The organism is Halomonas sp. CSM-2, assembly GCF_002119345.1.
Lineage (GTDB): Bacteria > Pseudomonadota > Gammaproteobacteria > Pseudomonadales > Halomonadaceae > Vreelandella > Vreelandella janggokensis.
This window is the reverse complement of record NZ_NBYR01000017.1, coordinates 1-57,671: the sequence shown is the minus strand read 5'-3', so window position 1 is coordinate 57,671 and position 57,671 is coordinate 1. Positions and strand designations below refer to the sequence as shown.

General features: G+C 60.0%; 46 protein-coding genes (1 of these 46 running past the window's edge). 16 read left to right on the top strand and 30 right to left on the bottom strand.

Annotation, left to right across the window (positions count from 1 at the left end; translation table 11 throughout):
- Both B7L15_RS15025 and B7L15_RS15020 read right to left on the bottom strand, forming a co-directional pair.
- Positions 1 to 67, bottom strand: the beginning of a protein-coding gene (locus B7L15_RS15025; RefSeq protein ID WP_085919750.1) for an Hsp20/alpha crystallin family protein. 329 nt of this gene lie to the left of the window's left edge; 67 of the gene's 396 nt are visible here — the first part of the coding sequence; the start codon lies at positions 65 to 67; the stop codon falls past the left edge of the window.
- Positions 68 to 101: 34 nt separating this feature from the next.
- Positions 102 to 563: an Hsp20/alpha crystallin family protein gene (locus B7L15_RS15020; protein WP_085919749.1), complete on the bottom strand. Its 462-nt coding sequence runs from the start codon at positions 561 to 563 to the stop codon at positions 102 to 104.
- 289 nt (positions 564 to 852) lie between these two features.
- Here B7L15_RS15020 and hpxO point away from each other — a divergent pair, with 289 nt between their 5' ends.
- Positions 853 to 2,073, top strand: coding sequence for an FAD-dependent urate hydroxylase HpxO (gene hpxO, locus B7L15_RS15015; protein WP_085919748.1), 1,221 nt, complete (start codon positions 853 to 855; stop codon positions 2,071 to 2,073).
- Positions 2,074 to 2,105: 32 nt separating this feature from the next.
- On the opposite strand, the gene B7L15_RS15010 is transcribed toward hpxO, so the two are convergent.
- From B7L15_RS15010 to B7L15_RS14955, 12 genes are all read right to left on the bottom strand, one after another.
- Positions 2,106 to 2,726 carry a TetR/AcrR family transcriptional regulator gene (locus tag B7L15_RS15010; protein ID WP_085919747.1) on the bottom strand — a complete coding sequence of 207 codons (621 nt, stop codon included), beginning with the start codon at positions 2,724 to 2,726 and terminating at the stop codon, positions 2,106 to 2,108.
- A 95-nt stretch (positions 2,727 to 2,821) separates the two neighbouring features.
- Complete coding sequence (locus tag B7L15_RS15005) at positions 2,822 to 4,318, bottom strand: CoA-acylating methylmalonate-semialdehyde dehydrogenase (protein WP_085919746.1); 1,497 nt, start codon at positions 4,316 to 4,318, stop codon at positions 2,822 to 2,824.
- A 20-nt stretch (positions 4,319 to 4,338) separates the two neighbouring features.
- A complete protein-coding gene (locus B7L15_RS15000; RefSeq protein ID WP_217808043.1) occupies positions 4,339 to 5,712 on the bottom strand; it encodes an aspartate aminotransferase family protein in 1,374 nt (457 codons plus the stop codon).
- 157 nt (positions 5,713 to 5,869) lie between these two features.
- Complete coding sequence (locus B7L15_RS14995) at positions 5,870 to 7,249, bottom strand: L-serine ammonia-lyase (RefSeq protein ID WP_085919745.1); 1,380 nt, start codon at positions 7,247 to 7,249, stop codon at positions 5,870 to 5,872.
- 36 nt (positions 7,250 to 7,285) lie between these two features.
- Entirely contained in the window at positions 7,286 to 8,152 is an 867-nt protein-coding gene (purU, locus tag B7L15_RS14990; RefSeq protein ID WP_085919744.1) for a formyltetrahydrofolate deformylase, read from the bottom strand.
- Positions 8,153 to 8,210: 58 nt separating this feature from the next.
- Complete coding sequence (locus tag B7L15_RS14985) at positions 8,211 to 8,873, bottom strand: sarcosine oxidase subunit gamma family protein (protein WP_085919743.1); 663 nt, start codon at positions 8,871 to 8,873, stop codon at positions 8,211 to 8,213.
- The gene (locus tag B7L15_RS14980) at positions 8,866 to 11,916 is read right to left on the bottom strand and encodes a sarcosine oxidase subunit alpha (protein ID WP_085919742.1); all 3,051 of its coding nucleotides are present in this window, start codon (positions 11,914 to 11,916) and stop codon (positions 8,866 to 8,868) included. Before B7L15_RS14980 ends, B7L15_RS14985 begins: the two co-directional genes overlap by 8 nt.
- Entirely contained in the window at positions 11,913 to 12,272 is a 360-nt protein-coding gene (locus B7L15_RS14975; protein WP_066314862.1) for a sarcosine oxidase subunit delta, read from the bottom strand. Before B7L15_RS14975 ends, B7L15_RS14980 begins: the two co-directional genes overlap by 4 nt.
- 14 nt (positions 12,273 to 12,286) lie before the next feature.
- Positions 12,287 to 13,537, bottom strand: coding sequence for a sarcosine oxidase subunit beta family protein (locus B7L15_RS14970; RefSeq protein WP_066314860.1), 1,251 nt, complete (start codon positions 13,535 to 13,537; stop codon positions 12,287 to 12,289).
- Between the two features lie 25 nt (positions 13,538 to 13,562).
- Entirely contained in the window at positions 13,563 to 14,864 is a 1,302-nt protein-coding gene (glyA, locus tag B7L15_RS14965) for a serine hydroxymethyltransferase (RefSeq protein WP_085919741.1), read from the bottom strand.
- Between the two features lie 256 nt (positions 14,865 to 15,120).
- Entirely contained in the window at positions 15,121 to 16,155 is a 1,035-nt protein-coding gene (locus B7L15_RS14960) for a GlxA family transcriptional regulator (RefSeq protein ID WP_085919740.1), read from the bottom strand.
- Positions 16,156 to 16,180: 25 nt separating this feature from the next.
- The gene (locus B7L15_RS14955; RefSeq protein WP_066314852.1) at positions 16,181 to 17,287 is read right to left on the bottom strand and encodes a hybrid-cluster NAD(P)-dependent oxidoreductase; all 1,107 of its coding nucleotides are present in this window, start codon (positions 17,285 to 17,287) and stop codon (positions 16,181 to 16,183) included.
- Between the two features lie 363 nt (positions 17,288 to 17,650).
- On the opposite strand from B7L15_RS14955, the gene B7L15_RS14950 reads away from it, so the two are divergent.
- Positions 17,651 to 18,937, top strand: coding sequence for an aromatic ring-hydroxylating oxygenase subunit alpha (locus tag B7L15_RS14950; protein WP_066314849.1), 1,287 nt, complete (start codon positions 17,651 to 17,653; stop codon positions 18,935 to 18,937).
- Positions 18,938 to 19,102: 165 nt separating this feature from the next.
- Here the strand turns inward: B7L15_RS14950 and fdhF are convergent, their stop codons facing one another.
- The 3 genes from fdhF to fdhA form a co-directional block, all read right to left on the bottom strand.
- On the bottom strand, positions 19,103 to 21,958 hold the full coding sequence (gene fdhF / locus B7L15_RS14945) for a formate dehydrogenase subunit alpha (RefSeq protein WP_085919739.1): 2,856 nt from the start codon (positions 21,956 to 21,958) through the stop codon (positions 19,103 to 19,105).
- An 11-nt stretch (positions 21,959 to 21,969) separates the two neighbouring features.
- Positions 21,970 to 23,688, bottom strand: coding sequence for an NADH-ubiquinone oxidoreductase-F iron-sulfur binding region domain-containing protein (locus B7L15_RS14940; protein ID WP_085919738.1), 1,719 nt, complete (start codon positions 23,686 to 23,688; stop codon positions 21,970 to 21,972).
- 131 nt (positions 23,689 to 23,819) lie between these two features.
- Positions 23,820 to 25,010, bottom strand: coding sequence for a formaldehyde dehydrogenase, glutathione-independent (gene fdhA / locus B7L15_RS14935; protein ID WP_085919737.1), 1,191 nt, complete (start codon positions 25,008 to 25,010; stop codon positions 23,820 to 23,822).
- A 245-nt stretch (positions 25,011 to 25,255) separates the two neighbouring features.
- Here fdhA and B7L15_RS14930 point away from each other — a divergent pair, with 245 nt between their 5' ends.
- The 3 genes from B7L15_RS14930 (at position 25,256) to B7L15_RS14920 (ending at position 29,736) form a co-directional block, all read left to right on the top strand.
- Positions 25,256 to 26,836, top strand: a complete 1,581-nt coding sequence (locus B7L15_RS14930; RefSeq protein WP_085919736.1) for a BCCT family transporter — start codon at positions 25,256 to 25,258, stop codon at positions 26,834 to 26,836.
- A 149-nt stretch (positions 26,837 to 26,985) separates the two neighbouring features.
- Complete coding sequence (locus B7L15_RS14925; RefSeq protein WP_085919780.1) at positions 26,986 to 28,740, top strand: sodium:solute symporter family protein; 1,755 nt, start codon at positions 26,986 to 26,988, stop codon at positions 28,738 to 28,740.
- Positions 28,741 to 28,848: 108 nt separating this feature from the next.
- Positions 28,849 to 29,736, top strand: coding sequence for a DMT family transporter (locus B7L15_RS14920; protein ID WP_085919735.1), 888 nt, complete (start codon positions 28,849 to 28,851; stop codon positions 29,734 to 29,736).
- Positions 29,737 to 29,811: 75 nt separating this feature from the next.
- Here the strand turns inward: B7L15_RS14920 and etfB are convergent, their stop codons facing one another.
- From etfB to B7L15_RS14880, 8 genes are all read right to left on the bottom strand, one after another.
- Complete coding sequence (etfB, locus tag B7L15_RS14915) at positions 29,812 to 30,621, bottom strand: electron transfer flavoprotein subunit beta (RefSeq protein WP_085919734.1); 810 nt, start codon at positions 30,619 to 30,621, stop codon at positions 29,812 to 29,814.
- Positions 30,611 to 31,900 carry an electron transfer flavoprotein subunit alpha gene (etfA, locus tag B7L15_RS14910; protein ID WP_085919733.1) on the bottom strand — a complete coding sequence of 430 codons (1,290 nt, stop codon included), beginning with the start codon at positions 31,898 to 31,900 and terminating at the stop codon, positions 30,611 to 30,613. The genes etfB and etfA overlap by 11 nt, the downstream gene beginning before the upstream one ends.
- Entirely contained in the window at positions 31,897 to 33,912 is a 2,016-nt protein-coding gene (locus B7L15_RS14905; protein ID WP_085919732.1) for a (Fe-S)-binding protein, read from the bottom strand. Before B7L15_RS14905 ends, etfA begins: the two co-directional genes overlap by 4 nt.
- Before the next feature lie 145 nt (positions 33,913 to 34,057).
- Entirely contained in the window at positions 34,058 to 36,142 is a 2,085-nt protein-coding gene (gene dgcA, locus B7L15_RS14900; protein WP_085919731.1) for a dimethylglycine demethylation protein DgcA, read from the bottom strand.
- Between the two features lie 24 nt (positions 36,143 to 36,166).
- Positions 36,167 to 36,712 (bottom strand): DUF5943 domain-containing protein, encoded by a 546-nt coding sequence (locus B7L15_RS14895; RefSeq protein WP_085919730.1) that lies wholly within the window; start codon positions 36,710 to 36,712, stop codon positions 36,167 to 36,169.
- A gap of 187 nt (positions 36,713 to 36,899) precedes the next feature.
- Positions 36,900 to 37,877: a dipeptidase gene (locus B7L15_RS14890; RefSeq protein ID WP_085919729.1), complete on the bottom strand. Its 978-nt coding sequence runs from the start codon at positions 37,875 to 37,877 to the stop codon at positions 36,900 to 36,902.
- 234 nt (positions 37,878 to 38,111) lie between these two features.
- Positions 38,112 to 39,254, bottom strand: a complete 1,143-nt coding sequence (locus B7L15_RS14885) for a GlxA family transcriptional regulator (RefSeq protein ID WP_085919728.1) — start codon at positions 39,252 to 39,254, stop codon at positions 38,112 to 38,114.
- Between the two features lie 292 nt (positions 39,255 to 39,546).
- Positions 39,547 to 39,849, bottom strand: a complete 303-nt coding sequence (locus tag B7L15_RS14880; RefSeq protein WP_066314808.1) for an antibiotic biosynthesis monooxygenase family protein — start codon at positions 39,847 to 39,849, stop codon at positions 39,547 to 39,549.
- 123 nt (positions 39,850 to 39,972) lie between these two features.
- Here B7L15_RS14880 and B7L15_RS14875 point away from each other — a divergent pair, with 123 nt between their 5' ends.
- Entirely contained in the window at positions 39,973 to 41,553 is a 1,581-nt protein-coding gene (locus B7L15_RS14875) for a cryptochrome/deoxyribodipyrimidine photo-lyase family protein (protein WP_085919727.1), read from the top strand.
- Between the two features lie 34 nt (positions 41,554 to 41,587).
- On the opposite strand, the gene B7L15_RS14870 is transcribed toward B7L15_RS14875, so the two are convergent.
- A complete protein-coding gene (locus B7L15_RS14870) occupies positions 41,588 to 43,039 on the bottom strand; it encodes an NAD-dependent succinate-semialdehyde dehydrogenase (protein WP_085919726.1) in 1,452 nt (483 codons plus the stop codon).
- 57 nt (positions 43,040 to 43,096) lie between these two features.
- Positions 43,097 to 44,512, bottom strand: a complete 1,416-nt coding sequence (locus tag B7L15_RS14865; RefSeq protein ID WP_085919725.1) for an APC family permease — start codon at positions 44,510 to 44,512, stop codon at positions 43,097 to 43,099.
- Between the two features lie 238 nt (positions 44,513 to 44,750).
- On the opposite strand from B7L15_RS14865, the gene B7L15_RS14860 reads away from it, so the two are divergent.
- The 7 genes from B7L15_RS14860 (at position 44,751) to B7L15_RS14830 (ending at position 52,255) form a co-directional block, all read left to right on the top strand.
- Positions 44,751 to 46,169 (top strand): aminotransferase-like domain-containing protein, encoded by a 1,419-nt coding sequence (locus B7L15_RS14860; RefSeq protein WP_085919724.1) that lies wholly within the window; start codon positions 44,751 to 44,753, stop codon positions 46,167 to 46,169.
- A gap of 93 nt (positions 46,170 to 46,262) precedes the next feature.
- A complete protein-coding gene (locus tag B7L15_RS14855; protein ID WP_085919723.1) occupies positions 46,263 to 46,943 on the top strand; it encodes a transglycosylase SLT domain-containing protein in 681 nt (226 codons plus the stop codon).
- A gap of 57 nt (positions 46,944 to 47,000) precedes the next feature.
- Entirely contained in the window at positions 47,001 to 48,194 is a 1,194-nt protein-coding gene (locus tag B7L15_RS14850; RefSeq protein WP_085919722.1) for a M24 family metallopeptidase, read from the top strand.
- Positions 48,195 to 48,311: 117 nt separating this feature from the next.
- Entirely contained in the window at positions 48,312 to 48,683 is a 372-nt protein-coding gene (locus B7L15_RS14845) for a hypothetical protein (protein WP_085919721.1), read from the top strand.
- A gap of 174 nt (positions 48,684 to 48,857) precedes the next feature.
- The gene (locus B7L15_RS14840; RefSeq protein ID WP_085919720.1) at positions 48,858 to 50,252 is read left to right on the top strand and encodes a YfcC family protein; all 1,395 of its coding nucleotides are present in this window, start codon (positions 48,858 to 48,860) and stop codon (positions 50,250 to 50,252) included.
- Positions 50,253 to 50,263: 11 nt separating this feature from the next.
- On the top strand, positions 50,264 to 50,965 hold the full coding sequence (locus B7L15_RS14835) for a DUF1028 domain-containing protein (RefSeq protein WP_085919719.1): 702 nt from the start codon (positions 50,264 to 50,266) through the stop codon (positions 50,963 to 50,965).
- 21 nt (positions 50,966 to 50,986) lie between these two features.
- The gene (locus B7L15_RS14830) at positions 50,987 to 52,255 is read left to right on the top strand and encodes a M20 family metallo-hydrolase (protein ID WP_085919718.1); all 1,269 of its coding nucleotides are present in this window, start codon (positions 50,987 to 50,989) and stop codon (positions 52,253 to 52,255) included.
- Here the strand turns inward: B7L15_RS14830 and B7L15_RS14825 are convergent.
- Positions 52,252 to 53,007 carry a FadR/GntR family transcriptional regulator gene (locus B7L15_RS14825; RefSeq protein WP_085919717.1) on the bottom strand — a complete coding sequence of 252 codons (756 nt, stop codon included), beginning with the start codon at positions 53,005 to 53,007 and terminating at the stop codon, positions 52,252 to 52,254. The two genes, B7L15_RS14830 and B7L15_RS14825, sit on opposite strands and share 4 nt — an antisense overlap.
- 185 nt (positions 53,008 to 53,192) lie before the next feature.
- On the opposite strand from B7L15_RS14825, the gene B7L15_RS14820 reads away from it, so the two are divergent.
- From B7L15_RS14820 to B7L15_RS14810, 3 genes are all read left to right on the top strand, one after another.
- On the top strand, positions 53,193 to 54,311 hold the full coding sequence (locus B7L15_RS14820; RefSeq protein WP_085919716.1) for an alkene reductase: 1,119 nt from the start codon (positions 53,193 to 53,195) through the stop codon (positions 54,309 to 54,311).
- A 123-nt stretch (positions 54,312 to 54,434) separates the two neighbouring features.
- Complete coding sequence (locus tag B7L15_RS14815) at positions 54,435 to 54,896, top strand: TspO/MBR family protein (RefSeq protein ID WP_085919715.1); 462 nt, start codon at positions 54,435 to 54,437, stop codon at positions 54,894 to 54,896.
- 33 nt (positions 54,897 to 54,929) lie between these two features.
- Complete coding sequence (locus tag B7L15_RS14810; protein WP_085919714.1) at positions 54,930 to 55,523, top strand: cell division protein ZipA C-terminal FtsZ-binding domain-containing protein; 594 nt, start codon at positions 54,930 to 54,932, stop codon at positions 55,521 to 55,523.
- 11 nt (positions 55,524 to 55,534) lie between these two features.
- Here B7L15_RS14810 and B7L15_RS14805 read toward each other — a convergent pair whose 3' ends face one another.
- Both B7L15_RS14805 and B7L15_RS14800 read right to left on the bottom strand, forming a co-directional pair.
- Positions 55,535 to 57,124 carry an ABC-F family ATPase gene (locus B7L15_RS14805; RefSeq protein WP_085919713.1) on the bottom strand — a complete coding sequence of 530 codons (1,590 nt, stop codon included), beginning with the start codon at positions 57,122 to 57,124 and terminating at the stop codon, positions 55,535 to 55,537.
- Between the two features lie 80 nt (positions 57,125 to 57,204).
- Positions 57,205 to 57,671: sirohydrochlorin chelatase (locus B7L15_RS14800; protein ID WP_176243703.1), on the bottom strand; the 467-nt coding region annotated here is incomplete at its 5' end.

Sequence of the window (57,671 nt, the reverse complement as noted above, 5' to 3'; positions counted from 1 at the left end):
CCTGCTCGCGTTGCTCGGTACGCTGTTGGAGCGGTGAACGATCTGATGAACGAACAACGTTATTCATGGTTTATCCCTCCTTATCAAGCAATAAACATGACTTAAGCCGCTTGAACATCGATACGACGTGGTTTGAGCTCCTCACGCTTGGGCAGCACCACCTCGAACACACCATGGGCATGGCGGGCTTCGGCTCGGTCTGCATCCACGCCATCCGGTAACGCAATGGCGCGTACGAACTCACCGCTGACGCGTTCGCGGCGGAAGACCGGGCGAGAACCCTCGCGCTCTTCATTGCCAACGACGGACTCACGCTTGCCACGCAGGGTCAGCACATTGTCTTGGACATCAATGGCTAGATCCGAGGGTGCCAGACCCGCCGCAAACACATACACATGCACGGCTTCGTCGCTGCGGGCCACATTGATCATAGGGAAGCTGCCATGGGGCACAGCGCGAATATCCATCGCATTGCCGTCGGGCAAGAAGTCGTCCAGCAATTGGCGGAACCAGTCCAGCCGCTGAGGCGAGCCAACGTCAAAACGCTTGAGATCATCGAACATATCGAACACCTCCTACGTTAAGCAGATTGTGGGAAGAGAGGCCGCCACATCCCATCGCAGCGCCTCTTAAATCGCAAAATAGGAGCATTCAGACAGTTTTCAAGGGGGATAACAGGCATTTTTTTGCTTTTTAATTCAGTTATCCAGCACACCGTAAATGCCTGCCCGGCCGACCATTACCTGTACATTAAACCTCAATCTTGTATACAGTTAGCCTTCGCAATGTGGCTGTTGACCGGTTTGTCGAATTAATGCTCATTGTGCTCTTTCACTGCTCTAGGAGTTTGTCATGCCCCGCCCTCTTACCACCTCTCTCCATATTCTCGTTATCGGCGCGGGCATTGGCGGGCTAAGCACCGCTCTGGCTTTCCAGCAGCAAGGGCACCGCGTCACGGTTGTCGAACGCGTGGCGACCATTCGCCCTGTCGGCGCGGCGATTTCGCTATGGCCGAATGGCGTCAAGGTCATGCACCAGCTAGGCCTGGGTGAGACCATCGAGGCTTTGAGCGGCGAGATGACCCAGATGCGCTACCTGACCCACACCGGCCAGACCTTGACCGACTTCAGCCTGGCACCGCTGTTTGGCGATGTCGGCCAGCGCGTCTGCCCGATTGCCCGCGCCGCCCTCCAACAGACACTGCTGGACGCAGTAGGTCATGAAAATATTCAGTTTGGCCGTCGCGGTGACGATTACACGGTCACCCAGGACGGCGTGGCGGCGCATTTTGATGACGGCGAAAGCCTGAATGCTGACTTGCTGGTCGTGGCAGAAGGTACGCATTCAAAGCTGCGCAGCAAGTTGGTAGGCCACCCCGTGGAGCGCCAATACGTCGGCTACGTGAACTGGAACGTCCGCGTGCCTGCTGATGAAGCCTTGGCACCGCTGAGTCACTGGGACCAGTACGTGGGGGACGCTAAGCGGGTCTCGTTCATGCCCATGGGCAGAGGTGGTAATGATGACGGCGCCCAGGAGTTTTATTGCTTCTTCGACGTGCCTCTCCCTGTCGGTACGACAAACGACCCCGACCACTACCGCGATGAATTACGCGAACACTTCGCGGGCTGGGCCGAGCCTGTACAGACGCTGATTGAACACTTTGACCCGGCGCGCATGGCCCGGGTGGAAATCTACGATATCCCGCCGCTCGATTCACTAACCGCACCCCGCGTTGCCCTGCTGGGTGATGCCGCTCACGGCATGGCGCCTGACCTAGGCCAGGGCGGCTGCCAAGCCATGGAAGATGCCTGGGTACTTGCCCAAGCAGTGCAGCGGTCACTTGAAGAAAATGCGGATGCGTCAGCGGCCATTGCCAGTGCATTGGCCCAGTACGACCGGGCGCGCGTCGACCGAGTGGGCGAAATCGTCCAGCGCGCCCGCAAGCGCGCCGCGATGATCCATGGGCACGACGCCACTCACACCCAAGCCTGGTACGATGAGCTCAATAACGAAGATGGCCAAGCCATCATTGATGGCTTGAAGACCACGGTGACAGGCGGACCACTAGGTTAATCGAGCTGACTATAAGGGAGTATCTTACTGGCTCATGCCGTCAGCCCGATGCCTCTTAAAATCACTGTGGTCACCGACTGCACAGCTTTTTCGAACTGCAGGTCATCCAGCGGTTGATCGTCGTTGAGTAGATAGATCTGGTAGTCGAAATCGGCGTAGTGCTGGGTCGAGGCCCAGATCATATAGAGCAGGTAGGAAGGTTCGACGGGGTTGATCTGCCCGGACTCCATCCATTCGCGAATTTTAGACTCTTTGAGCTTGGTCCATTCGTAGAGGTTGTCGCGCAGGCATTCTTTCAGAATCGGTGCGCCTTGCATCACCTCGGCCGCCCATACCTTTGAGCCGTGGGCGCGATTGCGGGAGTGGTTCATCTTGGCGCGAATATAGGTGGAAAGCACGACCCGGGGGTCATCGTAGAGCTCAAAACACAGCGCATCCTGTTTCCATACCTCCAGCAACTCCAGCAAGACGTCCTGGTAAAGCGCTTTTTTGGTCGAAAAGTAATAATGCACGTTGGACTTGGGAATATCGGCCAACTGGGCAATTTCGCCCATCGATGCTCCCGCGTAGCCCTTTTCGGCAAACAGCTGTTCCGCCGCCTGAAGAATCTTTTTAACGTTGGTTTGCCGAATTTCGTCCTGAGTTCTTGCCACGCTATCCTCGTCCCTTTTACGCCAGAAGTACGCACCAAAAAAAGCACCATCGCTGGGCGACGGTGCTGAGAAGATGTCTTAGTTACTGTGGCGCGTCAACTTTGATTGGCAGGAAATGAGAACTCAGCCTGTGTCGCTTCACTCACGGATGGCCAGCGCTGCGACACCGCCTTGCGGCGGGTGTAGAAGCGCACCGAGTCAGGTCCGTAAGCGTGCAGGTCGCCGAACAGCGAGCGCTTCCAGCCGCCAAAGCTGTGGTAGGCCACCGGTACAGGGAGCGGGACGTTAACACCGACCATGCCCACTTCAATGCCATCGGTAAAGCGGCGGGCGGCTTCGCCATCGCGGGTGAACAGGCAGGTACCGTTGCCGTATTCGTGGTCGTTGATCAGTTGCATGGCGTCGTCCAGGCTGCCGACCCGCACCACGCAAAGCACCGGGCCGAAGATCTCTTCCTGATAGATACGCATCTCGGCAGTGACATTATCGAACAGGCAACCGCCGACAAAGTAGCCTTCCTCATGCCCGGGGACTGTCAGCTTGCGCCCATCGGCAACCAGCGTTGCCCCGGCATTGACACCGTCTTCGATGAAACTCAGCACTTTATCGCGATGCTCTGCCGTCACCAGTGGGCCCATATCCAGGCCTGTCTCGGTGCCAGGGCCGACTTTCAGATGGGCGATTTTGGGCAGCATGGTTTCCACCAGCCGATTGGCGGTCTCATCGCCCACGCATACGGCGACAGAGATCGCCATGCAGCGCTCGCCGCAACTGCCGTAGGCGGCGCCCATCAGCGTATTGGCGGCGTTCTCCAGATCGGCATCCGGCAGCACCACGGCGTGGTTTTTTGCTCCACCCAGAGCCTGAACGCGCTTGCCGGCGGCGGAACCTCGGCTATAGATCGTCTCGGCAATCGGGGTCGAGCCAACAAACGAAATCGCTTTAACAGCCTTGGCATCCAGCAGCGTTTCCACCGCTTCGCGACCACCGTGCACCACATTCATCACGCCTTTTGGCAACCCCGCCTCTAACAGCAACTCTGCCACGGCATGAGATGCCGAAGGGTCTTTCTCAGAGGGTTTGAGGATGAAGGTATTACCGCAGGCGATGGCCATGGGGTACATCCACAGCGGCACCATGGCCGGGAAGTTGAACGGAGTAATCCCCGCCACCACGCCCAACGGCTGGAAGTTGGACCAGGCATCAATGCCCGGCCCTACGTTATGGGAGTACTCGCCTTTCAAAAGTTCCGGCACCCCGCAGGCGTACTCGACGTTCTCGATGCCGCGCTTGAGCTCGCCCATGGCGTCTTCCGGGGTCTTGCCATGCTCTTCACTGACCAGCTGTACCAGGCGGTCGGCGTTATCTTCGAGCAGCTGCTTGAAGCGGTACATGACCTGGGCGCGCTTGTTGGGCGGCGTATCTCGCCAGGCAGGGAACGCGGCCTGGGCGGCAGCTATTGCTTGCTCGACGTCGGCAGCGCTTGCGTCTGCCACCTGGCGGATCACCTTGCCTGTGGATGGGTTGGTCACGTCCAGCGTGCGCTGACTTTCAACCAGCTCGCCGTTAATCAGGTGGGAAACAACACTCATTTTTTAAGCTCCGAAATAGGTTATGCCAGCGAATCCAGGGTGGTCGCCACCGCGTCGAACAGTCGTTCCAGCTCGGCCTCGGTGGTACCAAACGGAGGGCCAAACTGCAGCGTGTCACCGCCGTAGCGCACATAGAAACCTGCCTCCCAAAGCGCCATGTGCGCATCGCGGGGGCGGATCGTGGGATCGCCATCCCGGGGGGCCAACTGAATCGCCCCGGCCAGGCCGTAGTTGCGAATATCGACAATATGGTGACGGCCTTTCAGCGCGTGCAGCTTCTGCTCAAAGGTAGGTGCAATGGCATTGACCTGAGCGGGGAAGTTGTCGCGCTCCATCATGTCAAGCGCAGCAAGCCCCGCGGCGCAGGCCACCGGGTGGGCGCTGTAGGTATAGCCATGGGGAAACTCGACGGCGTGCTGCGGGCCGCCCGCGTGCATGAAGGTGTCGAAAATCTCGCTGGACGCAATTACCGCGCCCATGGGAATGGCGCCGTTGGTGATCTGCTTGGCGACGTTCATGATATCCGGCGTCACGCCAAAGGCTTCGGCACCGGTGGTCGCGCCGCTGCGCCCGAAGGCAGTGATCACCTCGTCAAAAATCAGCAGAATATCGTGGGCGGTGCAGATCTCGCGCAGCCGATCCAGATAGCCTTTTGGCGGCACGATCACCCCCGCCGAGCCGGACATCGGTTCAACGATAACGGCCGCGATCGTCGAGGCGTCGTGGAGCGCGATCTGGTCGAGCAGCGCATCGGCAAGCTCAGCGCCTGAGTCCGCCTGGCCTTTCGTGAAGGCATGACCCGCCTGGAGCGTATGCGGCAGGTGCGTCACGTCCATCAGCGGGCCGTAATGCTTACGATTGGGGCCGATGCCGCCGAGGCTGGTGCCGCCGATGTTCACCCCGTGATAACCCTTGGCGCGGCCGATCATGCGGGTCTTTTCGGGCTTTCCCTTCAGGCGCCAGTAGGCCTTGGCCATTTTGACCGAGGTATCGGCCGCCTCGGAGCCCGAGTTGGTGAAAAACACATGGTCAAGCCCGGCAGGCGTCAGGCTGGCCACCTTTTCCGCTAGCTTGAAGGCCAGCGGATGGCCAATCTGGAAGCCGGGGGCAAAATCGAGAGTGCCGAGCTGCGCCGCCACGGCTTTCTGGATTTCTTCGCGGTTGTGGCCTGCCCCACAGGTCCAGAGGCCGGAAAGCGAATCGAAAAGCTTACGGCCCTGGTCATCAATGTAGTAACGCCCTTCCGCTCCGGTGATGATACGCGGGTTGGCACGAAAATCTCGATTGGAGCTAAACGGCATCCAATAATGTTGATTCAGCACGCCATCAGGCGCGTGATCTCCAGCAGCATCCGCTGAAGCCTGAGAGGTGGTTGTGCTTGTTAGTCCAAACATGGTGTCCAGTTCCATCGCTGTGAGGCATTGCCACAGCATGGCCGAATGAACACGTTTATAAAATCATGTTTTTCTTTTTCTCACGTTAGGGAATCCATACGTAAGGTAACATTGTTAAGCCACCTCTCACCGCCTGCAAACTTGGGCGGGCCCCTCATCAACACTCGATCGTATTAACCGCCAACCCGCCTTTCGAGGTTTCCTTATATTTATCCTGCATATCAGCGCCGGTATCGCGCATGGTGCGGATCACCTTATCCAGCGAAATAAAGTGCTCACCATCACCTCGAAGTGCCATCTGTGCGGCGTTAATGGCTTTTATTGACGCGATGGCGTTGCGCTCGATACAGGGGACCTGCACCAAGCCACCGACAGGGTCACAGGTCAGCCCCAGGTTATGCTCCAGGCCGATTTCAGCGGCGTTTTCGACCTGCGCCACACTGCCGCCCATCAATTCCGCAAGGCCAGCGGCCGCCATCGCGCACGCAGAGCCAACTTCTCCCTGGCAGCCCACTTCGGCACCCGAGATAGAGGCGTTTTTCTTGCACAGAATGCCCACGGCACCTGCCGCTAGCAGGAAGTCGACAACATCCCGCTCGCTGGCCCCTTCGCGAAAGTGCATGTAGTAGTGCAATACCGCGGGGATAATGCCAGCGGCGCCATTGGTAGGCGCCGTCACCATGCGGCCTCCCGCGGCATTTTCTTCATTGACCGCCAGCGCATAGAGGTTGACCCAGTCCATCGCCGACATCGTCGTGGTGATCACGGACGGATTTTCATCCACCGCCTGCAGCCTTTGATGCAGTAAGCGCGCGCGCCGACGAACATTCAGCCCGCCGGGCAACAGGCCTTCAGCCTCAAGTCCTTTGTTCACACAGGCTTTCATCGCCTCCCAGATATCGCAAAGCCCCTTGCGTATCTCGGCTTCGCTGCGCCAGGCACGCTCGTTCTCGAGCATCAACTCACTGATCCGCAAGCCGCTCTCCTGGCACATATTCAACAAGTCGGCGGCGGAGTGGAAGTCATAGGGAAGCGTCGTGGTATCGCTGTCCAACTGGCCCTGCTCTGCCTGGGCCTGATCCACCACAAAGCCACCGCCGACCGAGTAATAGGTATTGCGGTACAGCTCACCTTTTTGTCCATGGGCGATCAGCCGCATGGCGTTGGGATGATGCGGCAGGCTTTCCTCGAACAGCTGCATGTCTCGCTGCCACTGAAAGGGCACGCTGTACTGGCTGTTCAGGAGCAGCACCTCAGCGGCCTTTAACGCGCTGATCGAGGGGCCAATAACATCCGGGTCGATTTCGTCAGGCCTTTTCCCCATCAGGCCCATGATGACGGCATGATCCGTTCCGTGACCAACGCCTGTGGCAGAGAGAGAGCCGAAGAGGTGCACCTCAACACGGGTGACGTCATTCAGCAGCTGACTTGCTTCAAGCTCACCGATGAAGTCAAACGCGGCCCGCATCGGGCCGACAGTATGCGAGCTCGATGGCCCGATGCCGATCTTGAAGAGATCGAAAACACTAATTGACATGCTTATCTACCTTCCAGCGGTGTTGTCATTATACGACTAGCGGTCAAAAACCACGGTGCGATTGGCATGCAGGAAGACACGTCGCTCCACATGGAGGGTAACGGCTCGAGCGAGTGTCAGACATTCGACATCCCGCCCCTTGGCCACCAGGTCTTCCGGATAGTCGGTGTGGCTGACGGGCTCAACCCCTTGGGTAATGATAGGCCCTTCATCGAGGTCATCGTTAATATAATGAGCCGTCGCCCCCACCAGCTTGACCCCCTTCTCGTAGGCTTGATGATAAGGTCGAGCCCCCTTGAAGCCTGGCAGAAGCGAGTGATGAATATTGATCGCCTTACCCGTCAACTTTTTGCACATGCCGCTAGAGAGCACCTGCATATAGCGGGCAAGAATGACCAGTTCAGCCCCGGCTGCTTCTATTTCTGCCCAGACCTGCGCTTCCTGCTCTGGCTTGGTTTGGGGGGTAATCGGCAAATGGCGATAAGGAATATCATGCCACTCAGCCAGGGGCGCCAAATCCGGGTGATTGGAAACAATCGCGCGGATATCGATGGGCAACTGACCTATGCGGTAACGGTAGAGCAAGTCGTTGAGGCAATGATCCGCCTTGGACACCATGATGACCACCGGTATACGCGTTTCGGGTGCCGTCAGCTCGAAGCTCATCTCGAAGTCAGCTGCCCGTTCGGCGAACGCCGATTGAAAGGCGTCGGCATCGAACGTCTCGTCCTCGGGACGGAACTCCGTGCGGATAAAAAAGCGCTCACTGAGTCGGTCGTCAAACGACTGCTGCTCGGTGATGTAACACCGCTGCTCTTTTAAAAATCGTGTGACAACATCGACCGTGCCAAGCCTACTCGTACACTGAGCCGCCAATATCCAACGGTTATTTTTATCTTGCATAGCAGGTCTCCCCCCAGTGAAGAAAGAGTGGAGGCCGACACTGGTCGGCCTCCACTCATCAGTCATCGACGCCGATGGCATACTCTTCGCCCGCATCCAGCAGCCAGCGATACAGGTAATCGGCAAAGCTGCGGCGCAATACCAGCTCCCAGCGGTCCTCGGCAGGACGCCGCAGGATCAGGTTACTTTTGGCAAAGACCGTGGTGACGCCCTTGCCAACGGGGAATCCCGCCGGATGCACATCGTAAGGCGTCGCCTTCATCAGAAGCTCAGTGGCGGCCTCGCCTTCAAGCTCAAGCAGCGTCTGACCACCGCTGACGTTGACGATGGCATAGTGGGCGTCGCCCAGCATCTCGCGCAGGTTGGCTTCCAGGGAAAACTCTTCGCCACCGGGGACGATGACCAGCCACTCGTCCGGCGAGAGCCACTGGGCAGAGCGCTCGCCGCTTTGATCCTGGCTGAGGGTATTGGGGCGTGCCGGCAGGCCAAAGCCGAGCACCTGCCGGACCGCTTCATCAAGCACAATGGCACCGCCGCGCAGCACCACATGGCCTAACATGGCACGCTCACGGATCACCACGCGGCTGCGCTGTGAAACATTGGGGCGCCCCGTGCGGCGGTACGACCAGGCCAACGGGGATTCCGCCGGCACCTCGGTGGTAGGACGAACATCGTACATATTGATACCGGTCGCCGTGTTTGCAGACGTATGTTCAGACATGCTGGCGCTCTCCCTTGGGGTCGTAAAAGACGGGGCTGACAATTTCGGCGGCATGGGTCTTGCCATCGACCATCGGCAAATAGACGATCTCGCCCATCCGCTGATGCCCGCCTTTGACCACCGCCAGTGCAAAGCCGCTTTCGAGTATCGGGCTGTAATAGCTGGACGTTACATGGCCCACCATCGGCATGGGGATGGCGTGATCAGGGTCAAACACGATCTGTGCGCCCTCTTCCAGCACCACCGAGGGGTCCTTGGGCATAAGCCCGACCATCTGCTTGCGATCCACGCGCCGCGTATCCGAACGGGTCAGGGCTCGCTTGCCGATCCACGGGAAAGGCTTGTCGTAGCCCACCGCCCACTGCATGCCGAGATCTTCCGGCGTGACCGAGCCATCCGTCTCTTGCCCTGCAATGATCAGTCCCTTCTCAGCCCGGAGCACGTGCATGGTCTCGGTACCGTAGGGGGTCAGATCGTATTTTTCGCCATGCGCGAACAGCGTCTTCCAGACATGCAGCGCATAGTTGGCTTGCACATTGATCTCGAAGGACAGCTCGCCCGTGAAGGAGATACGGAAGACCCGGGCGGGAACATCGGCCACCGTGCCTTCGCGCCAGTCCATGAATTTGAAGGTCTCGCGATCCAGGTCGATATCAGTGATCTCGGCAAGCAGCTTGCGTGCCTCAGGGCCGGTGACTGTGATCGTCGCCCAGTGGTCAGTCACCGAATTGAAATACACCTGGAGGTCTGGCCATTCGGTCTGGTGCCACAGCTCCAGCCACTCCATCACACCCGCTGCACCGCCGGTGGTGGTGGTCATCAGGAAGTGGTTCTCGCCCAGGCAACTGGTGGTACCATCATCCATCAGCATGCCGTCGTCTTTGCACATCAGGCCGTAACGGACCCGCCCTGGCGCCAGCTTGGCCCACTTGTTGGTGTAAACCCGCCCCAGGAACTCGCGGGCATCCGGGCCCTGGATATCGATCTTGCCCAGCGTCGAGGCATCCAGAATGCCGACCCCCTGGCGGACCGCCAGGCACTCTCTGGCCACGGCGTCGTGCATCGATTCCGTTTTGCCATTGACGGTTCGCGGGAAGTACCAGGGGCGCTTCCATTGCCCCACCTCTTCAAACTCGGCGCCCTGTTCGACATGCCACTGGTGCATGGCGGTATAGCGCTCGGGGTCAAAGAGGTCACGGCAGTGACGGCCCACAATGGCACCAAAGGTCACCGGCGTATAGTTGGGCCGGAACACGGTAGTACCCACTTCCGGGATGGTTTTACCCAGGCAACGTGCCGCAATCGCCATCCCGTTGATATTGCCAAGCTTGCCCTGGTCGGTGCCAAAGCCCATCGCGGTATAGCGCTTGACGTGCTCGATGGATTCAAACCCTTCGCGTGTCGCCAGCTCGATCGCTGCCGCCGTCACGTCGTTCTGCATATCCACGAACTGCTTGGGACCGCGCAGTGTCGGCTTTTCATGGGGCACCTGGTACAAAGCGCAGGCAGCACCCTGCCGGTAAGTGTTGACCTTTGGCAGCTCGACAGGCGTTGCCGCAAAGCCCAGCGCCGATAGCGCCTCAACCGCTGCGGAACAGCCATTTGCCAGGCCATCCGCGAGCTGATGAAAGCCCCGCACGCTGCCCGCCGCATGCACGCCTTTGACCAGGCTGGGCACAAAACCAAGAATCTCGTCGTTCCAGGTCGGCCGTGCCCCGGTATGCGACGCCAGGTGAATCGCCGGGCTATAGCCGCCGGAGCTGGCGATGGTGTCGCACGACAAGGTGTCTGAGGCGCCGGTCACCTTGAAGGCTTCTGCATCGATGGTGGCGACGCGGGCGCCGGTCACCCGGTCGCTGCCCTTCGCTTCCAGCACCGCGGCGCCTTCGATAATGCGCACACCGCGCACCCGGGCTTGCTCGACCAGGTCACCTTCCGGGGCCTTGCGGGCATCGACAATGGCGACCACTTCACGGCCGGCATCGAGCCAGTCCAGGGCCGCGCGGTAGGCGTAATCGTTGGTGGTCGAAAGCACCAGCTTGTTGCCGGGCACCACGCCATAGCGGCGGATGTAGGTGGACACCGCGCCAGCGGTTATGTTGCCCGGCACATCGTTATTGCCATACACCAGAGGCCGTTCATGGGCACCTGTCGCCAGCAGCACTTGCCCGGCCCGCACGCGATGCATGCGCGAACGGCTCGGGCGCTGCCCATCGGTGAGCGGCGCGGTCTCGCCAAGGTGCTCGGTGCGCCGCTCATGCAGCGTGACAAAGTGATGGTCGTGGTAACCATTCGCCGTGGTACGCGGCAGCAGGGTGACGTTTGCCATCTGGGCAAGCTCGTTCACAACGCCCTCGACCCAGTGATTGGCCGGTTGGCCATCGAGCTGTTCGCGGCTATCGAGCAGCGAACCACCCATTTCCTCCTGTTCATCGCACAGAATCACTCGGGCACCGCTTCGCGCCGCCGTCAGCGCCGCGGACAACCCTGCCGGACCGGCACCCACGACCAGCAGATCGCAATGCTGGTTGAGGTGATCGTAATGATCCGGATCGCGCTCCATCGGGCTGCGACCAAGCCCCGCGCCTTTCCGGATGACCTTCTCGTAAGTCATCCACATGGAGGCGGGGGCCATGAACGTCTTGTAGTAGAACCCCGGCGGCATAAACTGCCCGCCAAGCTTGCCGACCAGGCTCATGACATCCCGCTGGACGTTCGGCCAACCGTTGGTACTGCGCGCCACCAGGCCATCGAAAAGGGCTTGTTGCGTGGCACGCACGTTGGGCACCTGGGCGGCTTCAGTGCTGCCTAACTGCACCAGTGCATTGGGCTCTTCAGCCCCCGCTGCGACGATCCCCCGGGGCCGTGAATACTTGAAGCTGCGGTTGACGATGTTCACCCCGTTGGCGAGCAGCGCCGAGGCCAGGGTATCACCTGCATGGCCCTGGTATTGCTTGCCATTGAAGGTAAAGCTCAACGTTTGGGCGCGATCAATTCGCCCCCCTTCGCGAACACGATTCGGCTGTTTCAGCGACTGGCTCATACGTGAACTCCTTCCTGGCGCGACGGCTCTTGTTGTGCGTCATTGAGCTGATCAGCGGGCTTGCCCTCGGGGTACTCCGCCGTAAAGTGTGGCTGTTCGCCCATGGGGTAAGTCTCAAGAATCTCGTAGGTCACCGTATTACGGGTGACATTGAAGAACTTGCGACAGCCGATGGCGTGCACCCACATTTCATGGTGGATGCCGCGCGGGTTATCACGGAAAAACAGATAGTCGCCCCACTCTTCATCGCTGCAGGCGTCGGGGTCTGCAGGCCGTGTGATGTGGGCTTGGCCCTTGGGATGAAACTCCTCTTCTTCGCGGAGCTCTTCGCAATAGGGGCAGTAAATATGCAACATGGTACTGACTCCGATTAGTGGGCCACGCCGGCGGCGCCGTGCTCGTCCACCAGCGCACCGGTGTGGAAGCGATTGATAGAGAACGGCGCCGCAATGGGATGCGCCTGGTTTTTCGCCAACGTCCAGGCGAATACATGGCCTGATCCCGGCGTGGCCTTGAAGCCGCCGGTGCCCCAGCCACAGTTGAAGTAAAGCCCCTTGACCGGTGTGGCGGACAGAATCGGGCACGCATCCGGGCAGGTATCCACAATGCCGCCCCATTGGCGGTTCATGCGCACCCGCGAAAAGATGGGGAACATCTCGATCACCGCCTGTAACGTGTGCTCGACGGTTGGGTAGCTACCACGCTGACCGTAACCGTTGTAGCCGTCGATGCCCGCACCAATGACCAGGTCGCCCTTGTCGGTCTGGCTGATATAACCATGCACATGGTTGGACATCACCACCGTGTCCAGCACCGGCTTGAGCGGTTCAGACACCAGGGCCTGCAAGGGGTGAGATTCCAGCGGCAGCCTGAAGCCTGCCATCTTGGCGAGTACGCCCGAATTGCCCGCGGCCACGCAGCCCACGGTTTTCGCTTCGATATCACCGCGATTGGTATGCACGCCATAGATACGGCCATCGCGAATCTTGAAGCCGGTTACCTCGGTGTTCTGCAGAATATCCACGCCCAGCGCATCCGCCGCCCGGGCAAAGCCCCAGGCCACCGCGTCATGGCGTGCCACGCCGGCCCTCGGCTGCCATGAGGCGCCCAGGATGGGGTAACGGGCGTTTTTCGAGCAGTCCATCACCGGCACGATGGCCTGGATCTGCTCCGGCGTGAGCACCTCGCTATCGATACCGTTCAGGCGGTTGGCGTTGACCCGGCGCTGTACATCGCGCATGTCCTGGAGCGTGTGGGCCAGGTTCATCACCCCACGCTGGGAGAACATCACGTTGTAGTTGAGATCCTGGGATAGCCCTTCCCACAGTTTCATGGAGTGCTCGTAGAGCGCCGCCGACTCATCCCACAAATAATTGGAACGCACGATGGTGGTGTTACGCGCGGTATTACCGCCACCCAGCCAACCTTTCTCGACCACGGCGACATTGGTAATCCCGTGCTCCTTGGCAAGGTAGTAGGCCGTGGCCAGGCCGTGGCCGCCACCGCCGACAATCACCACGTCGTACTGCTTTTTGGGGGTGGGGTTACGCCACTGGCGCTCCCAGTTTTCATGATGGCTCAGCGCGTGCTTGGCCAGCCCGAATCCTGAATAACGTTGCATGGTTGTCTCCTGATTCGTAATGGCGTTACAGCGCCGTCTCGGCCGCTACTTGGGGTTCGCGGCTCTCGCCATAAACCGGGTGGCGCTCGCACAACGCGGCGACCTTGTCACGCACTTCGCTTTCCACGGCGTCTGTGTTGCCGCGCTCGGCCAGCACATCGAGAATGTCGCAGATCCAGCCGGCCAGTTCCGCACACTCCGCTTCATCGAAACCACGCGATGTCGCGGCGGGTGTGCCGATACGCAGCCCCGAGGTGACGAAGGGGCTTTCCGGGTCGTTGGGCACGGCGTTCTTATTGACGGTGATATGCGCCCGGCCCAGGGCCGCATCCGCGTCTTTGCCGGTGACGCCCTGCTTGATCAGCGACAACAGGAAGAGGTGATCATCGGTACCGCCGGAGATCACATCAAAGCCGCGCTCCATGAACACATTCGCCATGGCACGGGCGTTTCCGATCACACGCTGCTGGTATTGCACAAAGTCCTGGCTCATCGCCTCTTTGAAGGCGACCGCTTTAGCGGCGATCACATGCATTAACGGGCCACCCTGCTGGCCCGGGAAGACGGCACCATTGAGCTTTTTATACAGTGCGGCGTCGCCGTGATCGGAAAGAATCAGCCCGCCCCTTGGGCCGCGCAAGGTCTTATGCGTGGTCGTCGTGACGACATGAGCGTAGGGAACCGGGCTCGGGTAATGACCGGCAGCCACCAGGCCAGCGACATGGGCCATGTCGACCATCAGCCAGGCACCGACTTCGTCGGCAATGGTGCGGAAACGACGCCAGTCGACGACCCGCGAATACGCCGAGAAGCCGGCAATGATCATCTTCGGTTGGTGCTCACGTGCCAGGCGCTCAACTTCGGCATAGTCGATTTCGCCAGTTTCCGGAATCAGACCGTACTGCACGGCATGGTAATGCTTGCCGGAAAAATTGGGGGCGGCACCGTGGGTCAAGTGCCCCCCATGGGCCAGGCTCATGCCCAACACCGTATCGCCGGGCTTGATGAGCGCCATGAAAACCGCGGCATTGGCCTGGGCACCGGAGTGTGGCTGAACATTGGCATACTCAGCACCAAACAGATCGCAGGCACGACTGATCGCCAGCTGTTCGACCACATCCACATGTTCGCAGCCACCGTAGTAGCGCTTACCCGGGTAGCCCTCGGCATATTTATTGGTGAGCACCGTGCCCTGCGCCTCGATCACCGCCCGGCTGGCATAGTTCTCGGAGGCAATCAGTTCGATATGCGCTTCCTGACGCGCTACCTCATCAGCGATGGCCGCCGAAATCTGGGAATCGAAGTTGGCAAGTGTGGAAGGGTTCATAAAAGTCTCCTGTTGTTATCGGCAGCTGCGACATGGACGATCTGGTTGCTGAATTTACGGCCGGTTGAGCCGGGGTCCCCATGGCTCCCCGTCCCGGGTATGCCAGTGCTTTCGCTGTCTACTATTAATACGCAAAGCCCGCTGAAATAAATTGAACAAATGCGACATATTTCATGAACGCCTGGAACGGGAAACACCGACCCATTGTTCGAAAGACGGTTTTGGAGGGCTTCCCAGAAAGCCTGAAAAAGCCATCTCAGACCGCCAGACGGCTATCAATATGAAGAAAGAAAGGATCAACCTGATCATTGCCAGGCGAGCTAGCACGTTTGCGCATTTCCGACGGCGTCATGCTGAAGGCACTACGGAAATGACGTGAGAAATGGGCCGTATCGGCGAAGCCGCAGCGCTCACCTATCTCGGTGATACTTTTGCCGGTGTAATGCAGCAACCAGGCGCCGTACCGAAGGCGCAAATCCCGTGCAAATTTCTGGGGGCCAACGCCCAGAACGTCACTGAAGCGACGCTCCAGGTTGCGACGGGAGGTGCCCACCCGCCCGGCCAGCTCATCCATCGAGATGATTTCTCCGAGGTGCTGTTCAAGCACAGCGATGGCGCGGCGTACCAGTCGGTCGTCAACCTTGCCGAATACGACGGGTTGCGGTTGGGGGTGGGCGCCTTTGCGGGCTTCATCAAGCAGCATGATGTTCAGGCTTTTCATCGCCCACGCCTTACCCAGATGTTTTTCCACCAGGTAGCCCGCCAGATCCGCCGCTGCGGCTCCCCCTGCACAGGTAATCCTGTCGCCATCGTCGATGAACAGACGATCCGCAACAGGTTCCGTATCAGGAAAACGATGATGCATGTCGCGATGGTGATACCAACTGATACAACAGCGACGCCCCGTCATTAAGCCGGCTTGAATCAGGGCGAATACGCCAGTACACACGCCTATCAATGGCACCCCCACGCTGGCCGCCTGGCGAAGGTAGGCGAGAGCAACGCTATCCGTGGCGTCCTGTTCCTCCTGGACGCCACCAATAACCACGATGTAGTCAAACTCACCGGGATCGCGAAACGTCTCACAGGGCGAGATCGTCGCGCCACAACTGGAGAGTGCTGCCTGTCCACCGCTGGTCATGAAGTTCCAGTGGCAACGTAGCTGGCGACTCCGGTCACCTTCGTCGGCGGCCAGGCGCAGGCAGTCGACGAAGGCGGCAAAAGGAAAGAGCGTAAAGCGGTGCAAGAGCACAAACCCAATGGCCAGCGGCTTATTCAACAGCGTCGTCATCAGCGAATACACCTATCATGTGCCACTAAAAATCCACGATTAAATTGCCCTTCGGACGACTGCAGCAAGACAGGATGTAGCCATCTTCAATGTCCTCTTCGGTAATCCCTCCGTTATGCTCCATTTCCACTTCGCCCGACTTGAGTGCGACTCGACAAGTGCCGCAAATCCCCATGCCACAGGCTTTGGGAATATGCAGCCCAAGCTTGGCTGCTGCCGAGTGAACCGTCTCTTCGGGCTGGATGCGGACACTTTTGCCTGAAGACGCGAATTCGATGCTGTGCAAGTCACTGGTGTCGACATTCTCGGCTTCGACCTCTGCCTGCTCGGCCAGCTCGCGCACATCCTCACGGACATCAAGTGGCGTGGCGCCAAACAACTCCTCGTGGTAGTGATTCATGTCAAAGTTGTTGGCACGAAGAATGTTCTTGATGGCATTCATGTAGGGGGGAGGGCCGCAACAAAAGATCTCCCTTTCCATGAAGTCCGGCACCATCAGCTCGAACAGCGGCTGGGTGAGATAGCCACGGTAGCCCGCCCAGGCTTCGCCGATATCCTCTTTGCTCTCGCAAATGATATGCAGCTTGAACTCAGGGATGCGCGAAAACATATGCACCAGCTCGCGATGGTAAATCACATCGCGGGGGGCCCGGGCGCTATGCACAAATTCAACATCGACGCTGGCATTGGTGTCGAACAGCCAGCGCGTCATCGACATCAACGGGGTAATGCCGACGCCGCCCGAAAGAAACAGCACTTTCTCGGCGGGATAATCGATCGAGTTGAAATCGCCGACCGGCCCATGCACGACCAGTTCGTCGCCGACCTTTAAATTGGCATGCAGCCAATTGGATACCTTGCCCCCCGGAATCTGCTTGACGGTGATCGAAAAGCTGTAAGGAATGGACGGCGAGCTGGAGATCGTATAAGAGCGCATGACCGACTCATTGTCGATCTCGAGCTCCAGCGTCACGAACTGCCCCGGCTTGAAGAAGAACAGCACAGGCTGTTCGGCCATAAAGCAGAACGTGCGTACATCCTGGGTTTCCTGGATCACCTTCACGCAACGTACCTGATGCCGACCGTTGGTCCAGGTTTGGGTCGTGACCGGGTTGAAGTAGTTAGTTGTCATTGTCGCCTCTGCCTGACCAGCCTTCATCGCTATGCATCACCGGACCGCATTCTTCATGCAGCCAGTACCGTTGAGCTGCATTTTGGGGACGCGCCTGCTAACCGACTTACCTGACAGCGACGCGCGCTTACCTCGTGACACTCTTTATCGTCTGCAAACCACCTTTTTAGTCGTCACTACATCACCTGATGTCGCGGCTGGATAACTGGCAGGGAGGTGCCTGCCACACAATCTGTCACTCGATGCAGGTCGGGTATTAACAAAGCGCCAGGTTACGCGACAGAACAACAAGATTGAGCAATCTTGACTAACGGCCGACTCGCAGCCCTCGAGGGGGAAGCAGTGGTTTACGAGGATACTGGTATGGAACAACGTGTTTTAACTATGATGGACGACCCACTTGCCGCGGCTCGTGAGTCAACGGCCGAGATGCTGCAGACAAGAGAGCGCACCTTTTCGCTACCGCAGCCTTTTTATAACGATGCCCGCCTGTTCGCGCTTGATATGCAGGAAATTTTCGAGAAAGAGTGGCTGTTCGCCGGCATGACATGCGAGATACCGACCAAGGGTAACTTCATGACGCTGGACATCGGTGATAACCCGATCGTCATCGTGCGCGGCAGTGAGGGAACGATTCATGCGTTCCACAATGTCTGCCGCCACCGCGGTTCGCGGCTCTGCACAAAGGACAAGGGCAAGGTGGCAAAACTGGTTTGCCCCTACCACCAGTGGACCTACGAGCTTGATGGACGCTTGCTCTTCGCCGGCAGCGATATGGGTAGCGACTTCAACCTTGATCAGTTTGGCCTCAAGCCGGTCCATGCCCGCACGGCGGGAGGCTTCATCTTTATCAACTTAAACGAGGAACCGCCCGCCATTGACGAGTTTCTGGAAACGCTTGAGCATTACCTGGAGCCGTACCAGATGGACAACGTCAAGGTCGCCACGGAGTCCAGCATCGTCGAGCAAGCCAACTGGAAGCTGGTGATTGAAAACAACCGCGAGTGCTATCACTGCAACGGGGCTCACCCTGAGCTGCTGAACTCTTTGCAGGAATTTGATGACACCGACGACCCCCGCGCCACGCCGGCCTACAAGGCGCTGGTGGCACGCAAACAGGCCGACTGGGATAAGGAGCAGGTGCCCTACCAACTGACGCGCGTTGGCCAGCAGAACCGCCTGACCCGCACGCCGCTGCTGGATGGCATCGTGTCGATGACCATGGACGGCCAGCCCGGCTGCAAGAAGCTGATGGGCCGCCTGAAAAGCCCCGACATGGGATCCCTGCGCATTCTGCACCTGCCCAACTCATGGAACCACTTCATGGGCGACCACGCCGTCGTGTTCCGCGTGTTGCCGCTTGGCCCGCAGCAGACCATGGTGACCACCAAATGGCTGGTGCACAAGGACGCCGAAGAGGGTGTGGACTACGATCCTGAAGAGCTTCGCCGCGTGTGGGATGCCACCAACGACCAGGATCGTCAACTCGCCGAGGAGAACCAGCGCGGCATCAACTCCAAAGCCTACCAGCCCGGCCCCTACTCCGAGACTTACGAATTTGGCGTTATCGACTTTGTCGACTGGTACGCCAAGCGCATGCTCGAGAATCTGGAGCATGACGCCCCCTCACTGAAGCTGGCGCAAGGCTAAGCAGCACCGCCAAATGCCGGTAACGCAACGGGCCCGCCAATGCGGGCCCGTTGCGTGTGTGTGGCTGTCCACTCTGTCACGTCGACCGCCGTAAACAATGCAACTCCGTTGTCTGTTCGTCGACTCTCCGCACTGCCTTCCTTGGCAATCGCAGGGTTCCTTCCTCTAAACGCCCACCTCTTCCGGGGTCGGCATTTCCGAGCGGCTCAACCGGCAGGCGGCATACTTGAATTCGGGAATTTTCCCAAACGGGTCCAGCGCCGGATTGGTGAGTAGGTTTGCCGCCGCTTCGCCATAACAGAAGGGCACGAAGACCATGCCCTCGGGCATGCCCGGGTCGGTTCTCGCCTTGAGGGTGATGGATCCTCGCCGGGTGGCGATGGTCAAATCATCGCCCGGGGCAATACCCAGTCGGATAAACTCAGCGGGCGCCAGGCTGGCCACGGCTTCCGGCTCCAGGTCGTCGAGCACCTTGGCACGCCGGGTCATGGAACCGGTATGCCAGTGCTCCAACTGACGCCCGGTGGTCAATACTGTCGGGTAGTCGTTGTCCACCGGCTCATCCGGGGGCAGTGGGCGCGTGGGTGCAAATGTCGCCCGACCGCTGGCGGTGGGAAACGCATCGCTGAAGACCACGTCGTGCCCCGGCGCGTCTTCCGCCGGGCAGGGGTAGGTCACCGACTGCTCGCGCTCCAGCCGCGCCCAGGAAATATGGTCGAGTGAGGCCATGCCCTGTTTCATCTCGGCGAAGACGTCCTTTGGATGCTGGTAATTCCAGCCCAGACCGAAGCGCTTGGCGATTTCCTGGATGATCCACCAGTCCGGCTTGGCCTGGCCGGGCAGCGGCAGGGCCGCACGCCCCATCTGGACCTGACGATTGGTGTTGGTGACGGTACCGTCCTTCTCGGGCCAGGCGGAGGCCGGCAGGATGACATCGGCAAACTGGGCGGTCTCGGTGACGAAGAGGTCCTGCACCACCAGGTGCTCCAGCTTGGCCAGGGCGGCCCGCGCGTGGTCGAGGTCCGGGTCGGACATCGCCGGGTTTTCGCCCTGGATATACATGCCGCGAATGGTGCCTGCGGCAATGGCGTCCATGATTTCCACCACGGTGAGGCCCGGCGCCGGGTCGAGCTCGGTATTCCACAGCTCCTCGAAGGCGGCGCGAACCTGGGCATCGCTGACCGGCTGGTAGTCGGGCATCACCATGGGAATCAGGCCCGCATCAGATGCGCCCTGAACATTGTTCTGCCCACGTAATGGGTGCAGGCCGGTGCCGGGGCGCCCGGTCTGACCACAGGCCAGGGCCAGCGAAATCAGACAGCGGGCGTTGTCGGTACCATGGGTATGTTGGGAAATGCCCATGCCCCAGAAGATCATCGCCCGCTCGGCGTTGGCGTAGAGCCTGGCAACCTCGCGGATGGTCTCGGGCTCGACCCCACACAGCCCGCTCATCGCTTCCGGGGTCATGTCCACAGTGTGCGTTTTAAGCGCCTCGAAGCCTTCGGTATGCTCGGCGATATAGGCCGCGTCATACAGCCCCTCGCTGATCACCACATTGAGCATGGCGTTGAACAGGGCCACGTCGGCCCCCGGCGAAAAGCGCACGCTCAGGTGGGCATAGGCATCCAGTGACTGACCGCGAGGGTCAAGGATCACGATCTTGGTGCCGCGCTTGGCGGCCTGCTTGAAGAAAGTGGCCGCCACCGGGTGGTTCACCGCCGGGTTGCAGCCGGTAAGGATTACCACGTTGGCCTGCTCGGCCTGCATGAAGGAGGCGGTGACCGAGCCTGAACCGATGCATTCCATCAATGCCGCCACTGAGCTTGCGTGACACAAACGGGTACAGTGATCCACGTGGTTGGAACCAAAGCCGGTACGCACCAGCTTCTGGAACAGCCACGCCTCTTCGTTGGAGCACTTGGCGCTGCCGAAACCGGCCAGGGCGTCAGGGCCATGGGCCGTTTTAAGATCCACAAGCCCGCCGGCGGCGATTTCCAGGGCTTCGTCCCAGCTCGCCTCGCGGAAATGCGTCAGGGGCTGGGCGGGGTCGAAGTCCGGGTCGATGCCCTTGGCCACGCCCTCGCGACGAATCAGCGGGGTAACAAGCCGCGATGGATGGCGCGGATAGTCGTAGCCGAAGCGCCCTTTGACACATAATCGGTTCTGGTTGGAGGGGCCTTCGCGGCCCTCCACATACAGGATCTCGTCGTCCTTGATATGGTAGGTGAGCTGACAGCCCACTCCGCAATAGGGGCACACCGAATCGACCTTGTGGTCGGCGGCGGTAGAATCACCGCGGCCTGCCTCATCGACCACGGTGGCAGGCATCAGCGCGCCGGTGGGGCAGGCCTGAACGCACTCGCCACAGGCCACGCAGGTGCTATCCCCCATGGGGTCGTCGAAGTCGAAGACGATCTTCGAGGCCGCGCCGCGGTTCGCCAGGCCGATGACGTCGTTGACCTGAACCTCCCGGCAGGCGCGCACGCACAGGTTGCACTCGATGCAGGCGTCAAGATTGACGCGCATGGCGGAGTGGCTGCTGTCCTGCACCAGGCTGTCCGCCCGGGACGCCACATGGTGCACGGTGGGCGCCTCGCGCTCGTCGCGCCTGGGCAACTTGCGGCGCACCGCGGTGGCATCGATGGCCAACTGGTCGGCCATGTCCCAGAAGTGGCTGGCACGGTCGGGGCTCGCTTCCCGCTCGGGCTGGTCGACCACCAGCATTTCCATGACCATCTTGCGGGCGGTATGCGCGCGCTCGGAGTTGGCGCTATTGACCACCATGCCGGGCGCTGCTTCGCGCAGACAGCTGGCGGCCAGCGCCCGCTCGCCCTCGATTTCCACCATGCAGGCGCGGCAGTTACCGTCAGCGCGGTAGCCGCTGGCGTCCTTGAAACACAGGTGGGGAATGGTCTCGCCGGCGCGCTTGGCGACCTGCCAGAGGCTTTCGCCGGAGTATGCGCTGACCTCAACGCCGTCCAGCGTCAGGGTAAAGCGGTTGTTGGCGTTCTGTTCGCTCATGCTGGCCTCCTTTATCCCTTGACGATGACGTTCTGGTCGGCAAGTTCACCGCGGAAATCCTTGAGCAGCCCAAGCACCGGATTGGGCGCCGCCTGGCCAAGCCCGCAGATAGAGGCGTCCACCATCACCTGGGAGAGTTGCGTCATCAGCCCGGCGTCCCACTCGTTGCGTTCGAGCAAGGTGAGCATTTTTTCCGTGCCCACCCGGCAAGGCGTGCACTGACCACAGGACTCGTCGGCAAAGAACGCCAGCAGATTGGTCGCGGCCCCGCGCAGATCGTCCTGGTCGGAAAGCACGATCACCGCGGCGGAGCCGATGAAACAGCCGTGCTCCTGGAGGGTGTCGAAGTCGAGGGGGATATCGGCCTTGGCCGCGGGTAGAATGCCGCCCGAGGCGCCGCCGGGTAGATAGGCCACCAGTCGATGGCCGTCGGCCATGCCGCCGCAATACTCGTCAATCAGCTCGCTTAAGGTGATCCCCGCCGGTGCCAGATACACGCCGGGATGCTTGACCCTGCCCGAGACCGAGAAGCTGCGCACCCCCACCCGGCCATGGCGACCCTGGCTTGCGAAGGCCTCCGCACCGCGTTGCCAGATCATGGGGATCCAGTAAACGGTCTCGACGTTATTGACCAGGGTCGGCTGGTCGAAGAGCCCGCGCTGGGCAACAAACGGCGGGCGGTGGCGGGGCTTGCCCGGCTTGCCTTCCAGAGACTCGATCATCGCCGACTCTTCACCGCAGATGTAAGCCCCAGCGCCGCGGCGCAGCACGATATAGCCAGGCGCCACCAGGCCCGCCGCCTCGAGCTCGCCAATCGCCTCACGCAGCACACCATGCAGGGCCGGGTATTCATCGCGCAGGTAGATATACAGCGCCTCGGCGTCGACCGCCCAGGCGCTGACCAGGGCCCCTTCCAGAAACTGGTGCGGCGAGCGTTCCAGGTAATAACGGTCCTTGAAGGTGCCGGGTTCACCCTCGTCGGCGTTGATGGCGCAGTAACGGGGACCGGCCTCCTGGCGCACGAAGTACCACTTCTTGAAGGTCGGGAACCCCGCGCCGCCCAGGCCGCGCAGATTGGCCTGCTGCATCGCGTCCATCAGCGCCTCCACCGTGACCTCGCCCTCGCGACAGGCTTGCAGCAGGGCGAAACCGTCTTCGCGGCGATAGTCGTCGAGTCGTTGCCAGTCGATGGGGGCCGGATGAAAGTGAGCCTCCTCGATCACCGACGCGACGCGCGCCTGGGTGGCGAACGGCACATGATAGTGCCCCACCTCGGCCACCGGTGCGGTGTCGCAACGGCCCATGCAGGGCGCCCGCAGCACCCGCACCTGATCGACATCCACGTCGGCTTCCAGCTGTGCCTTGAGCGCCTCGGCACCGGCCAACTGACAGGACAGGGAATCGCAGACGCGGATGGTCACCGCGGGCGGCACCTGCTGGTCGTCATGGATGACGTCGAAGTGGGCGTAGAAGGTAGCCGTCTCGTAGACGGCGGCCATGGGCAGGTTCATGTAGGTCGCCAGGGCGCGCAGATCCGCCAGCAGCAGATGGCCCCGAGCATCCTGAATGACGTGAAGATGCTCGATCAGCAGGTCGCGGCGGCGCAGCGTGTCGTCCTGGCGCTCGTCGCCCAGCAGGTCGCGCAACCCCTCAAGGCGGAGGGGCTCGAGCTCACGGCCGCGGGGCTTGCCGCGGAAGGGACGCTTTGGAGTCACGGTCTGGACGGTCATTGGTCACTCATTATTAGCTCTACGGCTTTTTTTAACGGAGGAACGAAGACGGCACCCCGCAGGGCGCCATCCAGGATCTCACTAGCCTGCCCTTCGACGGGGGCAGGCGTTGCTAGGCGGTTGCTCAGCTATCAGGCTACGCTGCCATGGGGATCAATGACGAATTTCTTGGCAGCACCGCCGTCAAAGTCAGCATAGCCCTGGGGCGCCTGATCCAGGTTGATCATCTGGACATTGACCGCATCGGCGATGTTGACCTTGCCAAACAGAATAGCCTGCATCAGCGGGCGATGGTACTTCATTACCGGACACTGACCGGTATGGAAACTGTGGGACTTGGCCCAGCCGAGACCGAAGCGCATGCTCAGGGCACCCTGCTTGGCCGCCTCGTCTTCCGAACCGGGGTCTTCGGTCACGTAGAGGCCGGGAATGCCGATCTGGCCGCCCGCGCGGGTCAGCGACATCGCCGAGTTGAGCACCGTGGCAGGCGCTTCTTTACCATGGTTGCAGCCACAGGCGTGCGCTTCGAAGCCGACGCAGTCGACAAAGGCATCGACCTCACGCTCGCCGAGAATCACCTCGATCTTGTCGGCCATGTCGCCGTCCTGGGTCAGGTCGATGGTCTCGCAGCCGAAGCTGCGGGCCTGGGCCAGGCGCTCTTCGATCATGTCGCCGACGATCACACAGGCCGCGCCCAGCAGTTGGGCGGACACCGCCGCCGCCAACCCGACGGGCCCCGCACCGGCGATATAGACGGTGCTGCCCGGACCGACACCGGCGGTCACGCAGCCGTGGAAGCCGGTGGGGAAGATATCGGAAAGCAGGGTCAGGTCCTTGATCTTCTCCATGGCCTGATCGGCGTCCGGGAATTTCAGCAGGTTAAAGTCGGCATAGGGGACCATGACGTATTCGGTCTGACCGCCGACCCAGCCGCCCATGTCCACGTAGCCGTAGGCGGCGCCAGGACGCGATGGATTGACGTTGAGGCAGATCCCGGTCTGGCCGGACTTGCAGTTGCGGCAGCGGCCACAGGCAATATTGAACGGCACCGAGACCAGGTCGCCCGGCTTGATAAATTCAACGTCGCGACCGGCCTCGACCACCATGCCGGTGATCTCGTGGCCAAGTACCAGGCCAGGCTGGGCAGTGGTACGGCCGCGTACCATATGCTGGTCGCTGCCGCAGATATTGGTGGTGACGACCTTGAGAATCACGCCGTGCTCACACTTGCGATTGCCTAGAGCAAGCTCAGGATAGGCAATGGATTCGACGGCGACCTCGCCCGGCCCTTTGTAGACGACTCCGCGATTGGCTGCATTCATGGCTGGCTCCTGTGGATTATTATTCTGCTCTATAGGGTGAATTGCGCTTTGTCAGCCTATCTCCTCCGCACCCTGGGACTTACCCAACAAAGGCATTCACATATCTATTCAAGACATCCCCGTCAGAATGGATAGATAGAGGTCGCTTTGGCGACACTATTGTTCTTGAACAGGGCCAACAATTCGTTGCGTCGGCGATGCTTGGCTCATACCCGACGCCTAACAAGAGCAACCAAGGAACCCTGATGAACAACAATGACGACCCGGTCCTGTCGCCCGGACAGGACAACACTCAAATAATGGGGCTGGATTTTCACAATCCCGTTTTCCCGCTGTCGGCGCTGGCCATTCTGGCCTTCATTCTGTATGCGTTGATCTACCCGGATGCTGCCAACAGTCACCTGGGGCTTGCCAAGAACTGGTCGATCGAGCACTTCGACTGGCTGTTCATGATCGCGGGCAATATCTTTGTCGTATTCTGCCTCGTGCTGATCTGCCTGCCGCTTGGCCGGATTCGCCTGGGCGGCAAGGACGCCAAGCCGGAATACTCGCTCGCTTCCTGGTTCGCCATGCTGTTTGCGGCGGGCATGGGCATCGGCCTGATGTTCTGGAGCGTGGCCGAACCGGTGGCCTACTACACCGACTGGTACGGCACCCCCCTGAATGCACCGGCGGGGACCCCGGAGGGTGCCAGCGCCGCCATGGGCGCGACCATGTTCCACTGGGGTCTGCACCCCTGGGCAATCTACGGCGTGGTCGCCCTGTCACTGGCCTTCTTCGCTTATAACAAGGGCATGCCGCTGACGCTGCGTTCCGCCTTCTACCCGATACTGGGCGAGCGGACGCGGGGCTGGGCGGGCCATATCATCGACATCTTTGCCGTGCTGGCTACCATCTTCGGCCTGGCCACCTCGCTGGGGTTTGGCGCCACCCAGGCCGCTGGTGGGCTTGCCTACCTGTTCGACACTCCCAACACCATCGGTACCCAGCTGGCAATTATCGTCGCAGTCACGGTAATTGCGCTGATCTCGGTATGGCGGGGTATCGACGGTGGCGTTAAGTTGTTTTCGAATATCAACATGGTCATCGCGGCGGTGCTGCTGCTGTTTGTGGTGGTAGCGGGGCCGACCCTGATGATTCTGACGGGGATTGGCACCACGGCGCTGGACTACGTGGGCCACTTGCTGCCGCTGTCGAACTGGATTGGCCGCGAGGACGATACCTGGTACCACGGCTGGACCGTCTTCTATTGGGCTTGGTGGATTTCCTGGTCTCCTTTCGTCGGCATGTTCATCGCCCGGGTTTCCCGGGGACGCACAGTGCGCGAGTTCCTGATCGCGGTGCTGCTGGTGCCCACAGTGGTCACCCTGGTATGGATGAGCGCCTTTGGCGGCACGGCACTTTTCCAGGCTGCAAACGGCGTGGGCGAGCTGGCTAACGGCATTGGCGACGTCTCGCTTGCCATGTTCCACATGCTGGAGCAGTTGCCCCTGACCAGCATCACCTCGACGCTGGCGATCATTCTGGTGCTGGTGTTCTTCATTACCTCGTCGGACTCCGGCTCACTGGTGATCGACAACATTACCGCGGGCGGCAAGACCGATGCGCCCAAGGGCCAGCGGGTATTCTGGGCCACGCTTGAAGGCGTAATCGCCGGCGTGCTGCTATACGGCGGCGGCAACACCGCGCTGAGCGCGCTGCAGGCTGGCGCCGTCGCCACCGGCCTGCCCTTCACGCTGGTGCTGCTGGCAATGTGTTTCAGCCTTTACATGGGGCTTCACAAGGAGTGGCGCGAGCTCAACGCCGTGCCCACCCCCGCCCGCTGATCAGCACAGCGCTGTTATCGGGGCGCCATTATCATGGCGCCCTTTTTTCGTGTCGTAATTGCTGCATTGGGTGCCGCTGGCAACAATGAGCGCGCCGACAAAGCGCTGCACCATGACGTCACAATGTTAACAACCCCATGGTTATGCTCATGATTTATACCATCGCAATTCTGTTGAGCCTGGTCGGCTATTTTGTCATCGGGCATCTGGCCGGGCGGCGCGTCAAGGGACTGGATGACTACCTGGTCGCCGGCCGCAATGCGCCCACCTTTTTTATCCTGGGTACGCTGGTGGCCAGCTACTTGAGCACCAGCGCCTTTCTCGGCGAAACGGGCTTTGCCTACCAGGGTTATCCGTTCGTCATGCTGATTTTTGCGGCGGTGAGCACCTCAGGCTGCCTGCTGGGCGCCTTGGTGTTCGGCCGTTACCTGCGCCGCAGCGGTGCCAAGACCGTGCCGGAGTTTTTTGGCAAGCGCTTTGCCTCGCGGCGCGTACAAGTCATTGCCGGGCTCACCACGGTCATCGGCCTGGGGGCGTACCTGCTGGGTGTCATGCAGGGCGCGGGCATCATGTTCGCCGAGCTGACCGGCATGCCCTATTGGGTGGGCCTGGTGCTGGTATGGGCGACCTATACCGGCTTTATTCTGTATTCGGGCTCGCCCGGCGTGATGCTCACCGATACCATCATGTTCGTGATCTTCTCGCTGGCTGCAGTGGGCGGGTCGCTCTACGTGATCCAGGACCTGGGCGGCTGGAGCGGCGTGGTTGAAGGCCTGCTGACCCAGACCGACAAGCCCGGCATTGCCCTATGGCATGGGGTGATCGAAGGACCTAACGCCAGCTTCTCCTCCCCCGGCGAAGCGCTTGTCTGGGGATTGACCCTGGGCCTTGTCTGGGCGGCGGTGCTGGCGGCCAGCCCCTGGCAGTCGAGCCGCTACCTGATGGCGCGTAACGAGCACGTGGTGATGCGCTCGGCCATGCTGACGGCGGTGGCGCTCGGTGTCTTCTATGCGCTGATGATGATGACCGGTGCGGCAATCAATCTCTACGACCCAACCCTCGACCCCGAACGTTCCATGGTCTGGGTGGCGCTCAATATCCTGCCCGCCTGGCTGGGAGTGGTCATTCTGACGGGAGTATTCGCGGCCGGGCTGTCATCCTGCTCGACGTTCCTGTCGATCATCGGCTTTAGCCTGTCCAACGATATTCTGCCCGCGTCGCTGGACGAAAAATCGGCCCTGCGCAAGAGCCGTATCGCCGTGCTTGCAGCAGGACTGATCGCGCTGCTGCTGGCACTCTTCCAGCCGCCGGCGGTCATGGCGGTGGTCTGGTTTGCCGCCACGTTGTTTGCCTCCTCCTGGGGGCCGGTGGCTCTGATGAGCATCTGGAGTCAGCGGATTACCGCTGCGGGCGCCAGCTGGGGCCTGGCGGTCGGTTTTGTCGGCAACCTGATCCTGTCGCTGATAGTACAGGCCGAGTGGGTCAGCCTGCCGGTATACCTGCACCCGGTACTGCTGAGCACGCTGATGGCGCTGGCGGCCATCGCACTGGCATCCGCCTTGACCCGCGTCAGCCCGTCCGAGGCCGACTATCGGGCCTTCCTGCACGAGTTCGATGCCCGAGCGCTGAGCGGCTGGGTGTCCGGTACCCGCTGGATCGCGCTATGCACCATGCTCTCCGGGGTCGCTATCGGGGTATTTTTATGGCAACAATACGCGGTCACCCTGGCAGGCTACGCCGAGCGCTTCGGGCTCTCATCCGGCGCGGTGCAGGGCGGCTACCTGCTGGCGGTCGGCTGCGGCGGCATGCTGCTGCTTGCCGGCGCCGTCGGCTATCGCGTGGTGCGTCCCCGCCCCCATCGCGCCGCTGCGGCGCATACGGTGACAGCCGACACCACCTCCTAGACACGGGAAAATCTGGCGAGTCCATGTTCATTGGCCCGCCATGAATCCCCCAACCGCCCACCTGATCGGTGGGCGGTTATCTTTTTATTCACAGCCAGGAGTCGGACAATGCAGACACGTCGTTATCAGCGCGGCCTCGTCATGGTAGTGCTGGGTGTGGTGTGCCTCAGCTTCGACGGATTGCTGATACGCCTGGCGCGCACCGACGGCTGGACCATCGTGTTCTGGCGCGGCTTATTGATGTTCTGCGTGCTGGGAGTATTGTGCTGGTCAGCCAAACGGCTGACGACGCTGAACCGCCACCCGTTTTCCTCTCTGGCCTCGGCGCTGCTGCTGGGGCTGATATCCAGTCTGTTTGTGCTGGCGGTCATGAACGCCAACGTGGCCAACGTGGTGGTGATCCTGAGTACCGCGCCGCTGTTTGCCGCGCTTTTTTCGCGGATCTTCCTGGGCGAAAGCGTCGCGCTGCGAACCCTGGTGGCTATTGCAGTCTGCATGCTGGGCATGGGCCTGGTGTTCATGGGGAAAGGGGCCATGGGAATGCTGGCCGGCAACCTCTACGCCCTGGCGGCAGCGGCGGCCATCGGTGGCAACTTGACGCTGCTGCGCCGCTATCCAGCGATTGACCCCATGACGGTGATTGCCGGTGGCGGGCTGCTCTCGGCGGCGATTGCCCTGCCCATGGCGTCGCCGCTGACCCTGGACGCTGAGCGCTATGGCGTACTGGCAGTAATGGGACTGATACAGATGCCCTTGGCAACGGTGCTGATCAACAGCGCCACCCGCTACCTGCCGTCGACTGAGGTGGCGCTGTTCTATCTGGTCGAAACCGCACTGGGCACGCTCTGGGTCTGGTGGCTATTGGGCGAGACGCCTGGTGTATCGACGCTCATGGGAGGGGCGGTCGTGATCACGGTGCTGGTGCTGCACGCCTGGCGCGGCTTGCACCTGGAAAGGCAGCGCCTTCAGCTGTATCCGGGATTGATTGGCAAATAGCCAGTAACGCCATTAAAAAGCCCGCCGCGGAGGGCGAGCTTAAAAGGCGATTGAATGCTGTGAGATAAAGAAACCTCAACGCAGCACGCCTTCCTCCTTGAGTAGCGTAAAAACCGCCTCGGCGCCTTGTTCAGGTGTCACATCGTTCAACAGTTGCCCGCCGCCGCTGTCGGCCTTGGCCGCCGCTGCCTTGAAACGGTCACGCGCCGAGGCTGACTTGACGATTTTTAGCCGTTTGGGCCGCTTGCGTGCGGGCTGCACACGCCACTGGGTTTGCAGTTCATCGGTCACGCTGGCGCAGGCACAATCCGCCAACTCACCGCGTCGCGCCGGGCCGAAGGCGCTCTGGCGCGCGGCCGGGGCACTGCTATCCACCGTGGCGATGGCCGGTAAGCGTACCTTCAGGCGGCGGCGTTTGCCCCGTGGCAGGGCCTGCAGCACCGTGGCGACACCCTGCTCGATGCTTTCAATTTCCGCCAGGCCACTGACCACCGTCCAGCCGAGTGTCTCGGCCAGCAGATAGGGCACCAGACCCGAGCCCTCTCCCGTCTCGGCGCGCGTTCCCGTCAGCACCAGTTGCGGCGCGGCGAACCGCAGTATGTTGGCCAAGGCCGGAACGACGTCGGCATCCGGGTCCTGCTGAATGCGTTTGACCCTGCTGATGCCCATCCCCAGATAGCCACGCATGGCGTCCTCGCAGGCTTCACCACCATCGCCTGCATGCATGAGTTGAACGCTGGCATCACCCAGGGACAGCGCCATTTCCACCGCACGAGCATCATGGTCAGCACGCCGCGCCCGCGCGGTCAGCGGATGACGCCCCACCGACACCAGAACGGCAACGCTGAGACCAGCGTTATTCAATGTGTTGACGTTAGGCGGCATCGCGATTCTCCTGCTGCTGTTCTCGATAACGCTCGACACGTGCGACCAGCGCGGCGAGAATTTCGCTGGCGTCGCCGATGACGGCAAGATCGGCGCGCTTGACCATATCGCACCGCTCGTCCAGGTTGATAGCGACGACCTTATCGCAGGTCTGAATACCCTGAAGATGCTGTATGGCCCCCGAGATGCCCACCGCCACATAGACGCGCGCGGACACCCAGGTGCCCGATGCGCCTACCTGACGATCGCGGGCCATGAACCCATCGTCCACGGCGACGCGTGATGCTCCCTTGGCCGCACCGAGCATCTGGGCGGCGTGGTGGTAGCCCTCCCAATCCTTGACACCATTCCCGGCCGACAGAATGAACTCCGCCTCTGCCAGTGACACGCTGGCCGGATCGACAGGGACTTCGCCCATGTCCTCGATACGTCCCAGCACGTCGGGCATAGGCTGGTTCAGCTCGACCGGCTGGGCGGCATGACGGGTCTCGCTGACCGGCTCGGCGCATTCTGCAAGCGCCAGTACAACGCGAGGCAGGTGGCGGGTAATATCGCTCGTACCGGCGGCACCGCGTGCCGTACAACGCCATCCGGTTGCGCTATGTTCATCCGCCTCGACCTGCCAGACCTGGGTCGCTGGACGCTCGCCCAGCCGCACGGCCAGGCGCCGCCCCTGCTCGCCGCCACCGAGGGGTGAGTCGGGCACTAGCCAGAAGCGTGGTGTCATCTCCCGCTCTACGGCACTCAAGGCTGCCAGACGCGCCTCGGGGGCAAACCCCGTGTAGACCTCGTCATCCAGGTGCACAACGCGATCAATACCAGCGTCGCCCAGTGCCGTTTCTTTATGTTCGCCAAACAGAATCGCCACCACGGCGCCGGGATGGTCGCCATCGGCATCCGCCATGTGCCGGGCCAGCCCCAGCAGGTCCTTATCGTGACCTGACAGTCGCCCACCGGTCAGATCAGGCACCACGGCCACCAGGAAGGCGGGGGCTTCAATCGTCACTGTGCGGCGGCTTTCTTGAGGAGCCGCTGTTGTCGCGGCGGCCTGCCCGCCTTGCTGAAGGCCGCTACGGTCAATACGCTTGATGCCATTGGGGCCGATAAAGCCGACCGCACGGGGGTTCTTGCGCACCACACCGTTGGGCCCAAACCACTCACTGGCGCCTCCGTTGCCCATCTCGGCAAGCACACTGGCATGCTCGGGATGCAGACGGTTCCGGGCGATCCACTCGCGACGCGGATCGCGGCGCTGATTGTGGCCAATAGTCTCACTCATACGATCACCTCTTCAGCTGTCGGCGTTGCAGCGGGCTGGCGGGACGCGCCGGACGCCTCCCCGGCGGGGCGCTCCACCAGGGCATCCGCCACCAGTTCAGCGATATCGCGAACCTCGGCGCTGGTATCCACCACGCCTTCCAGCATCGCCGTGCACTGGGGGCACCCCACCGCGACCAGCTCGGCACCGCTCTCCTTGACGTCATTCATGCGCATGTCGGGAATCCGCTGCTTGCCTGGGATATCGGTGATCGGCGCGCCGCCACCGCCACCGCAGCAGCGAGAGCGGGAGCCGGAGCGTTCCATCTCCTTGACCTCGATGCCAAGCGCCTTGAGCACGTTGCGGGGCGCCTCAAACTCTCCGTTATAGCGTCCCAGGTAACAGGGGTCGTGATAGGTGACGCTGCCGCCCTTCCAGGGCGAGAAGGCCAGCCGCCCCGCGTTATACAATTCAGCAATGAAGGTGCTGTGATGACGTACCTCATAGACGCCACCCAGCTCGCCATACTCGTTACCCAACACATGAAAGCTGTGAGAGTCACAGGTGACGATCTGCTGGAAGCGGTACTTGGAAAGGGTGGCAATATTGCGCTTCGCCAGGGACTGGAACGTTGCTTCGTCGCCCAGACGCCTTGCCACGTCACCGCTGTCACGCTCTTCGTCTCCCAGGACCGCGAAATCCACCTCGGCGGCGCGCAGCACCTTGACCAGTGCGCGCAGGGTGCGCTGATTGCGCATATCGAAGCTGCCGTCACCCAGCCACAACAGCACATCGACCTGTTGGAGGTCTGCCATGCGAGGGAGGTTGAGATCCGCTGCCCAGTTGAGCCGTGAGCCGGGATCAAAACCGCCGAGATTGTCGGTGGCAATCAGATTGTCGAGCACTTCGGCGCCCTTGTTGGGGGTCTTGCCTCGTTCTAACGTCAGGTGGCGGCGCATATCGACAATCGCATCCACGTGCTCGATCATCATCGGGCACTCTTCGACACAGGCGCGGCATGTCGTACACGACCACAGCGTCTCGGCGTCCACCAGCGACGCCCCCTCCGGCAATGCGGCAGGGGCCACGATCGGCCCATGGGGGGTACCTTGGTGCTCACCCACCGGCTTGCCGGGGTAAGGCGTGCCAGCGTATTTGGCATCACTGCCACCGGCCATGCCGACGACCATGTCCTGAATCAGTTTCTTGGGGTTAAGCGGCTGGCCTGCAGCTAGGGCCGGACACGCCGCCTCGCAGCGGCCACACTGCACACAGGCATCAAATCCCAGCAGCTGATTCCAGGTGAAATCGGCGGGCTTTTCCACGCCTAGTGGCGCTGCCTCGTCCTCCAGGTTCAGCGCCTTGAGGCCCGTTGAACGGCCGCCGCCCCCTTTCTTGGTTGAAAAGCGCTCCGGCCGACGGTGGAAAGCCAGATGCAAGGCGCCTGCAAAGGCGTGCTTCATGGGCCCGCCCCAGGTCATGCCGAAGAACATTTCGCCCAGGCCCCAGGCCACTAAGCCAACCAGCACCACCACAAGGAACCAACTAGCGCTTCCTTCAAGCAAGCCTTCGGGTAGCAGGCCCACCGTGGGCAAGGTGATCAGGAAGACGCTAACCGAAAACGCCATCAGGCTCTTGGGCAGGCGCATCCAGGGGCCTTTGGAGAGGCGCGCCGGAGGATTGATACGCCGCCGCGCCACGAAGAGGCTGCCAACGAACATGGAGGCACTGGCAAGCAGCAGTAACCCACCCAGCAGCGGGTTGGCGATACCCAGGCCATGCACCAGGATCATCAGCACGGCGGCGGCCACGAAGCCACCGGCGGTGGCCACGTGGGTATTGGAGATCATTTTGTCGCGGGCGACGACATGGTGCAGGTCCACCAGGTAACGGCGCGGCAACGCCGCCAGCCCCTTGAACAGATTAACGTGCGACGACCGCCCCTGACGCCACAGGCGTATACGGCGCAAGGCGCCGATCACCGCCAGGGCCAGGGCAGTAAAAATCAGTATCGGCAAGAGCGTTTCGAGCATGGTGCTCACCTCATCTTTGGCAGCTGGGCGCCGGTGGCAGACCTCTGCGAGGGCGCTGTAAACCCATCCCTGGGCGCTACTTTTGACATCCCTGTCAAAAGACCCTCGCTACGGTCTACCCCCGGCGCCCCGGCTCTCACTCTGGTCAAAAGTCCTTGCAGATTCGCAAAGCATCGTAAATGGCCGCGTGCGTGTTCCTCGGCGCCGTGCAGTCGCCCAGACGGAAAAGCAGGAAGCCATCGCTATTTACGTCGCCTTCTTCCATCAGGCAGGGCTGCGCCTGGGCGGCGTAGAGCGCCTCAAGGTCCACCTGGCCTTTGTTGCGGGACTGGTCCTTGAGGGCGTAGTAGAGCGCCTCATCGGGGCGCACGCCGTTCTCCACCACCACCTGATCGACCACGCGCTCCTCCAGGGCACCGGTGTACTCATTCTCGAGCACCGCCACCAGGCCGTCACCTTCACGGTAGACCTTATGCAGCATCAGGTCGGAGGACATGATCACCTCTTTCTCGTAGAGGCTGCGGTAGTACGTGGGGAAGGTCGTGCCGCCCACCGCCGCGCCGGGCTTGATATCGTCGGTGACGATTTCCACCTTAGCGCCCTTTTCGGCGAGAAAATCCGCCGCCGAGACGCCGGAAAATTCGCAAATGGCGTCATAGATCAGCACGTTATTACCGGGTGCCACCTTGCCGGAGAGTACATCCCAGGTGCTGACCACCAGGCTTTCCCCGGTATCCTCAGAGTAGCCCCACTCCGGGTACTGACTGAGGAAGGGCTGGCCACCCGTCGCCAGCACCACGATATCCGGATGCAGGTCGAGTAGCGTCGCCTCGTCGGCACGGGTACCCAGGCGCAGGTCGACGCCAAGACGCGCCAGCTCCAACTGAAACCAGCGGGTGATACCGGCAATCTGATCGCGTTGCGGGGCCTGGGCGGCAATGGTGATCTGTCCGCCCAGCGCTTCAGCCGCCTCGAACAGGGTGACATCGTGGCCGCGCTCGGCGGCAACGCGGGCGGCTTCCATACCGCCGGGGCCACCGCCCACCACCACGACCTTGCGCTTGGCGCCCTCGGTCTTCTCGATGATATGCGGCAGCCCCATGTATTCCCGGGATGTCGCCGCGTTCTGGATACACAGCACATCAAGGCCCTGGTACTGACGGTCAATACAGTAGTTGGCGCCCACGCACTGCTTGATCTGGTCCACCTGGCCCATCTTGATCTTGGCAATCAGGTGCGGGTCGGCAATATGCGCCCGGGTCATGCCCACCAGGTCCACATAGCCACCTTCAAGGATGCGTTGAGCCTGGTTGGGATCCTTGATGTTCTGGGCGTGGATCACCGGCACATTGACCACTTCCTTGATGCCCGCCGCCAGGTGCAGGAAAGGCTCCGGCGGGTAGGACATGTTGGGGATCACGTTGGCCAGGGTGTTGTGGGTGTCGCAGCCGGAGCCGATCACGCCAAAGAAATCCACCTGGCCGGTGGCATCGTAGTAGGCGGCGATCTGCTTCATGTCGTCGTGGGAGAGGCCGTCCGGGTGAAACTCGTCACCGCAGATACGCATGCCGACGCAGAAGTCGTCCCCCACCTCGGCGCGTACGGCCTTCAGCACTTCCAGGCCGAACTTCATGCGCCCCTCGAAGCTGCCGCCCCACTCGTCCTCGCGCTTGTTGACCCGCGGGCTCCAGAACTGGTCAATCAAGTGCTGATGCACCGCGGAAAGCTCAACGCCGTCGAGCCCGCCTTCCTTTGCCCGGCGAGCCGCCTGGGCAAAGTCACCGATGATGCGCCAGATTTCTTCCTCTTCGATGGTCTTGCAGGTGGAGCGGTGCACCGGTTCGCGGATCCCTGAAGGCGATAGCAGGGTCGGCCAGTCGAAGCCGTCCCAGCGTGAACGGCGCCCCATGTGGGTGATCTGGATCATGATCTTGCCGCCATGCTTGTGCACGGCGTCCGCCAGGTTCTGGAAGTGCGGGATGATACGGTCGGTGGAAAGATTAACCGAGCTCCACCAGCCCTGGGGGCTGTCGATGGACACCACCGAGGAGCCACCACAGATGGATAGGCCGCAGCCACCCTTGGCCTTTTCCTCGTAGTACCTGACGTAGCGCTCGGTGGTCATGCCCCCGTCGGTGGCGTGTACCTCGGCGTGGGCGGTACTGACCACGCGATTGCGAATGGTCAGCTTGCCGATCTCGATCGGCTCGAAAATTGCGTCAAATGCCATGATCTTCTCTCCTCATTCCCGCGATTAGCGGGTGGCGTCGTTCAGCGGCCCAACGTTGAAGACACCTACATCACAACCAGGCTCAGCGGCACTCTGTGTCTGCTCAGCGACGGTCCGCAGGTCGCTGCCACGCGCGGCAAGAATCTGGTCCATGGCCCCGGCAAACCAGCCGGTGAACATGTACTCTTCTTTTTTTCCTGTCTTGCCAAGCTGGTAAACAAAGGCGCTGTGCTCCAGCCGCACTCTCGCCGTACCGGCTTCGAGGTCGATCTGTTCGGTAATAAAGAGTCCCCAGCCACGCTGGGAGAGGCGTGTCATGTAGTGTTCGAAGACGGCCACGCCCTCGATCCCATGGCATTCGGCTTCTTTCTCGCACCAGTGCCAGGCGCTCTTGTAGCCAGCGTGGTACAGGATCTCTGCGTACTTCTCGGCACCCAGCGCCTCTTCGACGGCCACATGGTTGTTGATAAAGAAGTGTCGCGGCACATACAGCATCGGCAGGGCGTCGCTTGTCCAGACGCCGGTCTCGCTATCCACTTCGATAGGCAGTGCGGGGGCCAGTTTGGTCACGGTTGTATTCCTCAGATCTTGCTGATTGTTATGAAGTGGCTAATTAGCCGTTCTGCAAGGGGAGCGGCGCCGGGGATAGGCCGTAGAGGGGGTCTTTTGCCATGGATGGCAAAAGTAGCGTCCAGGGTGGGATTCACAGCGCCCCCTCGTAGGCCTATCGCCGGTAAAGCCGCGTGAGTCGGGCTCATCAGCTCCCCCAAACGTCCTTAAGCACGCGCACCCAGTTCTCGCCCATGATCTTGCGCACCTGGGACTCGCTCATGCCGCGCTTCAGGAGTGCCTCGGTCAGATTGGGAAACTCCCCGATGGTGCGAATACCCTCAGGGTTGATGATCGTGCCAAAGTCCGTCAGGCGGCGGGCATAGCCCTTGTCATGGGTCAACCACTCGAAGAATTCATGGTCATGCCCCTGGGTAAAGTCGGTGCCGATACCGATGGCATCCTCCCCCACGATGTTCATGATGTATTCGATGGCCTCGCAATAATCATCAATGGTGGAATCGACGCCCTTCTTGAGAAACGGGGTAAACATGGTGACGCCGACAAAGCCGCCGTGGTCGGCAATGAACTTGAGCTCTTGATCGGATTTATTGCGCGGATGCTCCTTGAGCCCGGAAGGCAAGCAGTGGGAGTAGCAGACCGGCTTCTTGGACTCGAGGATGACTTCCTCGGAGGTCTTGGCGCCCACGTGAGAGAGGTCGCACATGATGCCGACGCGGTTCATCTCGGCCACGATTTCGCGACCGAAGCCGGAAAGACCGCCGTCGCGCTCGTAGCAGCCGGTTCCCACCAGGTTCTGGGTGTTGTAGCACATCTGTACGATGCCCACGCCCAACTGCTTGAAGATCTCGACATAGCCGATCTGATCCTCAAAGGCGTGGGCGTTCTGGAAGCCGTAGATGATGCCGGTCTTGCCTTCTTCCTTGGCCCGGGTGATATCCGCCGTGGTTCGCACCGGGCGCACCAGGTCGCTGCATTCGGCCATCAGCTGGTTGGACCTAACGATATTATCGACGGTCGCCTGGAAACCTTCCCATACCGAAACCGTACAGTTGGCAGCGGTCAGACCGCCGCGCCGCATATCTTCAAGCAGCTCACGGTTCCATTTGGCTATGATCAGACCATCGATGACGATAGCGTCATCGTGCAATTCTGTAGGGGACATGGCTAAGCTCCGACATTGATGAATGTAGCGAGCATAGCGCTGACGTCGGGGTGGGCTGCTCTTGGAAACGACAGCGGAAATTCCAAAAGCGTCATGGTGTCGCGAACACCACCACTCGTCGCGCACCTTCAAAACATTTATCGCAGCGTCACGCTGACATGGAGAGTAGCGGCCATAAAAAAACGTGCTGCCCGACACGGGACAGCACGTTATGGGGGGATCACGCAGTGGCTATCAGTTCACCAGCAGTACACTGGCAAACGTCGGCTCTCCCTGTGCATTGGCAAGTGCCTGCTGAGCGCCCGAGGAAGGCTCCAATGCATTCGATCCGTTCCCCCACTGTCTGATTAACGGTGGTGACTTGCTCCCATCGCTCTTGCGCTCAAGCCCGCTCAGGCGCTCATTTCTCGGCGGCACACCGAAATACTCGCGGTAACACTTGGAAAAATGGGGCGTGGAAACGAAACCACAAACGGAGGCAATCTCGATGATCGACAAGGGGGTTTGCTTAAGTAATTGCCGGGCTCGCACCAGCCGCAACTTGAGGTAATATTTAGACGGTGAGCAGAGCAGGTAGCGTTGGAACAAACGCTCTAGCTGGCGACGTGACACATTGACGTAACGTGCCAACTCATCGAGTTCGATCGGTTCTTCAAGGTTGGATTCCATCAACGCCACAATCTCAAGCAGCTTGGGCTGGGTAGTGCCCAACACGTGTTTAAGAGGGACACGCTGCTGATCCTGTTCGTTACGCACGCGTTCACAGATGAACATTTCGGAGATACCCGCCGACAGCTCGCGCCCATGATCATGACCGATCAGGTGGAGCATCATGTCGAGCGGCGCGGTGCCCCCCGAAGACGTGAATCGATCACGGTCAATTGAGAAGAGATTGGCGTTCAGGATAACGTTGGGGAACGCCTCCTGCATGGACGCCAAACACTCCCAGTGGATGCTGGTTTCATAATGATCAAGCAGCCCCGCCTGGCCAAGCGCCCAACTGCCTGTGCATACCGAACCTAAACGCCTCAATTGGCGCGACTGGGACTGAAGCCAGCGTACGTGCTCGCGGGTGACACTACGATGAGGGCCTACGCCGCCGCAAACGACCACCCACTCGAGCGATAGCGGGGAATGCATGGAGGCATCAGGCGTTACCTGCAAACCATCGCTTGCACGCACGGGCAAGCCGTCCTGGGTCAGGGTATACCAGCGATACAGCTCGCGCCCGGCCAGTTGATTGGCCATCCGCAAAGGTTCTATGGCAGAGGCCAGAGAAATCAACGTGAAGTTGTCTAACAGTAAAAAGCCCAGCGTTTGAGGTTCGCCTGAACGATTCGGTGTTGCTGTCTGGTCATTTGCTTGATGAGAGTCCATCTTTCCTACCTCGGTCACCTTTCAGTTATCAAGTTTTCTTGTTGATATAGGTGTCGCTGGCGTTGTTCGGCTTCCCGTTGCTGAGTCATATTGTCACTCACGCATGGGTACTGCTCTTTAGTCGTATATTGGCACGAATCGTTTAAAACACGACAAATTTTATCTCGAAAATCTGGCGGCGAGTCGCAAATAAAACGCTCGATGTCGTTTTCAAACCGCTACCTGTGATGGCTCGACAGAAGGGTGGATAAGCATGGCCAAACGGCCATGCAATAACTGATTAACGAGCGCCTTAGAGCACCACCTCATAACCTTCAAATTTGGGCGGACCTAGATAAATACCCTCGGGCGACTTGGCATTGGCGTGAGCCTTGCGAAAGGCGTCTGAGCGAGTCCAGTCGCGGAAAGCCTCTTCCGATTCCCAAACGCTGTGGGAAATAAACACGGTGTGGTCTTCCTGGCTTTCGCCCTGCAACATATGGAACTGCTTGAAGCCCGGCACGTCTTCCAGATGTGAATCGCGGTTGCGCCACACCTCTAAAAAGTCCTCTTCACGACCGGGGGCAATGCGAAAACGGTTCATGGCGATATACATGATGACTCTCCTTTTGAACGGGTCCTGTTGAGTTGATTACGCAAACGGTGACTTGATGGTAACGTCGTGGCTTAGCGGCGAATAGCCTTAGTGGCGAATAGCCCTCAACCGCCAAGGTAAGGTATGGCTAAGGCACCTGTTCAGGTTGTTTGGTTCAAACGCGATTTACGTATCCATGATCACGCGCCGCTCGCCACCGCCGCCGTGGCAGGTCCCGTGCTGCCTGTCTTTGCCATCGAACCCGAGCAGTGGCAAACGCCGGACAGCGCACTGCGTCACTGGCAATTTGCCGCTGATTCACTGGTCGACCTTTCTACCGCACTGGCGACACTGGGCCTGCCGCTGTGCCTTTACCAAGGCAGTATTGTTGAACTGCTTGCTGGGTTAAAAGCGCACTATGGAGACCTTGTTCTTCACTCCCACCAAGAAACCGGCAATGACTGGAGCTTTGAACGCGATAAAAGGGTCCATCTCTGGTGTCGTCAACACGGTATTGCCTGGCAGGAATCCCGCCAACACGGCGTCATTCGAGGGCTTACCCGCCGTACCGGACAGCAAACCCGCTGGGAAGCACATTGGGAAACATTAATGACAGCGCCCACGGAACCTGCTCCGCGCAATGCCAGGGTGGCTCAAGGCTGGGAGCAGTTTCACCACCTCGACACCTCGCAGCTTCGCGGACTGACGCTGGGTTTCGATACCACGCCCTGCCCAGAGCGTCAGCCAGGCGGCCGCAACGAAGGGCGTGCGCTATGGCGCAGCTTTGTCACTCAACGCGGGCGGCGCTATCGCGGTTCCCTATCCAAGCCGCTTCTAGCCTGGGAGTTTGGCTCACGGCTTTCGCCCCACTTGGCCTGGGGCACGCTCTCCATGCGTGAAGTGGTCCAGTCGCTGCGCCGCCAGCGGGAAAAACATGCAGAAGATTCACAGTGGTCACGCTCCCTGCGCGCTTTTACCTCGCGGCTTTACTGGCACTGCCACTTTATTCAAAAGCTGGAAAGTGAGCCGAGCATGGAGCACCAGACGCTGCACCCCGCGCTGCGTGGCCTGCGCGAACGCGACCCCGACCACCCCAACCTGACTGCCTGGAAAAACGGCCAAACCGGCGTGCCGCTGGTGGATGCCTGCATGCGCAGCCTGACCGCCACCGGCTGGCTCAACTTTCGCATGCGCGCCATGCTCATCTCCCACGCCACGTTTGGCCTTGGATTACACTGGCACGAGCCCGCCCTGCACCTGGCACGGCTGTTTACCGACTTCGAGCCCGGCATCCACTACCCCCAGGTGCAGATGCAGGCTGGTGCCACGGGCACCAATGCGCTGCGGGTCTACAACCCCATCAAGCAAGCAGAAGATAATGACCCCAGCGGCGCGTTTGTTGCCCGATGGGTGCCCGAATTAACGGCACTGCCGTTAGAGTGGCGCGCCAAGCCCTGGGCACTGCCCGAAAGCCTGCGTCGGCGGTTCGGTTTTCAGCCCGGCGAACACTACCCGCTGCCCCACGACTTTGAAGCCGAGGCGCGCCACTGGAAGAAGATGCTGTATGACCTCAGGCGCACGCCCGAGGCAAGAGAAGACAGCCAGGCCATTGTGGATAAGCTTGCCAGCCAGAGACGACCATTTGCTAAACGCGCTAAAAAAGCAAAACCCGCCAATCGCCAGCAACTCTCGCTGTTTGACGATGGCGGGCTCGATAACGCTTAGCCACTGGTTAGCAATGTCTTAAAACAATGCTGCCTTATAAGCCGCCCACGCAGACGTACTTGAGCTCGGTGAACTCATCCAGCCCATGGTGGGAGCCTTCGCGGCCAAGGCCAGACTCTTTCACACCGCCGAACGGCGCCAGCTCGGTTGAGATAAGTCCCTCATTGACGCCGACCATGCCGTACTCCAACTGCTCCATGGTATGCCAGATGCGGCGATAATCCGTGGCGTAAAAGTATGCGGATAAACCAAAGGGCGTGTCGTTGGCCATCTGGATAGCTTCTTCATCGCGCTGGAAACGGAACACCGGCGCCACCGGGCCAAAGGTCTCTTCATCGGCCACGGCCATTTGGGTGGTCACGTCCGCCAGTACCGTGGGAGTAAAGAAACGCTCGCCGGCGGCGTGAGGCTTGCCACCGCACAACAGGCGCGCGCCATGGCTCAAGGCGTCGTCTACATGGCGCTGAACTTTGTCGACTGCTGCCTGGTTGATCAGCGGGCCGATGACGCTGCCCTCGGTCAGGCCATCGCCGACTTTCAGGGCATTGACACGCTCGGTGAGCTTGCTGACAAACGCCTCATAAATACCGTCCTGCACCAGGAAGCGATTGGTGCACACACAGGTCTGCCCGGTGTTACGGAATTTAGATGCTATCGCGCCATCCACGGCGGCATCGATATCGGCGTCGTCAAAGACGATAAAGGGTGCGTTGCCGCCCAGTTCCATGGCGGTTTTCTTCACTGTGCTGGCACACTGGGCAAGCAGGTGTTTGCCCACCGGGGTAGAGCCGGTAAACGAGACTTTGCGCACCCGTGGATCAGTGGTCAGTACCTCACCCACCGCTGCCGGTTTCGATGCCGTCACCACGTTGATGGTGCCCGTCGGCAAGCCCGCTTCCAGCGCCAGGTACGCTGCCGCCAGGGCGGTGAGCGGTGTGGCTTCAGCGGGCTTGATAACCACGGTGCAGCCCGCGGCCAGGGCCGGGGCGCACTTGCGGGTAATCATCGCCAGCGGGAAGTTCCACGGGGTGATGGCAGCGACCACACCGACCGGCTCGCGCAGCACCAGAAGGCGCTTGTCCGCGCCGTGGCTGGGCAGGGTTTCCCCGGCCATACGCTTGGCTTCTTCGGCGAAGAACTCGATAAAGGAGGCGCCATAGATGACTTCCCCCTTGGCTTCCGCCAGCGGCTTGCCCTGCTCGAGAGTCATCAGACGTGCCAGATCATCGGCGTGCTCATGGATCAGCTCAAACCAGCGGCGCAGCAGTGCCGAGCGCTGTTTCGCTGGTGTCGCGCGCCAGGCAGGCCCTGCATCGTAGGCGGCCGCTACGGCATCACGGGTATCGTCGGCGCCTAAATCGGCCACCTGGGCGATTGTCTCGCCGGTGGCGGGGTTATCCACCAAGAAGGTCTGCTGGCCCTTACGCCATTCGCCGCCCACCAAGGCAGGTACGCCATCATGCAACCACTGTTCGATAAAACTCATATATTGCTCCTGAAAAGCCCTGGTCTTGAAAATATATCTCGACGACTTGGCAAAGGTTTATAGATCCGCTTGCATATGGCGATCGCTATAGTCACGCCCATAGGTACGCAGCGCGTGGATATAAAAGCCGATGCCGAGCAATGCCCAAACGGCAAGGATCGTCCATTCCGCGACGCCCAGCGCCGCCGGGCTACCCGGTAGATAGAGACACGCCATACCGAAGGACAGGATGATCGCCAGCGTGCCGCACAGCTTGCCGTTGCTTACCTTGAAAGGACGGGGCATATCCGGCTCGCGTACGCGCAAGACCATGAAGGACACCGCCACAAACAGGTACGCCAGCACAATCCCCAGCCCACCCGCATTGACGATCCACACAAGCGCAGGGCGGCCGAAAAGAGGCGCCAGGCAGGAAAGAAAGCCCATCAGGAAGATAGCGTTGGTGGGCGTTCTATAGCGGGGGTGCAGCTTGGCGAACGTGGCAGGCAACATGCCCGCATTGGCAAGCGCATAAATGGCCCGCGAGCCACCAATGTAGAAAGCATTCCAACTGGTAATGATACCCGCAATACCGGCTATCACCATCAGGTTACCGGCCCACGAAGCATTAAATAGACGTTCCATGGCATCGGGTACGCTGAGCGAACTGGCGGCGATCGCGTCACTATCCAGGGCCAGGCTGGTGGCCAGAATAATCAGCGAATACCACACCACGGCCAGAATCACCGATACCATCAGCACCTTGCCGATTGCCTTGTACGGCAAATTGATCTCTTCGGCAGCCTGCGGAATGACATCAAAGCCGACAAACAGAAACGGCACCATCACGATGACCGCAATAACCCCGGCCATGACACTGCCTTCAGACTGCGAAAACAGCGGCATCATGTTGGCGGTATTGCCCTCAAACAGCGAGCCGGTGACGAACATTACCCCGACCAACAGAATGACGCCAGTGACAATTTTCTGCAGCAGTGCCGCGGTACTCACGCCGAAGTAGTTGATGATCATCATGGCAATCGAGCCGCCCACGCCCACCGCGACCCAGGTGGCTTTGACTTCCCACCCGGCGATGGTCCAGAGGTGCCCCACTGCGTAATTTGGCGCCAAGTGCTCGACGACCGTCGGCAAGGCCACCGCCTCGAACGCCACCACGCTCAAATAACCCAATATGATAGCCCAGGTACAGAAGAAAGAGGGCCAATGACCTAGCGCCCGGTAGCTATAGACATGCTCGCCACCGACTTTAGGCATGGCCGAGGCCAGCTCCGCATAGGTCAGGCCGACGAGTACAATCGCTAACCCGCCGACAATAAAAGCTAGAATGGCACCGACGCTGCCGGCTGACTGAATCGCGGTACCGGTGAGGACAATCCAGCCCCAACCGATCATGGCACCAAATGCCAGGGCTAATACGTCACCGCGGGCCAGCACCCGGACGAGCTTGGCTTGTTCTGAAGAAGACGTTGTCATAGCACAGAGTCCTGCAAGTTATTGGAGGTTATCATCGGCGCTCTGAGGCGCAGTATCCGAATCCTGTCGAAAACAGTATAGCCGCACGCTAGCAGGCGGCAGACAGAACACGAATGGACCACTTCGGCTTTCGACTAGACCACTACTCTGATGCACAGAATAGGTGCAAACTATATCGGCGACGTTCGTCGCAAGGCTCGGTAATAGCCGCCGTAACGCACAACAGGAGACCTTCGACATGGACCACAAGGAGGCTTTGCACCACTTTGCACATCTGTATGCCCACCAGCCCCAGCAGCTAAGCAAGCAGGTACGCATTGAATTGGCGCTGCGTCAGGCGATCACCCGACAATGGCCCACCGGGCTTCGTCTACCCTCTCACCGTGCCCTGGCAAGCACCGTGGGTGTGGCCCGCCAAACCCTGGCCCAGGCCATCAAGACACTACTCGATGAACAATTGCTGAAAACGGCCCATGGTCAGGGAACCTGGACCAACAAGCCCGTGGCAACGGCGACCCAAGTGCCAACCCGCCTCCACCTTTCCGAGCGTGCCCAGCGCGTGTTGAATGACGCCGGGGCCAGCATGATTCAAAACGGGTCCTTCGTCCCTGGCATCCCCGATATCGCCCAGTTCCCGATGCGCAAGTGGCGTCAACTTTATGCGAGTGTGACGGTGCCGCAGAACGCTCTCCTGCTGTCTTACTCCACTGGCGGCTATGGCCCGCTAAAGCGAGCGATTCGAGACTTTCTGGCACGCTGGCGCAACGTTCACTGCGATACCGAACAAATCATTATCACTGACGGTACCCATAATGGCATTGAGCTATGCGCCATGGCGCTTGCAGACGTAGGGGATACCGTTGCCATTGAATCCCCCTGTTACTGGGGAGCGCGCAATGTGTTCAGCGCCGCGGGGCTTACGATTGAAATGCTGCCGTGGCGGCCTGGCGAGGGCCATCGGCTGCCCAGCACGCTAAATGCTAGCACCCTGGTCTATCTGACCGGTTCTCATCATTACCCGCTCAGCGTACCCACTAACGCTGAGCATAAACGCCACCTCTGCGATGCCTTATCGCCCACCTACGTGATTGAAGACGACTACGAGTTTAACCGCAACGATCACGCCAACCTGCTCTTCGACCCGCGTTCCGAGCACCACTTGCTGGTCGGTTCGTTTTCCAAGATGATGTTTCCTGGGCTGCGCCTGGGCTACCTGGTGGTACCCCGGCATCTGGCCGGGCCGATGAACCGCCTGCGCAGTGAACTTTTTCGCGAAGGCCGTATGCTGGATCAAGCCGTGCTGGCGCAGTTCATGTTTGACGGCGACCTGGATACCTGGTGCCACCGTATTCAACGCGACTACCTAGGCCGCCAGCAGGTGCTGCATGATCAGCTGCGCACCCTGCCACAGGTGCGCAGTGTTTCAATGCCAAGCAGCGCTATCAGTCTGTGCGTCGAGCTTGAGCCGGGCATCAATGATGTACAGATCGCCCAAGCATTATTAAAAGACCATTTGGTAGTGCGCCCCCTGAGCCCGGTATGCGCCAAGCACGACCCAAGGGTTGGCCTGGTGATGGGTGTGGGGATGCTCTCGGGAGAGACATTAGTGCGTGAAGCCCAACGATTGCGTCGCAGTTTAGAAACGTTGTTGCGCTAAGGCTGAAAAACGCGCCTGGTGATTTACCCACAGACTTTCCAACACTTACCCACAACCCGTTATCGACAATAATTTATTCACAAGGACGCTTTCATGCTTCGCCCTGTTGATGGTTTTCGCATAAATACATCGGCGCTACCAACGCTCCGCCTCTGGGTAGCACTCGCCTTGGTGCTGTTGCTCTCGGGCTGCGCCACCTTCGCGCCCAACCCGCCTCAGGATCAAAGCAATATCTGCGAAATTTTCCGCGAGCAGCCAACCTGGTACGACTACGCTCAGGAATCCCAGGAGCGGTGGGGGACGCCCATTGCCACGCAGATGTCGTTTATCCAGCAGGAGTCGTCATTTCGCAGCCATGTCCGTCCGGACCGCAAATACTACCTGGGCTTTATCCCAGGCCCGCGACCCTCCTCCGCCAAGGGTTACGCCCAGGCACAAGACCCGGTTTGGGGCGAATACGAGGATCAGGCCGGTAGCCTGTTTGCTCGCCGCACACACATGAAGCACGCCACCGACTTTATCGGCTGGTACAACCAGCGCACCCTGGAACAAACCGGTATTTCACTGAGCAATCCCGAACATCTTTATCTGGCCTATCACGAAGGCGCGGGCGGCTACCAACGCGGCAGCTACCGGGGCAAACCCGCCGTACAGAGAGCGGCAAGGCAGGTGGCCACGCGGGCCAGCCGCTACCAGTCGCAACTCAACAGCTGCGAGGCGGAATTCCAGTGCCGCAAGTTTTATCAGGTGTGGCCGTTCTGCCGCACAGATTAGCGGGTGCATTCCGGTGGTTGGCTCCTATACTGACCCTACCTGATACCGGAGGTCGCCATGGATTATCATCACTACCGCGAAGCCCTTGCCGAGACACTCGCCGAGAGTGAACTGCCCTTTGCACACGTCGAATATCAGGCGCGTCTGGACAAGGTGCGCCATGCGATGGCGAGCCGCGGGGTCGATGCGTTACTACTTACCGACCCCGCCGATATCAATTACCTGACCGGCTACCACACCTTTGAAGTCTCGGTGCATGCGTGTCTGGTGTGCACGCCAGAGCGCCTGGTGCTTCAAGTCGCCTCGATTGAAACCGGCGCAGCGGTTGTCACCGCACGGGTGGACGAGATCATTGGCTATCGCTGGGAAAACGCGGATGAAATTCTCACGCCCCTGGCCGACCTGCTTGCCAACTGCCAGCGCATCGGTATCGATGGCTGGAGCAGTGGGCTGCGCGTGGGCGTCATGCACGCCCTCGCCGAGGCGGTGGGCAAAGAACGTTTCTGTGAGGCGGGCGACCTGCTGGATGCGATCCGGATTGTGAAAAGCTCCGCCGAGCTCGACATGCTGCAGGAAAGTGCCCGCATCACCGCCGCCGGCTTGGAGGCCGCCATGCAGGTCATTCGCCCCGGCATGACCGACAACGACATTGCTGCCGTTGGCGCCAAAGCGCTGCTGGAGAACGGCAGCGAGTTTATGAGCCTGCAGCCGATTGTGACCAGTGGACACCGTATCGGCGTGATTCACGTCAATCACAAACGGCGCATTATTCAGCCTGATGAACCCGTCTTTCTGGAGTTCGGCGCCGCCTATCAGCGCTATACCGCCCCCATGATGCGCACGGCGGTCACCGGCACACCCAGTTTCGCGCTTTCCGCCACCCGTGACCTGTGCCGTTCGATGTTTGAGGCCTTGTGCGCCGCTATGCGCCCTGGCAACACCTTTGACGATGCCGCCCAGGCTGCCGATGCGCTGCTGGCACCCCAGCGCGACCAGCTGTTTTTCTCCGGCGTGTTTGGTTATGCCGTGGGCGCGCAGTTTCCGCCAAGCTGGGTGGAAGGCACGGGCTATATCGCCCAGGGGCAAAGGCGTCAGTTTGAGGCCAACATGGTCTTTCACCTGCCGCTTTGCCTGCGAGTGCCGGGGCAATGGGGCGTCGGGCTGAGCGATACGGTGGTCGTCACCGAGCAGGGCGCCAAGCCACTGACCACTAACGACTGGCAGCTTTACCAGGCGGCGAATTCAGCCTGAAAGCGGCCCCTTATAGCCGCTGCATTGACAGGCTGATTGACTAGCGCTATCGTCATCCTTAAATGAGAACTACTATTTTTCGCATTTAACCATTGGCGACAGTGTTAGGTTATTACCATGAACAGCGAGCAGCGGCAGCTTCGCCACACCATCATGTTCCTGCGCACCTCGTTTGAAGCCGTCCAGCACTCCATTGCCGGACGCCTGGACGACCCGCTCCCCTGCTGGCTGGATACCGGCATGCTCTCGATGCTATCCCGCGAGCTCACCCACTGCTGCCAACAGGCAAAACCGTTGTTTGCCCCCGCCGTTACCGAACAACTATATATCGCCTCGCAGCAGTGCGAGCTGCTGCTAAGACAGTGCCCCGGGGTTCTCAGCAGCGCCGTCTGCCACCGCCAGCTAACCGCTATCATGCTGCCACTCTCCAGCGCGCTACAGCAGATTGATACGCCCGCCAAACGCCGCTGGCCCTGGCAGCGGGGATAAACATTACACATCATCATTCATCTATAGGCACTGCCTCCTGACCATCAGTGGACAGGTAGCCGTTGTGCTTGCGTATTGTCGTTTTCTTGACCGCTGAATTTATCATGATAAATTGAATATAAGGTGCCACCTACGAGCACCACGCTGCGACACACAATACGCAAGGGGTCTCTCATGACAGAACACAACACGGCGGCGGCAGCCCGTCCGCAAAAAAAGTGGTACCAAACGGTTCCGGACCCGATGGTGCTGATCTTCATGATACTGGTCGCGACCTATCTGCTGACCTTCATCATCCCGCCCGGTGAGTTTGAGCGAACGACCCAGGACGGACGTACCGTCGTCATCGCAGACTCGTTCAAGTACTTAAACGACGTGGCCGCCATGTCGCCCTTCAATATTTTTGTGGCGATACCAGAAGGCCTTATTTCCGCCTCGCAATACCTATTTATTGTCTTTATCGCCGGCGGTCTGTTTCACATCCTGCAGAAAACCGGCGCACTCGAAAACGCCATTGGCGTCGCGGTTCACCGCGTCGGGATCGAACGCCGTAACATGATCATTACCGTTGGCACCTTCATTTACGGTTTTTTTGGTGTTGCGGTGGGGTTTGAGAATAATATCGCCCTGGTCCCCATTGCTGTGCTCATTGCCAGCGCGATTGGGTGCTCGAGCCTGGTAGGTACCACAATGGCGGTGGGCGGCATCGGTATCGGTTTCGCGCTGTCGCCGATCAATCCCTACACCGTTGGCGTGGCGCAGGGTATTGCCGAGTTACCCACGTTTTCGGGCGCCTGGCTGCGCACCTTGATGGTGGTTTCATCACTCGCTCTACTGTCGCTGTATATCTGCAAGCGCGTCGTCAAGATGGACTTTGAAGAGCCGGATAACGCCGAAGCATTAAGCAAGCCCCTAAGCGAGTACCACCTGACCAAGCGCAACATCTTGACCATTGCCGTCTTTGTGGCCGGCCTGATTGGCATGTTGATCGGCGTCTTTACCCGCGGCTGGTATATCAACGAGATCGCCGCCACTTTCCTGTTACTGGCGATCATTATCGGGGCGCTCAACGGCCTTTCGGCCAATGGCATTGTCAAACAGATGATGGAAGGGGCAGCAGGTGTCACCGCTGGCGCGCTGGTGATCGGGGTCGCGGCTTCTATTCAGGTCATTCTGGAGCAGGCGGTGATTATCGATACCATCGTCAACTCGCTGAGCACCTTGATCGACAACATTCCCCCACTGTTTTCAGCGATAGGTGCCAGTGTGGTCCAAGGCGTTATCAATCTCTTCGTACCCTCGGGTTCAGGTCAAGCGTTGGTCACCATGCCGATTCTGATTCCTGTGGCCGACCTGGTGGGCATGAGCCGTCAGTTAATGATCACTGCCTTCCAGGTTGGCGACGGCTTGACCAACCTAATTGTGCCTACCTCAGGCGGTACCCTGGCAATGCTGGCTCTTGGCCGCGTTTCCTATGCGCAGTGGTTAAAAGCCATTCTGCCCTTTATGGTCGTTGTCTATTTACTATCCTGGGTAGGCTTGATCATTGGCCACTATGCCGGCTATTGATAAGTAATCTTATGACGCTGTCACTGGTTCACGTTCAACCTGACACAGGCACCGTGGCGACGCTCACTGCAACGGGTAGTGTAGCGGTGGGCGGCTATGTGCATCATTGCTGGCGCGGCCTTGGGGCGTGCGTCACCCAGGGGCGTTATACCAATCCCTGGTACCCCGCAACGATTCACGAGGCACTCCGTAACGGCGCTTCGGCGTCCCAGGCTTTGCATGCCGCCACCCGTCGCGACGCCCATCCTGAGCTGCGCCAGTGTTTAGTGATGGGCAGCGATGGGCGAGCCGATGTGCATACCGGCGCTGCTAACCTTCCCGGCATAGCGGCTAGCCTCTACCCCGGCATTGCCGCCATAGGGAATATGCTGCATAGCGCTGAGGTTGTAGAGGTATTGGCTCAGCGTTTCATCAAAGTGAGCACACTCAACAGCCAGGCTGTCCTTCAAAACGGAGCGGCCCCTCAGTTTCCCGCCGATCACGCGCAACAACTGCTCGGCCATTTACTCACCGCACTGGAGGCCGCACTCGATGAGGGCGGCGACGCGCGTGGTACACGCTCGGCCGCGCTACGTATCGAGTCCTTTTTTCACGCGCCCATAGACCTCAGGGTCGACTGGTCCGACGACGTCATTGCGTCACTAAGAGCACTTGAAGCGCGTTTCAGAGCGGACGACTTTCAAGCGTTTTGGCAACAGCTGCCGCTGCGCTAATGGCGTTTCGATGGAGTTTCTATGTCTCAACAACACTCACACGCAGCCTTCGCGGAAGGAAAGATAGGGCAGTATCTATTGAGCGGTCTGGATGAAGCCGCCCAGCATTCTCAACCCGGTGCCGGCGTCACGCGCCTGTTTTGCTCGCCCGAACATCGCCAGGTGCTACCGCTCATCGAGCAGTGGATGACCCGCGCAGGACTCACCCCCGAACGGGATGCAGCGGGAAATCTGGTCGGCCGCTGCTCTAAAGCCCTGTCCGGCGAGCCGACCTTGATCATGGGATCTCATCAGGACTCAGTCGTTGAAGGGGGCAAGTATGATGGCATGCTGGGCATCGCGGTGCCTCTTGTCGCGCTAGAAGCACTTCGCCATGCAGGCGTCACGCTGCCTTATGGGGTGGAAGTAGTGGCCTTTGGCGATGAGGAAGGCGTGCGTTTTCCCACCACGCTCGTCGGCAGCCGTGCGCTCGCCGGCACCATTGACCCGCAGCAACTCGAGGCACGCGACAAACAGGGGATTTCTTTAAAGGAAGCGCTGCGCAGCTTCGGCGTAGACCCCGATGGCATTCCTGCCCTGGCCCGTGACCCTGCCAATACACTGGGCTTTGTGGAAGTGCATATCGAACAAGGCCCTCGACTGGAGCAACGCGATCATGCCGTCGGCGTTGTCACCTCGCTCACGGGCATCGAGAGGCACCGAGTGACGGTAAGCGGCAAGGCGGGACATGCGGGCACGACCCCCATGCCGGGTCGTCACGACGCCCTGGTTGGGGCATCCGAAATGGTGCTGGCCGTGGACAGAGTTCTCCAAACAACGCAGGACCTGGTCGGCGTCATCGGGCAACTGGATGTTCACCCCAACGCAGTGAATGTGATCCCCGCTTCGGTCACCTTTACGGTCGAGCTTCGTTCCCCGCAGTCGGAAACCAGGCAACAGGGCCATGAGACGATTAAGGCCACCCTGCACGAAGTGGCTGAACGCCGGGGACTGACTCTTTCAATGGACAACACCTATAGCGCCGATGGCGCCCACTGCGCCGAATGGATCATGCGTGGCCTGGAGCAAGCCTGCGCGAGCGTGGAGCAGCCCACCGAGCGGATGTTCAGCGGCGCAGGGCATGATGGCCTGGCCATGCAGGATGTCACTGATATCGGCATGCTCTTTGTGCGCTGTAAAGATGGCTTGAGCCACCATCCCGAGGAAAGTATTTCAGCCGATGATGGAGAGGCGGCGGTGCGCGTCATGATGGCATTTCTGCAGCAACTGGATACCTCTCAATGCCGCTAGGCCAATAGTTCCGGCAGGAAAGCGCGCCTGACCTGGGCTTCCTGATGGTTCATGACCCGCTGGGCGTCCAGCATGTGCTCGCGCATTATGCGAAAGGCGCTGTCGGCGTCTCCCAGCTCAATCGCATCCAATATTTCGGCGTGATACCGACAGCCCGTCTGACCAAGGTCGTGGGTAACGGGCTCGTAAAGGCGATGATAAATCGTCAGGTCGGACAGTATTTGAATGGTAAAGCGAATGATAAAAGTGAGCAGCTGATTGCTGCCTGCCAGCTCGGCGAGCATCAAATGAAAATTCAGCGAGTCGAGGTGCTGCTGCCGTTCGGTTTCACTGTCTTCACATGGTGTGGCATAGCTGTGCAGGCTCTCGCGCAAGCGCGCCATATCTTCCTCGCTGACTTTGCCGGCTAACGAAGCGGCCAACTCAGGCTCCAGTGCCAGGCGGATCTGATAAATATCCTGAATAGAAATATCCTTGAAGAACAGATAATTGCTTAATAGAGACACCGCTTTTTCATCGCTCATTGCCTTCACGAAGGCACCACCACCCGGGCCGGTACGCGTCTCTACCAACCCCTGAGCTTCCAATACCCGAGTACTTTCGCGCACCGTCCCTTTCGATACGTTAAGTGTTTCAATGAGTTCTGCCTCGCTGGGAAGCCGATCCCCTGGTTTCAGATGGCGATCCACGATCCAGCATTTGATCGTTTCGGCCACTTGATAGGGACGCCGTGGTGATGCTTTTTTTACCATGTTATCGATCACTGCCTGTCTATGAAGAGGGTTAGGGTAACAGAGCCAGCGCCCAATGAGAGCAAGACGTTTCGCCAGCGTTGGACGTCTGAAACGCGAAGGGAATATAGAGTTGGCATTAGCTAGTAAACTGGTCTATTCTGTTCGCCACTACTCAATTACAGAGTTCAAAAGGAGTTTGTTTAATGGCTTACGAATCGCTTCTCGCTGCAACGCAGCTTGGCAGCCTGTCGGTCCCCAATCGGGTGATCATGGCGCCACTGACACGTGCGCGCACCCCAGACAGCGTGCCGGGCAAGATTCAGGAGGCTTATTACGGCCAGCGCGCCGGGGCCGGGCTGATTATCAGCGAAGCGACCAATATCTCGCCTACGGCACGCGGCTATGTGTATACCCCCGGCATCTGGACCGACGAGCAGGAAGCCGGCTGGAAAAGCGTGGTCAACGCGGTACATGCTAAAGGTGGCCGGATGGCGCTACAGCTTTGGCACGTTGGGCGGGTTTCCCATGAAATGGTTCAACCCAATGGTCAGCAGCCGGTTGCGCCCAGTGCGCTGAAAGGCGAAGGCGCCCAGTGTTTCGTTGAATTTGAAGACGGTACTGCCGGTCAGCACCCCACCAGCACGCCCCGCGCGCTGGAAACCGACGAGATCTCCGGCATCGTGGACGACTATCGCCAGGCGGCCGAGCGCGCCAAGCGGGCTGGCTTTGACATGGTCGAAGTCCACGCGGCCAACGCCTACCTGCTCAACCAGTTCCTCGCCACCGGCACTAACCAGCGCACTGACCAGTACGGCGGCTCGCTGGAAAATCGGGCGCGCTTTCCGCTGGAAGTGGTCGACGCCGTGATCGACGTTTACGGTGCCGACCGGGTGGGCATTCGCATGACGCCGTTTATCGAGCTATTCGGTCTGACGGACGATGAGCCCGAAGCCATGGCGTTCTACATGGCCGATCAGCTTTCCAAGCGCGGCCTGGCTTACCTGCACCTGAACGAGCCCAACTGGGCCGGCGGCGACATTCAGTTCCCTGCTGGCTTCCGCGAGCAGATGCGTGAGCGCTTCAGCGGTAGCCTGATTTACTGCGGCAACTACGATGCCGCGCATGCAGAAGCACGTATCGGCGACAACACTGCCGATGCCGTGGCCTTTGGCCGTCCTTACATTGCCAATCCGGATCTGCCCGAGCGCTTCCGTATGAACGCCCCGCTCACCGAGCCCAATCATGAAACCTTCTACGGCGGCGACGAAAAAGGCTATACCGACTACCCGTTCATGAATAATGGTTACGACCGCATGGAGTAAGTGGCGACCTTCAAAAAGTCGCTTAATAATGAAAAGCATCACTTCGGTGGTGCTTTTTTTGGGTCTGATGGTGGCAAAACGCTGCTAGGCTGTTGATTCTTACGTTTGAAACACAGGTGATGAATGCTCCATTCGCTATTCGTTTTACTGATATCGCTGGCTCTGGTGGGCATTGCCGCCAGCACCGGGGCACGGTTCAGGCCCGATAGCTGGTACCGCGAGCTCAACAAACCCGACTGGACACCGCCGGATATCGCGTTTCCCATTGCCTGGGGCATTCTTTACCTTTTGATGGCGATTGCCGCGTGGCGCATCTATATGGCTGACGACTCGGCCTGGCGCACCGCTGGCTTGACCATTTATGCCCTCCAACTGGTGGCAAATGCCGCCTGGTCGTGGCTGTTTTTTGGCCGGAAGCAAATAGCCGCCGCACTTGGCGATATCGCACTACTACTGATGCTGATCATGCTCGCCATCATTGTTTTTGCTAAGGTAAGCGCATTAGCAGCGTGGTTAATGGTGCCCTACGCCCTTTGGGTAGCCTTGGCACTTGCCCTCAATGCGACTATCTGGCGACGCAATTAACCCGCGATTGGCGCGCAAAAAAGGATAAAAACTATGGAGACAACACCGTTAGTCACCTTATTGGCAATCGGCTCTATCGTATTAGCGTTAACGGCCCTGGCGCTGTTCATTTATGTGATGCGGCAGCGTCGTCAACCGCCGATGGACACCGCCACCATGGAGCGCGCCACGCATGCACCCTCCTCGTCGACACCGCCTGAGGAAGCATCCTCGTCGGCACCCGCAAAGCAGTCCGGCAAAGTGGCTCAGCATTCCCTGTTCGTGATTTTTTCGCACCCGGATGAAAATACCGACCAGCGCCTTGCCGATTGGCTGAGGGATAAAGATGCCACCTTCGACCCGATCAAGAAGGTCTTCCATATTGCCGGCGAGCAACCCTCGAACCCGATCACCATCGCCAATGCGTTTCCGCCCGGGGAAATGCCCGACCTGCTACGCAATGAAACGCACGAGCCGATCAAGGGCATCAGCCTGTTGGTGAAGCCACCGCTGCGCAAGCGTCGCAATCAGCAGATGCACGTCTATGTAGCGCTTGCCAAAGAAATGCAGACGCTGTTTACCGGCGATATGCTCGATGGCGACCGTGAACCCGCCACCGACACCACCTTCGAGCGCATTATTGGCTAGCGCCTGGCGAATCAGGCCACGCCCTGGCTGCGCAGGTAGTCGTCGTAGCTGCCGCTGAAGTCGACGATGCCGTCCGGCTGCATATCGATAATACGCGTGGCCAGCGACGACACGAACTCGCGGTCGTGGCTGACAAAAAGCAGGGTCCCCGGGTAGTTTTCCAGCGCCAGGTTCAGCGCCTCGATGGACTCCATGTCCAGGTGGTTGGTGGGCTCGTCCATCAGCAGCACATTGGGCTGAGTGAGGATTAACTTACCGAACAGCATTCGCCCTTGCTCGCCGCCGGAAATCACCTTGACCGATTTATCGATGTCATCACTGGAAAACAGCATCCGCCCCAGCGCACCGCGCACCACCTGCTCACCGCCCTGTGTCCACTGACCCATCCATTCAAACAAGGTGGCATCAACAGCAAAATCGTCGGTATGGTCCTGAGCGAATACGCCAAGCTCGGCGGCTTCTGTCCACTTCACTTCGCCAGCATCCGGGTGCAGCTCGCCGCCCAGGGTTTTCAGCAGGGTCGTTTTTCCAATGCCGTTGGGCCCGATAATCGCGATCCGCTCACCGGCTTCGACGGTCATCGACAACCGCTCAAACAGCGCCTTCTCACCGTTATAGCCTTTGCTGATGTTGTCCACATTCACCGCGTTACGGTGGATCTTCTTATTCTGGTCAAAGCGGATAAACGGGCTCACCCGGCTCGACGGCTTGATATCTTCCAGCTTGATTTTATCGATCTGGCGCGCCCGCGAGGTGGCCTGCTTGGCTTTCGAGGCGTTGGCCGAGAAGCGGCTGACAAACTGTTGCAGCTCGGCAATCTGGGCCTTTTTCTTGGCGTTGTCCGAGTGCTGACGCTCGCGTGCGGCGGTAGCGGCGGTCATGTAGTCGTCGTAGTTACCGGGGAACAGGGTAATCTCGCCGTAATCCAGGTCCGCCATATGGGTGCACACGCTATTCAGGAAGTGGCGGTCGTGGGAAATGATCACCATGGTGCTGTTGCGCGCCTTGAGCATGTCCTCCAGCCAACGGATGGTATTGATATCCAGATGGTTGGTGGGCTCGTCGAGGAGCAGGACATCCGGGTCCGAAAACAGTGCCTGAGCCAGCAGCACGCGCAGTTTCCAACCGGGTGACACCTCACTCATCGGGCCGGTGTGCTGTTCGATGGGAATGCCCAGTCCAAGGAGCAGCTCGCCTGCACGGGCTTCGGCAGTGTAGCCATCCAGTTCGGCAAAGCGCACTTCCAGATCCGCCACCGCCATGCCGTCCTCTTCGCTCATTTCCGCCAGGGAATAGATCCGCTCGCGCTCGGCGGTGACCGACCAAAGCTCGTCGTTGCCCATGATCACGGTATCGATGACACGCTCGTTTTCAAACGCAAACTGGTCCTGGCGCAGCTTACCCAGCCGCGTGCTGCTATCCAGCATCACCTGGCCGGATGTCGGCTCAAGCTCGCCACCCAGAATCTTCATGAACGTGGATTTGCCGCAGCCATTGGCGCCAATCAGGCCGTAGCGATTGCCGTTGTTGAACTTGACGGAGACGTTTTCAAACAGGGGCTTGGCCCCGAACTGCATGGTGATATTAGCGGTTGCGATCAAGATCTGGGCCCTGAGTATGTAGAGTGCGCATCGAAAGGCCCGCGATTCTACGCGCTCTTGAGCCCTGTTACACCCATCGCCTAGTGAGCCGCGTTGTTGGGAGCTGGCAACGCCAGCAGAAAACGTTGGCCATCAAGCGCTTGGCGCAGGCGTGTGTGCAGGATATCGACAATGCCTGGATGCTCACCTACCAGCTTGGTGGGGACGACACTCAGCCCTGGGTGGCGCTGTTCAGCGGCCGCGCAAATCTCGGCAATATCGCCGCCTTCCCCTGCGTGGCGACCGGGTGACAGAAACAGCATCGCCAAGATCACGGGTCCGGCGTGAAATTCGGACCTATCCAGCAGATTTTCCAGCAGCGGCTCGTTGAAGCGGTACTCATCGCCCTCGCGGCGCTCCATGGAGGCGGCGACGACGCTGGCAGCGTCATCGCCCAGCAGCACACTCAGCTGGCCTGCCAGGCGATTGCGCACAGCGGTAACGTCGGGGATCGGGCTGCCATGATCCACCAGCGCGACCCTCGGCGTTTGGCCTGTTGCGTATTGCT

Coding starts and splice junctions, on each gene's coding strand:
- B7L15_RS15020 (WP_085919749.1), bottom strand. CDS start 563: ATGTTCGATGATCTCAAGCGTTTTGACGTTGGCTCGCCTCAGCGGCTG.
- hpxO (WP_085919748.1), top strand. CDS start 853: ATGCCCCGCCCTCTTACCACCTCTCTCCATATTCTCGTTATCGGCGCG.
- B7L15_RS15005 (WP_085919746.1), bottom strand. CDS start 4,318: ATGAGTGTTGTTTCCCACCTGATTAACGGCGAGCTGGTTGAAAGTCAG.
- B7L15_RS15000 (WP_217808043.1), bottom strand. CDS start 5,712: ATGTTTGGACTAACAAGCACAACCACCTCTCAGGCTTCAGCGGATGCT.
- B7L15_RS14995 (WP_085919745.1), bottom strand. CDS start 7,249: ATGTCAATTAGTGTTTTCGATCTCTTCAAGATCGGCATCGGGCCATCG.
- purU (WP_085919744.1), bottom strand. CDS start 8,152: ATGCAAGATAAAAATAACCGTTGGATATTGGCGGCTCAGTGTACGAGT.
- B7L15_RS14985 (WP_085919743.1), bottom strand. CDS start 8,873: ATGTCTGAACATACGTCTGCAAACACGGCGACCGGTATCAATATGTAC.
- B7L15_RS14980 (WP_085919742.1), bottom strand. CDS start 11,916: ATGAGCCAGTCGCTGAAACAGCCGAATCGTGTTCGCGAAGGGGGGCGA.
- B7L15_RS14975 (WP_066314862.1), bottom strand. CDS start 12,272: ATGTTGCATATTTACTGCCCCTATTGCGAAGAGCTCCGCGAAGAAGAG.
- B7L15_RS14970 (WP_066314860.1), bottom strand. CDS start 13,537: ATGCAACGTTATTCAGGATTCGGGCTGGCCAAGCACGCGCTGAGCCAT.
- glyA (WP_085919741.1), bottom strand. CDS start 14,864: ATGAACCCTTCCACACTTGCCAACTTCGATTCCCAGATTTCGGCGGCC.
- B7L15_RS14960 (WP_085919740.1), bottom strand. CDS start 16,155: ATGACGACGCTGTTGAATAAGCCGCTGGCCATTGGGTTTGTGCTCTTG.
- B7L15_RS14955 (WP_066314852.1), bottom strand. CDS start 17,287: ATGACAACTAACTACTTCAACCCGGTCACGACCCAAACCTGGACCAAC.
- B7L15_RS14950 (WP_066314849.1), top strand. CDS start 17,651: ATGGAACAACGTGTTTTAACTATGATGGACGACCCACTTGCCGCGGCT.
- fdhF (WP_085919739.1), bottom strand. CDS start 21,958: ATGAGCGAACAGAACGCCAACAACCGCTTTACCCTGACGCTGGACGGC.
- B7L15_RS14940 (WP_085919738.1), bottom strand. CDS start 23,688: ATGACCGTCCAGACCGTGACTCCAAAGCGTCCCTTCCGCGGCAAGCCC.
- fdhA (WP_085919737.1), bottom strand. CDS start 25,010: ATGAATGCAGCCAATCGCGGAGTCGTCTACAAAGGGCCGGGCGAGGTC.
- B7L15_RS14930 (WP_085919736.1), top strand. CDS start 25,256: ATGAACAACAATGACGACCCGGTCCTGTCGCCCGGACAGGACAACACT.
- B7L15_RS14925 (WP_085919780.1), top strand. CDS start 26,986: ATGATTTATACCATCGCAATTCTGTTGAGCCTGGTCGGCTATTTTGTC.
- B7L15_RS14920 (WP_085919735.1), top strand. CDS start 28,849: ATGCAGACACGTCGTTATCAGCGCGGCCTCGTCATGGTAGTGCTGGGT.
- etfB (WP_085919734.1), bottom strand. CDS start 30,621: ATGCCGCCTAACGTCAACACATTGAATAACGCTGGTCTCAGCGTTGCC.
- etfA (WP_085919733.1), bottom strand. CDS start 31,900: ATGAGTGAGACTATTGGCCACAATCAGCGCCGCGATCCGCGTCGCGAG.
- B7L15_RS14905 (WP_085919732.1), bottom strand. CDS start 33,912: ATGCTCGAAACGCTCTTGCCGATACTGATTTTTACTGCCCTGGCCCTG.
- dgcA (WP_085919731.1), bottom strand. CDS start 36,142: ATGGCATTTGACGCAATTTTCGAGCCGATCGAGATCGGCAAGCTGACC.
- B7L15_RS14890 (WP_085919729.1), bottom strand. CDS start 37,877: ATGTCCCCTACAGAATTGCACGATGACGCTATCGTCATCGATGGTCTG.
- B7L15_RS14885 (WP_085919728.1), bottom strand. CDS start 39,254: ATGGACTCTCATCAAGCAAATGACCAGACAGCAACACCGAATCGTTCA.
- B7L15_RS14880 (WP_066314808.1), bottom strand. CDS start 39,849: ATGTATATCGCCATGAACCGTTTTCGCATTGCCCCCGGTCGTGAAGAG.
- B7L15_RS14875 (WP_085919727.1), top strand. CDS start 39,973: ATGGCTAAGGCACCTGTTCAGGTTGTTTGGTTCAAACGCGATTTACGT.
- B7L15_RS14870 (WP_085919726.1), bottom strand. CDS start 43,039: ATGAGTTTTATCGAACAGTGGTTGCATGATGGCGTACCTGCCTTGGTG.
- B7L15_RS14865 (WP_085919725.1), bottom strand. CDS start 44,512: ATGACAACGTCTTCTTCAGAACAAGCCAAGCTCGTCCGGGTGCTGGCC.
- B7L15_RS14860 (WP_085919724.1), top strand. CDS start 44,751: ATGGACCACAAGGAGGCTTTGCACCACTTTGCACATCTGTATGCCCAC.
- B7L15_RS14855 (WP_085919723.1), top strand. CDS start 46,263: ATGCTTCGCCCTGTTGATGGTTTTCGCATAAATACATCGGCGCTACCA.
- B7L15_RS14850 (WP_085919722.1), top strand. CDS start 47,001: ATGGATTATCATCACTACCGCGAAGCCCTTGCCGAGACACTCGCCGAG.
- B7L15_RS14845 (WP_085919721.1), top strand. CDS start 48,312: ATGAACAGCGAGCAGCGGCAGCTTCGCCACACCATCATGTTCCTGCGC.
- B7L15_RS14840 (WP_085919720.1), top strand. CDS start 48,858: ATGACAGAACACAACACGGCGGCGGCAGCCCGTCCGCAAAAAAAGTGG.
- B7L15_RS14835 (WP_085919719.1), top strand. CDS start 50,264: ATGACGCTGTCACTGGTTCACGTTCAACCTGACACAGGCACCGTGGCG.
- B7L15_RS14830 (WP_085919718.1), top strand. CDS start 50,987: ATGTCTCAACAACACTCACACGCAGCCTTCGCGGAAGGAAAGATAGGG.
- B7L15_RS14825 (WP_085919717.1), bottom strand. CDS start 53,007: ATGGTAAAAAAAGCATCACCACGGCGTCCCTATCAAGTGGCCGAAACG.
- B7L15_RS14820 (WP_085919716.1), top strand. CDS start 53,193: ATGGCTTACGAATCGCTTCTCGCTGCAACGCAGCTTGGCAGCCTGTCG.
- B7L15_RS14815 (WP_085919715.1), top strand. CDS start 54,435: ATGCTCCATTCGCTATTCGTTTTACTGATATCGCTGGCTCTGGTGGGC.
- B7L15_RS14810 (WP_085919714.1), top strand. CDS start 54,930: ATGGAGACAACACCGTTAGTCACCTTATTGGCAATCGGCTCTATCGTA.